The 57671-nt window shown below is 38.4% G+C and carries 50 protein-coding genes (2 of these 50 running past the window's edge); 16 read left to right on the plus strand and 34 right to left on the minus strand.

Going from position 1 to position 57671, the window contains the following annotated elements; all coding sequences use genetic code 11:
• Together F6K23_RS12110 and F6K23_RS12115 are read left to right on the plus strand one after the other, a co-directional pair.
• On the plus strand, positions 1–1714 hold the 3' portion of the coding sequence (locus F6K23_RS12110; protein WP_293155216.1) for an AAA family ATPase. Its footprint begins 407 nt before the window's first position; the window shows 1714 of its 2121 coding nt (coding positions 408–2121); the start codon falls outside the window, past its left edge; it ends in the stop codon at positions 1712–1714.
• Positions 1715–1838: 124 nt separating this feature from the next.
• Entirely contained in the window at positions 1839–3317 is a 1479-nt protein-coding gene (locus F6K23_RS12115; RefSeq protein ID WP_293155218.1) for an adenylate/guanylate cyclase domain-containing protein, read from the plus strand.
• Here F6K23_RS12115 and F6K23_RS12120 read toward each other — a convergent pair.
• Positions 3314–4681 (minus strand): NB-ARC domain-containing protein, encoded by a 1368-nt coding sequence (locus F6K23_RS12120; RefSeq protein WP_293155221.1) that lies wholly within the window; start codon positions 4679–4681, stop codon positions 3314–3316. The genes F6K23_RS12115 and F6K23_RS12120 overlap by 4 nt on opposite strands.
• Before the next feature lie 204 nt (positions 4682–4885).
• Between F6K23_RS12120 and F6K23_RS12125 the strand changes: the two genes are divergently transcribed.
• The 3 genes from F6K23_RS12125 to F6K23_RS12135 all read left to right on the plus strand — a co-directional run bounded on the left by F6K23_RS12125 (position 4886) and on the right by F6K23_RS12135 (position 7811).
• Complete coding sequence (locus F6K23_RS12125; protein WP_293155224.1) at positions 4886–5074, plus strand: hypothetical protein; 189 nt, start codon at positions 4886–4888, stop codon at positions 5072–5074.
• Between the two features lie 592 nt (positions 5075–5666).
• Positions 5667–6995, plus strand: coding sequence for a YcaO-like family protein (locus tag F6K23_RS12130; RefSeq protein WP_293155227.1), 1329 nt, complete (start codon positions 5667–5669; stop codon positions 6993–6995).
• 18 nt (positions 6996–7013) lie between these two features.
• The gene (locus tag F6K23_RS12135; RefSeq protein WP_293155230.1) at positions 7014–7811 is read left to right on the plus strand and encodes a SagB/ThcOx family dehydrogenase; all 798 of its coding nucleotides are present in this window, start codon (positions 7014–7016) and stop codon (positions 7809–7811) included.
• A gap of 561 nt (positions 7812–8372) precedes the next feature.
• On the opposite strand, the gene modB is transcribed toward F6K23_RS12135, so the two are convergent.
• The gene (gene modB / locus F6K23_RS12140; protein ID WP_293155233.1) at positions 8373–10280 is read right to left on the minus strand and encodes a molybdate ABC transporter permease subunit; all 1908 of its coding nucleotides are present in this window, start codon (positions 10278–10280) and stop codon (positions 8373–8375) included.
• Between the two features lie 746 nt (positions 10281–11026).
• Here modB and F6K23_RS12145 point away from each other — a divergent pair.
• Positions 11027–11335: a hypothetical protein gene (locus F6K23_RS12145; protein WP_293155236.1), complete on the plus strand. Its 309-nt coding sequence runs from the start codon at positions 11027–11029 to the stop codon at positions 11333–11335.
• Positions 11336–11593: 258 nt separating this feature from the next.
• Here F6K23_RS12145 and modA read toward each other — a convergent pair whose 3' ends face one another.
• From modA to nifK, 14 genes are all read right to left on the minus strand, one after another.
• Positions 11594–12409, minus strand: a complete 816-nt coding sequence (gene modA, locus F6K23_RS12150; protein WP_293155239.1) for a molybdate ABC transporter substrate-binding protein — start codon at positions 12407–12409, stop codon at positions 11594–11596.
• A 77-nt stretch (positions 12410–12486) separates the two neighbouring features.
• A complete protein-coding gene (locus F6K23_RS12155; protein WP_293155242.1) occupies positions 12487–12660 on the minus strand; it encodes a hypothetical protein in 174 nt (57 codons plus the stop codon).
• Between the two features lie 45 nt (positions 12661–12705).
• Complete coding sequence (locus F6K23_RS12160; RefSeq protein WP_293155245.1) at positions 12706–12945, minus strand: DJ-1/PfpI family protein; 240 nt, start codon at positions 12943–12945, stop codon at positions 12706–12708.
• A gap of 132 nt (positions 12946–13077) precedes the next feature.
• The gene (locus tag F6K23_RS12165) at positions 13078–13395 is read right to left on the minus strand and encodes a 2Fe-2S iron-sulfur cluster-binding protein (RefSeq protein ID WP_293155248.1); all 318 of its coding nucleotides are present in this window, start codon (positions 13393–13395) and stop codon (positions 13078–13080) included.
• A gap of 386 nt (positions 13396–13781) precedes the next feature.
• Positions 13782–14132, minus strand: a complete 351-nt coding sequence (locus F6K23_RS12170) for an iron-sulfur cluster assembly accessory protein (RefSeq protein WP_293155251.1) — start codon at positions 14130–14132, stop codon at positions 13782–13784.
• A 490-nt stretch (positions 14133–14622) separates the two neighbouring features.
• Positions 14623–15378 (minus strand): HesA/MoeB/ThiF family protein, encoded by a 756-nt coding sequence (locus F6K23_RS12175; RefSeq protein WP_293155254.1) that lies wholly within the window; start codon positions 15376–15378, stop codon positions 14623–14625.
• Between the two features lie 12 nt (positions 15379–15390).
• Positions 15391–15702: a nitrogenase-stabilizing/protective protein NifW gene (gene nifW / locus F6K23_RS12180; RefSeq protein ID WP_293155257.1), complete on the minus strand. Its 312-nt coding sequence runs from the start codon at positions 15700–15702 to the stop codon at positions 15391–15393.
• Positions 15703–16119: 417 nt separating this feature from the next.
• On the minus strand, positions 16120–16593 hold the full coding sequence (locus F6K23_RS12185; RefSeq protein WP_293060585.1) for a NifX-associated nitrogen fixation protein: 474 nt from the start codon (positions 16591–16593) through the stop codon (positions 16120–16122).
• Between the two features lie 4 nt (positions 16594–16597).
• Positions 16598–17017 (minus strand): nitrogen fixation protein NifX, encoded by a 420-nt coding sequence (gene nifX / locus F6K23_RS12190; protein WP_293155260.1) that lies wholly within the window; start codon positions 17015–17017, stop codon positions 16598–16600.
• Positions 17018–17401: 384 nt separating this feature from the next.
• The gene (locus F6K23_RS12195; RefSeq protein ID WP_293155263.1) at positions 17402–20200 is read right to left on the minus strand and encodes a bifunctional nitrogenase iron-molybdenum cofactor biosynthesis protein NifEN; all 2799 of its coding nucleotides are present in this window, start codon (positions 20198–20200) and stop codon (positions 17402–17404) included.
• A 379-nt stretch (positions 20201–20579) separates the two neighbouring features.
• A complete protein-coding gene (locus F6K23_RS12200; protein ID WP_293155266.1) occupies positions 20580–20798 on the minus strand; it encodes a hypothetical protein in 219 nt (72 codons plus the stop codon).
• Positions 20799–20873: 75 nt separating this feature from the next.
• A complete protein-coding gene (locus tag F6K23_RS12205) occupies positions 20874–21314 on the minus strand; it encodes a hypothetical protein (protein ID WP_293155269.1) in 441 nt (146 codons plus the stop codon).
• A 125-nt stretch (positions 21315–21439) separates the two neighbouring features.
• Positions 21440–21730, minus strand: a complete 291-nt coding sequence (locus tag F6K23_RS12210; RefSeq protein WP_293155272.1) for a hypothetical protein — start codon at positions 21728–21730, stop codon at positions 21440–21442.
• A 33-nt stretch (positions 21731–21763) separates the two neighbouring features.
• Positions 21764–23302 carry a nitrogenase molybdenum-iron protein subunit beta gene (gene nifK / locus F6K23_RS12215; RefSeq protein WP_293155275.1) on the minus strand — a complete coding sequence of 513 codons (1539 nt, stop codon included), beginning with the start codon at positions 23300–23302 and terminating at the stop codon, positions 21764–21766.
• A 15-nt stretch (positions 23303–23317) separates the two neighbouring features.
• On the opposite strand from nifK, the gene F6K23_RS12220 reads away from it, so the two are divergent.
• Positions 23318–23536: a hypothetical protein gene (locus F6K23_RS12220; RefSeq protein ID WP_293155278.1), complete on the plus strand. Its 219-nt coding sequence runs from the start codon at positions 23318–23320 to the stop codon at positions 23534–23536.
• On the opposite strand, the gene nifD is transcribed toward F6K23_RS12220, so the two are convergent.
• The 5 genes from nifD to nifB all read right to left on the minus strand — a co-directional run bounded on the left by nifD (position 23529) and on the right by nifB (position 30958).
• Positions 23529–24983 (minus strand): nitrogenase molybdenum-iron protein alpha chain, encoded by a 1455-nt coding sequence (gene nifD, locus F6K23_RS12225; RefSeq protein ID WP_293155281.1) that lies wholly within the window; start codon positions 24981–24983, stop codon positions 23529–23531. The two genes, F6K23_RS12220 and nifD, sit on opposite strands and share 8 nt — an antisense overlap.
• Before the next feature lie 191 nt (positions 24984–25174).
• Positions 25175–26065, minus strand: a complete 891-nt coding sequence (gene nifH / locus F6K23_RS12230) for a nitrogenase iron protein (RefSeq protein ID WP_293155284.1) — start codon at positions 26063–26065, stop codon at positions 25175–25177.
• A 378-nt stretch (positions 26066–26443) separates the two neighbouring features.
• A complete protein-coding gene (nifU, locus tag F6K23_RS12235) occupies positions 26444–27313 on the minus strand; it encodes a Fe-S cluster assembly protein NifU (protein ID WP_293155287.1) in 870 nt (289 codons plus the stop codon).
• A 417-nt stretch (positions 27314–27730) separates the two neighbouring features.
• A complete protein-coding gene (gene nifS, locus F6K23_RS12240) occupies positions 27731–28933 on the minus strand; it encodes a cysteine desulfurase NifS (protein WP_293155290.1) in 1203 nt (400 codons plus the stop codon).
• A gap of 552 nt (positions 28934–29485) precedes the next feature.
• On the minus strand, positions 29486–30958 hold the full coding sequence (gene nifB / locus F6K23_RS12245) for a nitrogenase cofactor biosynthesis protein NifB (protein WP_293155293.1): 1473 nt from the start codon (positions 30956–30958) through the stop codon (positions 29486–29488).
• 1461 nt (positions 30959–32419) lie between these two features.
• Here nifB and cysE point away from each other — a divergent pair.
• The 5 genes from cysE to nifT all read left to right on the plus strand — a co-directional run bounded on the left by cysE (position 32420) and on the right by nifT (position 34488).
• On the plus strand, positions 32420–33028 hold the full coding sequence (gene cysE / locus F6K23_RS12250; protein ID WP_293156140.1) for a serine O-acetyltransferase: 609 nt from the start codon (positions 32420–32422) through the stop codon (positions 33026–33028).
• Positions 33029–33040: 12 nt separating this feature from the next.
• Positions 33041–33313 (plus strand): Asr1405/Asl0597 family protein, encoded by a 273-nt coding sequence (locus F6K23_RS12255; protein ID WP_293060607.1) that lies wholly within the window; start codon positions 33041–33043, stop codon positions 33311–33313.
• 245 nt (positions 33314–33558) lie between these two features.
• Positions 33559–33789, plus strand: coding sequence for a DUF2949 domain-containing protein (locus F6K23_RS12260; RefSeq protein WP_293155296.1), 231 nt, complete (start codon positions 33559–33561; stop codon positions 33787–33789).
• Positions 33790–34021: 232 nt separating this feature from the next.
• On the plus strand, positions 34022–34288 hold the full coding sequence (locus F6K23_RS12265; protein ID WP_293155299.1) for a nitrogen fixation protein NifZ: 267 nt from the start codon (positions 34022–34024) through the stop codon (positions 34286–34288).
• Positions 34288–34488 carry a putative nitrogen fixation protein NifT gene (gene nifT / locus F6K23_RS12270; RefSeq protein WP_124143216.1) on the plus strand — a complete coding sequence of 67 codons (201 nt, stop codon included), beginning with the start codon at positions 34288–34290 and terminating at the stop codon, positions 34486–34488. Before F6K23_RS12265 ends, nifT begins: the two co-directional genes overlap by 1 nt.
• A gap of 227 nt (positions 34489–34715) precedes the next feature.
• On the opposite strand, the gene F6K23_RS12275 is transcribed toward nifT, so the two are convergent.
• From F6K23_RS12275 to F6K23_RS12295, 5 genes are all read right to left on the minus strand, one after another.
• Complete coding sequence (locus F6K23_RS12275) at positions 34716–34979, minus strand: hypothetical protein (protein ID WP_293155302.1); 264 nt, start codon at positions 34977–34979, stop codon at positions 34716–34718.
• A gap of 903 nt (positions 34980–35882) precedes the next feature.
• Positions 35883–36791 (minus strand): DMT family transporter, encoded by a 909-nt coding sequence (locus tag F6K23_RS12280; RefSeq protein ID WP_293155305.1) that lies wholly within the window; start codon positions 36789–36791, stop codon positions 35883–35885.
• Between the two features lie 234 nt (positions 36792–37025).
• Positions 37026–37148, minus strand: coding sequence for a Ycf66 family protein (locus tag F6K23_RS12285; protein ID WP_293155308.1), 123 nt, complete (start codon positions 37146–37148; stop codon positions 37026–37028).
• A 779-nt stretch (positions 37149–37927) separates the two neighbouring features.
• Complete coding sequence (locus tag F6K23_RS12290; RefSeq protein WP_293155311.1) at positions 37928–39442, minus strand: CPBP family intramembrane glutamic endopeptidase; 1515 nt, start codon at positions 39440–39442, stop codon at positions 37928–37930.
• 417 nt (positions 39443–39859) lie between these two features.
• Complete coding sequence (locus F6K23_RS12295) at positions 39860–41029, minus strand: transposase (protein ID WP_293155314.1); 1170 nt, start codon at positions 41027–41029, stop codon at positions 39860–39862.
• A 467-nt stretch (positions 41030–41496) separates the two neighbouring features.
• Here F6K23_RS12295 and F6K23_RS12300 point away from each other — a divergent pair, with 467 nt between their 5' ends.
• On the plus strand, positions 41497–42855 hold the full coding sequence (locus F6K23_RS12300) for a histidine phosphatase family protein (protein ID WP_293155317.1): 1359 nt from the start codon (positions 41497–41499) through the stop codon (positions 42853–42855).
• An 857-nt stretch (positions 42856–43712) separates the two neighbouring features.
• On the opposite strand, the gene F6K23_RS12305 is transcribed toward F6K23_RS12300, so the two are convergent.
• Together F6K23_RS12305 and F6K23_RS12310 are read right to left on the minus strand one after the other, a co-directional pair.
• The gene (locus F6K23_RS12305) at positions 43713–44951 is read right to left on the minus strand and encodes a transposase (RefSeq protein ID WP_293155320.1); all 1239 of its coding nucleotides are present in this window, start codon (positions 44949–44951) and stop codon (positions 43713–43715) included.
• Positions 44933–45505: an IS607 family transposase gene (locus F6K23_RS12310; RefSeq protein WP_293155323.1), complete on the minus strand. Its 573-nt coding sequence runs from the start codon at positions 45503–45505 to the stop codon at positions 44933–44935. The genes F6K23_RS12305 and F6K23_RS12310 overlap by 19 nt, the downstream gene beginning before the upstream one ends.
• Before the next feature lie 383 nt (positions 45506–45888).
• Between F6K23_RS12310 and F6K23_RS12315 the strand changes: the two genes are divergently transcribed.
• Both F6K23_RS12315 and F6K23_RS12320 read left to right on the plus strand, forming a co-directional pair.
• On the plus strand, positions 45889–47190 hold the full coding sequence (locus F6K23_RS12315) for a dihydroorotase (RefSeq protein ID WP_293155326.1): 1302 nt from the start codon (positions 45889–45891) through the stop codon (positions 47188–47190).
• Positions 47191–47572: 382 nt separating this feature from the next.
• Positions 47573–48070 (plus strand): DNA-binding protein, encoded by a 498-nt coding sequence (locus tag F6K23_RS12320; protein ID WP_293155329.1) that lies wholly within the window; start codon positions 47573–47575, stop codon positions 48068–48070.
• Here the strand turns inward: F6K23_RS12320 and F6K23_RS41760 are convergent.
• The 3 genes from F6K23_RS41760 to lepB form a co-directional block, all read right to left on the minus strand.
• Positions 48062–48385 (minus strand): RNA-guided endonuclease InsQ/TnpB family protein, encoded by a 324-nt coding sequence (locus F6K23_RS41760; protein WP_367267688.1) that lies wholly within the window; start codon positions 48383–48385, stop codon positions 48062–48064. The two genes, F6K23_RS12320 and F6K23_RS41760, sit on opposite strands and share 9 nt — an antisense overlap.
• Positions 48378–49316: an RNA-guided endonuclease InsQ/TnpB family protein gene (locus F6K23_RS12325; RefSeq protein ID WP_367267689.1), complete on the minus strand. Its 939-nt coding sequence runs from the start codon at positions 49314–49316 to the stop codon at positions 48378–48380. The genes F6K23_RS41760 and F6K23_RS12325 overlap by 8 nt, the downstream gene beginning before the upstream one ends.
• Positions 49317–49609: 293 nt before the next feature.
• Positions 49610–50269: a signal peptidase I gene (gene lepB / locus F6K23_RS12330; RefSeq protein ID WP_293155332.1), complete on the minus strand. Its 660-nt coding sequence runs from the start codon at positions 50267–50269 to the stop codon at positions 49610–49612.
• Positions 50270–50639: 370 nt separating this feature from the next.
• Here lepB and F6K23_RS12335 point away from each other — a divergent pair, with 370 nt between their 5' ends.
• Positions 50640–51971: a dihydroorotase gene (locus F6K23_RS12335; protein ID WP_293155335.1), complete on the plus strand. Its 1332-nt coding sequence runs from the start codon at positions 50640–50642 to the stop codon at positions 51969–51971.
• A gap of 636 nt (positions 51972–52607) precedes the next feature.
• On the opposite strand, the gene dhaL is transcribed toward F6K23_RS12335, so the two are convergent.
• The 3 genes from dhaL to F6K23_RS12350 form a co-directional block, all read right to left on the minus strand.
• Entirely contained in the window at positions 52608–53249 is a 642-nt protein-coding gene (gene dhaL / locus F6K23_RS12340) for a dihydroxyacetone kinase subunit DhaL (RefSeq protein ID WP_293155338.1), read from the minus strand.
• Positions 53250–54038: 789 nt separating this feature from the next.
• Entirely contained in the window at positions 54039–56525 is a 2487-nt protein-coding gene (gene ptsP, locus F6K23_RS12345; protein WP_293155342.1) for a phosphoenolpyruvate--protein phosphotransferase, read from the minus strand.
• 914 nt (positions 56526–57439) lie between these two features.
• A protein-coding gene (locus F6K23_RS12350) for a VOC family protein (protein WP_293155345.1) crosses the window boundary here: on the minus strand, positions 57440–57671 show its 3' portion. The gene runs 122 nt beyond the window's last position; only the last 232 of its 354 coding nucleotides appear in the window; its start codon lies beyond the right edge, outside the window; it ends in the stop codon at positions 57440–57442.

Raw genomic sequence — 57671 nt, forward strand, 5'->3', positions numbered from 1 at the left:
TTTTAACCCCGAAACAAAAGAACTAAAAATTATTGATTTTGGTATTTCTACCCAACTGAGTCGAGAAAATCCTACTCTCAAAAATCCCAACGTTTTAGAAGGTACTCTGGGTTATATTTCCCCAGAACAAACTGGTAGAATGAACCGCACTTTAGATTATCGGACTGATTTTTATTCCTTGGGAGTTACTTTTTACGAACTGTTAACCAAACAACTTCCTTTTAGTGCGGAAGATGCCTTGGAATTAGTTCATTGTCATTTGGCCAAAGAGCCAATTTTACCCTCAGAAATCGACCATTCGATTCCCTGGGTAATCTCAGAGATAGTGATGAAATTAATGGCAAAAAATGCGGAAGACCGCTATCAAAGTTCCTGGGGATTAAAAGCAGATTTAGAAAGTTGCAGGCAAAAATTAGAATCGGTAGGAAATATTGAAGTTTTCTCTTTAGCAAGTCAAGATATTTCAGAGCGCTTCTCTATTCCGCAAAAACTCTATGGAAGAGAAGCAGAAATTGCCACTTTACTGCAAGGGTTTGAGCGAGTAGCAGAGACGGGGAAAGTTGAACTGATGATGGTAGCAGGTTATTCGGGAATCGGGAAATCGTCTCTCGTACAAGAACTTTACAAACCCATTACCGCTCGTCGGGGTTATTTTATTTCTGGGAAATTCGACCAATTTCAACGGAATATTCCTTATTCAGCAATTGTGTCGGCTTTTGGAGGATTGATTCGGCAACTCTTGGGGGAAACAGAAGCTCAATTGCAAGTCTGGCGAGAAAAATTATTGAAAGCTTTGGGAAATAACGGACAAGTTATTATTGATGTCATTCCCGAAGTGGAACTGATTATTGGCAAACAACCTCCTGTTCCTGTATTAGGAGGTAATGAAGCGCAAAATCGTTTTAACCTTGTTTTCGGTAATTTTATCGACGTTTTCTGCCACAAGGAGCATCCTTTAACCCTATTCCTCGACGACTTGCAATGGGCAGATTTGGCAACCTTGCAACTGATGGAGCGGATATTGATCGAAGGGCAAACAGAATATCTTTTGCTGTTGGGAGCTTATCGGGATAATGAAGTTTCCAGTGGTCATCCTTTGGCAATATCCCTGGGAAAGATTCGGCAAAATAGGGGAGAGGCGATCGCGCAGATCACCTTAAATCCCTTACCCCTCAACCAAATTGCTGCTTTAATCGGCGATACCCTCCAGCAAATCACCCAAGTCCATGATTTAGCCCGCTTAGTCTGGAAAAAAACAGGAGGAAATCCTTTTTTTGTCAATGAATTTTTACAAGCATTGTATAACGAAGACTTGCTGCAATTCGAGCAGCAATCTAGAAGCTGGCAATGGAATATGGCAGCAATCGAAGCGAGGGGTTTTACTGATAACGTCGTAGAGCTGATGGTGGAGAAATTGCAAAAATTGCCCCCATACAGGCAAGAAATTTTATCCTTAGCCGCTTGTTGGGGGGCAGAATTTGACCTAAAACTCCTAAGCTGGGTTGGGGACAGAACAGCCCAAGAAACTTTTGATTTTCTAAAAATAGCAATTGAGCGTGGCTTGATTATTCCCCTATCTGAACTGGATGAAAACCTGCTAATTCAAGACTATAAATTTGGACATGACCGCATTCAGCAAGCGGCCTATCAACTGATTCCTGAAAATCAAAGAGCTAGCCAACACCTAAAAAGGGGAAAAAGCCAAGGCGATTGAATTCTATAACTTGGCGATTGCTGGAGCCAAAGAAAATGAATACATCCAAGAAGAAGCCCTTGCTAACGAACTCGCTGCCAAATTTTATCTCGACTGGGGTCAGGAAAAAGTAGCCCGAGTTTACATGATGGATGCTCGTTACTGTTATTCTATCTGGGGGGCAACCACCAAAGTCAAGCACCTGGAAGCAAACTATCCTCAATTATGTCAATCCCCAACCACAACAGGTTCTGGTTCCACAATCTTTAATACCCGCGCCACCAGCGATTCTACTGCCAGTGCAGTTTTAGATTTAGCCACGGTAATCAAATCCACCAATGCTATTTCCAGCGAGATTGTTTTGGAGAATTTGCTGGCAACTTTAATGGATATTCTGGTAGAAAATGCCGGAGCGCAACGAGGAATTCTGATTTTACCTAGGGGTGAAAGTTTATTCATCGAAGCCATCAAGGAACCAGAATTAGAGAAAGTTTCAGTTTTGCCGTCTCTGCTTCTAGATAACTTTGAAAAGCTCTCGGAAAAGATCGTCCGTTATGTCGCCCGCACACGCGAAACCGTGGTTCTCAATAACGCTTCAACTGAAGGTGACTTTACCGACGATATCTACATTCAACAGCACCAATGTCAGTCTATCGCCTGCACTCCTTTAATCACTCAAGGTAAACTCCAAGGCATTATCTATCTGGAAAACAATCTGAGCGCGGGAGCTTTTACCCAAGAGCGCATGGCACTGTTGCGCACCCTCGCAGCCCAAGGAGCGATTTCTTTAGAAAATGCTCGACTATACGATGCTTGCAAGCGTTTTGTACCGGAACAGTTTCTCAGTTTCTTGGAGAAAAAGAGCATTGTTGATGTGGAATTAGGAGAGCAAGTGGAACGGGAAATGACGGTGCTGTTTTCCGACATCCGAGATTTTACTACTATCTCGGAACAGATGACACCAGGGGAAAACTTCGCTTTTATTAATGAGTATCTCGGTTACATGGAACCTCAAATTCAAAAACATGGCGGTTTTATCGACAAATATATCGGTGATGCCATTATGGCCTTGTTTCCTGATTCTGCTGATGATGCACTTAAGGGAGCGATCGCCATGTTGCAAGAATTGAAAACGTACAATTCAGATCGACAGCAAAGGAATCTAAAACCCATTCGTATTGGTATTGGTTTGCATACGGGCAGGTTGATTTTAGGTACAGTGGGCGGTTTTAGGCGTATGGATGGAACTGTTATCGGGGATGCAGTGAATCTCTCCTCGCGAGTGGAAGGGTTAACAAAAACTTATGGAGTTTCACTTTTAATTACTGATAAAACTTGGCAAAATTTAAACAATTCTTTGGCATACGACCTCAGATTTGTTGACAAGGTTAGAGCTAAAGGAAAAGCCAAAGCGGTTAGTTTATTTGAAATTTTTTCTGCCGATCCACCAGAATTACGAGATGTCAAAATCGCCACTAAAGAGAAGTTTGAAAGGGCTGTTTTGTTATATCACCAGGGGTTGTTTATAGAAGCGGCAGCTCTATTTCAAGAATGCTTAGAATCTGCTGAGGGCGATCGGGCAACCCACAAGTATTTAGAACGTTGTCATCTTCACATTGGTTAAGGATTAGCAGTTATCATCCTATTTATATACTGCTTTATTACCTTCGGCAAGCTGTAGAGATTATCTGACTTTTCTATCAAACAGCGTCGTAATAGAGATTGCGTGACATTTGGCAAATCTGAAGGTGGTATGGTTCCATTTTCAAGCAATTTTGCTAGGTTGATGGGTTTGCTTTCTTTAGCTAATAAACACATAACTTGTTTTTCCGTTTCCGATAACCGCTCCCACTGTTGCTGTAAAGTATATTTCAAGTCTTCAGGTAACAATACGGTATCATGTACCAATAAATCCTTTACCCATTCTCCCAACTCTTGAATTTGAGTAGCAACGCTTTTTAACCAGAACGGATTACCTTGATAGCAATCAATCAGTGCCGAGTCATTATCAATTTCTGTTAAACCGTAATCTCTGAGGATTTCCCCTACAGCGACAATATCTAATCCGGTGAGTTGTAAGGTGCGAATCAGACCATTTTGACTTTGTACTGGGGGAATTTCTATGGAGGGTTCCCAACCTATTAACAGAAAGCAACTTTTATGGGATAAATTTTGGATTTGTTTAAAAAAGGATTGATAGTCTTCGTGTTCGGTTTTGTATTTTCCTGCTAGTTCACCACAAAGAAAAAGGTTTTGAATATCATCTAAGACGACTAAACAGCGATGGTTTTGTAAATATTGAATCAGCGATAGTGCTTTGGAGGTAACTTGGGGTGAATTATCTGTTTCTGATTGTGAGAAAAATTCTAACAAGCGCTTTTGTAATTCTGAAAAGGTAGTGGGTGACGCTAGACTGCACCATAAGACGTACTCAAACTCATCTTTGATTTGCTTGACAAGTTGTGCGACTAAGGCAGTTTTGCCAATTCCACTAATACCCGTAATTGCAATGAGGCGGTATTGTTGTTGTATAACCCAGTGGTTCAAGGTTTCTAGTTCGAGAGTACGATTGTAAAAAGCACCTAAGTCTGGCATCTCGCTTAAATCTTGCTGGAATCTCTCTTTATTTGGTGGGTGTCGGTTGGGTATATCTGGTGGGTGTCTTGCTTCTCCACAAAAATTAAGGGTGCTAACTTGAACATGATCTTGTACAACATTGGAAAACAGGGAAATTTGAAACCTCTCCATTGCCGAGCGCAAATTGCATTTATTAACTTCCTCCCCTAACTCCTGTGAAAGTATCTGCCATAATTCTGACCCCGCATTTCTGGCACTACTTTCAGAACAATCAAAATTTTTAGCAATTTGTTGATATGTTTCCCTATTGAGAGTACCTCGCACTACCGCTTCCTGTAGATCGTCAAGATGATGACCCGTATTCGCAAAAACTATGCCATCGGCCAGATTTAAAATTTCCTGAAGATTCATAGTTTTAAGGAGATAGAATAATTTTGTGTATTATAGCACAGTTTTATACATTTTAGTACATTGTTAGAGATTATTATCTGATTTAGGTTTCAAGAGGGTGAAATTTTATAAAATAGTCAAGACAAATTCGTATATCTATAGACTAGGCAGACCAAACTTTATTGAGCAATAATAGTTTCAGAAGTTATTTTTTGAGAAAACACTATGAACCGCGATCAAAAGTCTCCAATTTCAACTGTTGGCGATTCTGCTTGGTGGAAACGTGATTCATTCAACCGAGATGATGTGAATGCTGCAACTCAGCAACAGTGTCAATCTTCTTGTTCATCAGGTAATGGAGGATGTGCTCCAAGCAAATCTTCTCTTCCGAGTCGTCGTAGGGTGATTCGTTAGGTTGAGGAAAATAATGCCTTTGTTGCATGAAAGTATATAGCTGCCACACTTACTCCGCATATGTACAACAATAACGCGCGGAAACTTCTGTAACTATTGTCCAATAGATAAACAGAACATTAATCTTTGAAATAAAAAGCTGAAACTTTTACCTGTAAAAGTTTTAAGATTTAATCGGTAAGCAATAACTATTGGACAATAGATAAATAGGGTTTGCGCTCAAAAATCTTTTAGTAGGAGCAGGAGACAGGAGACAACCCACCCCTAACCCCTCCCAGGAGGGGAAGACAGGAGACAGGAGAAATGGGAATTAAGAGGAGGTAGAAGTAAGAATTGTAAGAATGATTTTTCTGCCCAACTCTTACCATTAATACGCTCCTTTTTGAGCATCAAGAGCTGAAAACCAGGAATTTTTTTCAACCTAAAACAGCTAAAACCTTTATCTATCAATGCTTTTATATTTAATCAGCAAGCCCTAAATAGAACATCAATAATCGCGAAACAGAGCGATCAAGCTGCCGAATGGATGTTAAGAACCCTACTTTCATGCAACAAAGCCGAAAATAATCGCAAAATTGTGATCAGGAAGGATATGAAAGTTGACCCAACATGGATTCCACGCTTAACTCCAGCGCCAGACCCCAAAAAGACTCTAGCTGATAAGAGTTTAGTTATACGTTGGTATAACTTTCCTCCTTACCATGATGAGCCTAAAATATGGCATCTTTCTGCTACTCTCAAAACGGCAGAAATAGAAATGGAAATTAGTTCAGAAGATGGCGATACAGGTGAAGTTGCTGGTGGTTCATCACTCGATCTTGATAGAGCTTTGACTAAGTTGGCAGGTGAGTCAGTTGAACGATATGCTACAACCCGGAACTTAACTACTGAATTTGATGAGTTAAACTCTTGGAATAATTTAACTGCTTCTGGACTAAAAGCGCTAGATCCAGTAGAACTTCCAATAGGTGATGAATCTGAGCGAAAATATCGGCGTGATGAAAAAGTAGCATGGCTGCAAGGAATTGACTTAAAGTCATGGCAAACCACTTATCTTCCTGCACAATTAATATTTGTACCTCATGTATTTATTGAAAATGAGGCAGTTTGGAGAGCGCCGATATCTACAGGAGCTGCTGCATATTCTTCACTAGAAGGAGCTTTATATGCTGGACTCTGTGAAGTTATTGAACGAGATGCTTTTCAAGTTGCTTGGCTGCGACAATTAAAGTTAACTCATCTTAAAGTTCCTACAGGTGATACACAAGCTCACCAAATGCTGATGAAATTGCTGGCTCTTAGCAAACGCTACCACTTGCGATGTGAGCTATATCAAATTCCTTGCTCATTACCACTAACTGTATGTATGGTTATTATTTGGGATGATACGGGAATCGGGCCTCCTTGTGCTGTCGCTGCCAAGTGTTCACCTTCTTTAGTCATGGCTTGTCTTGGAGCCGTAGAAGAAGCATATCAAATGCGCTCCTGGTTACGTCGGTTACTTGACACATCTGGAGCATCTTTGGAATCCAAACCCCTTAATACTCTTAGAGATCGTGCTAGATATTGGCTGAGAACTGAAGCAGCACAAGTTCTTGCTGATTGGGTTAGACAGGCAAACCCTGTTTTATCATGGGATGGAGCAGAAAAATTACTTACACTCTCAGAACTAACCGATGCTATAACTCAGGATGGAGGAAGTCCCTATGCGGTTGACTTAACCCCTAGATTGCCAAACAGCATAAGACAACTAGGTTGGTACAGCATCAAGATAGTAGTTCCGCAATACCAACCCCTAAATCTTACAGAAGAAATGGAGGACTTCGCATTGGAGAGACTGGAGAATGCTGAAACTCGCTTAGGTGTTGAAGCCTTGATTCCGGTGGGGCAACTTCACCAATACCCTCACCCGTTCTTGTAATAGAATCGTATAGAAGATATGAACCTTGAAAAAAAATTATATTCTGAGAATGTATCTCAAGACGATCGACTAGGAGAAAGTATTACTGTTGCGCGTATATTTGAGGAAGCAACCCAGATTGAAAGCGTATCAGGGTTGGCTGAAGATAGCACTCCAGTTCCAGAAGCTTGGACAGCAATCAATCGAAAGATTTATCATCGCCTGCCAAAAGTAGCACTTAACAACAGCAAAACCATTAAGTCTTCACAAAAGAGCTTGGGCGAGATTTTACCAGAGCGTTATTCTTGTCGCAGATTCAGTTTGAAGCCAATCTGTCTTGAGGACCTAGCATCAATTCTGGACTCCGTAGCACGAACAGGTGGTGACACCTTACAACAGCGTGTATATCCCTCTGCTGGTATGAGATGGCCTATTGAGTGGTACATAGCTGCAATTAATGTATCTGGCTTGGAAAGTGGTGTTTATCATTATAATTCTTTCAATCACTCACTTGATGTTTTAGCTCTTGAAAATCCCTGGAACTCACTTCAAGATGCTTTTCAGATGCAAGACATTACTTGTCCATCAGCTATAATTATTCTTACCTCTATTTTTCCTCGAACTTGGATAAAATATGGCGCTCGTGGTAGTCGATTCGCTCACATGGAAGCTGGTGCAGCAGCAATGTGTTTCGATCTGGCGGCAACGGAAATAGAACTAGGAGTTGTTTGGATAGGTGGATTTATAGATCGTATTGTTGCCGATGCTCTTGACTTAAACTGGGATATGGAACTCGAAATGCCTACTCTCTGTTTGGCAGTTGGTTATCCTTCTTAGATCAAATCCGGTTGAATACTTATTGTATAGTTGAGAGAGATGGGGACATAGGGAATGGGGAGATTTAAGGCTGGAAGTGTGGATAGAATTATAAACACAGGACTTATATCATGTCCGGATAAGAGCGTGATCAAAAAACTTTCTTCTTCTTCTTTCTACCCTCCTGTCTCCTGTCTTCCCCTCCTGGGAGGGGTCAGGGGTGGGTTGTCTCCTGACTCCTTCGTCGTTTATTTATAACTGTTCAACCGGACATGATATTACGCAGAACCGCCATATTTAGTAGGGGCGAATGGCCATTGGCTAACGCAAAGCTGCCGAATGGTGCCCCTACAGGGTTTTTGTTATCATTTTCTTTATGGGTTTAATACCCCACCGTCTATACGGTGTTCAAAATTACTTGGGGTTAGAATCCCCATGTAATTTTCCCTCCTGTCTCCTGTCTCCTGTCTCCTGTCTCCTTCTTCAAGACGATGTGATTTATGCATCTGAAAAACACTGTAAACCCGCCACAGATAAAGATAACTACATCTTGAGTTATGGAATATCTAAAACAACAGAATATCAATAATTAACCTTCCTTCTTCCACCTTCTTCCTTCCACCTTCTTCCTTCTTCCTTCTTCCTTCTTCCTTCTGTTATAGTACCTTCTAGTAACAACAAACGCGAGGGTTGAAGACAAACCTGCCAAGGAAAAGAACGATTTTTAATTTGATGCCATTTTTCCTTAAATACTTCTGCTTGTAGATGGTAGTCAAAAGCATTTGTTGCAGGTTGATATAACTTTAAGTACAAAGTTACTCGATGTTGAGTTTCACTAATAGCTGCTAACCAACAAGGAAAAGTATTCGGTTTGTTTGACTCTTCAGTAAAAGTAATCTGGTGAGCGCGAATGCCAACGTGAGAAAAAGATTCTGGAATAGGTTCAATTATATCAATACTGCATCCCCACTCAATAGCTTCTATTTTTCGCTTGTCAATTATTACTGCTTGAGAAAAGTTCTTACAACCAGTTAACTGAGCAACTCTTACACTGGTAGAATATTCAAAAATGTCATGTTTGAGACCGTGAGCAAGAGTAATTCCGTCATCGACTACTAACAAATTTTGGCAAATTCGGTAAGCTTCTTCTAGGTTGTGAGTTACTAATAAAGTTACCCCTTGATAATTTTCTAGGGTGGCAATAACCAATGTTTCAATCTGATGGCGCAGGTGGGTATCTAATGCAGAAAAAGCTTCATCTAACAATAAAGCATCGGGTTGACTTGCTAATGCTCGTGCTAAAGCTACCCGTTGTTGCTGACCTCCCGAAAGTTCTTCTGGATATCGTTTGCCATATCCTGGTAACTGTACTGCCAATAGATAAGCTTCTACTTGTTGTTTAATTTCTGTAGACGACAAACCTTTGGGCAAACCGAAAGCAATGTTTTTAGCTACAGTCATGTGAGGGAAAAGAGCATAATTTTGAAATAGATAACCAATACGGCGATCGCGACTAGGCAAATTAATTTTCTGTTGCGAATCAAATAATACTCGCCCATTTAAAACAATTCGTCCTCTTGTGGGAGTTTCCAAACCAGCAACGCAACGTAAAATCATACTTTTACCAGCACCAGACCCTCCTAATAACCCCAATGGTTTGTTATTAGCATTGAAACAAACATCCAAGAGAAACCCAGGCAATTTTTTCTGGATATCTACTAATAGACTTTGTGAGTTTGTGCGGGAGTTTAGTCTCAAGGGTTGTGTTTTGACTACGGGTACAGAACGCACGTCTATAATTTGCTTTTCTGTTTTTTTTGCCCTGCGTTTTTTGATTTTAGATTCTGACCAATAGTTGACACCAGTTATTACTCCTAAAGATATAGCTAAAATTACTAACACCCAGGCAAACGCTTCATTCATATTCCCGCTTTCGGAAGCAAAGAAAATGGCAATGGGAATAGTTTCTGTTTTCCCAGGAATGCTACCTGCCAACATTAAAGTAGCGCCAAACTCACCAAGCGACCGGGCAAAAGCTAATAATGTCCCGGCAATAATTCCTGGTTTTGCCAAGGGTAACAAAATGCGCCAAAATACAGTCCATTCCGAAGCGCCTAAAGTTCTAGCACAAGCAAGGAGACTGGTATCAATTTGAGTAAAAGCTGCTAGTGATGTTCTGTACATCAGGGGGAATGAGACCACAGTAGCTGCAATTACAGTGGCAGGCCAAGTGAAAATCAATGTTATCCCCATTGATGAGAGTAGCTGACCAAGGGGGCCGTTTCTACCAAATAATAATAGTAATAAAAAACCTGTTACAGTTGGGGGTAATACGAGAGGGGAGGTTAAGATGGCGTCAATTATACCTTTGCTTTTACCACGATATCCGAGCATCCAACGTGCTGCTGCTATACCGAGGAAAAAGGTGATTACTGTAGTAACTGCTGCAGTTTTAAGAGAAATCCAAGCAGGAGATAGGTCAAAGTTCATTGTTAATGCTGAAGAAGGTTGTAGGTTTTAGGTTGTAGGTTTTAGGTTAATTATTTAGTGGTAGATAAAATAATGGTTGGGAACTAGGAAAGACAATCTGAAGTTGAGGTTATTCTGTTTCAGAACTTTAATAGACCTCTCCAAAAATAGTAATTTTATCAGGGTAATATACAGGTTTCAGAATCTGGCGTTGCTGAATTGAAGTATGAATGCGCGATTGTCTGATTCTCGCCTTCGCCCCCGCGCATCCCCCGCGCATTGGGGGACTTTTAGAATTTTATTCCCCCCAAAATTGGGGGGCTAGGGGGGTTTGCATCATACCCAGAATCAGCAACACCCAGAATCTTTTCTAGAGATGTCTAAGTGGCTATCCATAATTACTTTATATTTTTATATTTTCTATCTTTTTTCCTGTCATAAACTGTTTTGTTGACTACAAGATAGAGAAATATTTGATTTCTTTAGGGAAAAAAATAGGAACTTTCCTTCCAAGGTTCCTAAATAAAAATTTATTTATTACCAACGCTCAAAATTATGATATAATTACAGGACTTACAGATTGACAATAGATATAAACCCCATATATAGTGCCTTTGCGTAAGTTCTGACCAATACCGAAAAATTCTGGGTATGCGCCTCCCCTTTTAAGGGGATAACAAAAGAGAATATTTCAGATTTCAATTCACTTTGCTTTCCTAGGTCATGCTACGCAAACAGTTACTGGAATAGCTGCTGCTACTACTACCTTGATTATCCTTTATCGAGCGATCGCTAGATTAACCTCTTCTAAATTTCCTCCACTTCAACCCTTTAGCGATCGCGAGATTAAGAGCTCTGGGGAAGGTTCTTTGAATGTACCACAAAAGGTTAGTTTTTCCAGAACATCGGGAGGAGGTTTAAGGCATTATTATATTAATGGAGAACCATACGATCCAGAATCCCAGGACTATGTTCTGGAGCTTAATACTGCGGAACAATGGGTGTTATCAAATCCATCTGAATCTCCTCAAAGCAACTCCCCCAATTACGGCGAGGAGTTGTCTTTTTCTTTTTAGGGGTGTAGCGCTTAATTCAGTTATCAGTTATCAGTTATCAGTTATCAGTGAGACCTAGACCTTATTTTTTGGTCAATACTTGGGCAATACTTAATGTTAATTATTCTTATGTTTGCTTCCCCTCCTGGGAAACCCTATTTATACTATGCAAATCATCTCAATTACTTTTTTCGTCGATCAATCACGGCAGCTATGATTTTCTCCTAAATTCTGTCTCCTGACTCCTGACTCCTGACTCCTTCTTCTATTTTAACCCAATTATAAATTGTTGTTTAGTGTAATAAAACCATATTTTTCAAACACAGCTTTTGCCTCTGGAGTAAACATAAATTCCTCTAGTTGCTCAACAGCTTCAATATTTTTATTATCTTTAATTACTGCAATAGGATAAACTACTGGTGTATGAGAATCATCAGGTGCATTAGCAACAATTTTTACTGCATTTGAAGCGTTAGTATCTGTACGATAAACAATGCCAGCATCAACATTTCCTGTTGCTACATAATTAAGCACTTGGCGCACATTTTTAGCAAAAACTATTTTGGGTTCAATAGTCTCATAAATACCTAAAGAAGTTAGAACTTCTTGGGCATATTTTCCGGCGGGCGAACTTTCTGGTTCACCAATGGATATGTTTTTAATAGTGTCTTTTGTTAAGTCTTGAAATGTGTTAACTGCAGCGGTATTTTCTGTAGGAACTATTAACACCATTTGATTTTTCAGGAGGTCGCGACGACTTTCATCTATTATTAGACCCTTTTCTTGCAAAATATTGATATGGGAAGGAGATGCGGAGATAAATAAATCTACTGGCGCTCCTTGTTCAATTTGTTGTCGTAGAGAACCGGAGGAAGATAAGTTTAAAGTTAAAGAAGTATTGGTATTTTTTTGTTCATAAATAGGTTTGATATCTTCCATTGCATCTTTGAGGCTAGTTGCTGCTGAAACTGTTAAATTTATTGTTGAGGCGTTAAGATCAGAAGGTGAATTATTCGTAGTTTGGCTACAACTAATTGTTAATAAACAGGAAAGTATAGCCATACAAATTAAGACCAGAATTCGATTTTTTTTCATATCTATATACTCCAATTTTTAATTGTTTCTAAAATTATTAATATCGTATAATTGTATTTTTTTGTTTTTGTATTGTCTTAATTGCGATGACGATTAAAACGACTATTCTTACGGAGCTTTTCTACAATATGAGGAGGAGCTTTAACAGGGTTCCCCATATCAAAAGGAGGTTTTGGATCATATTCTATAGCTAATTGGATTCGTTGAGCTTCTTCTTTCCCGAAAATCTTAACAACTAAATCTAGTGCCAAATCAATACCCGAGGAGACTCCAGCACCAGTTACTATTTTTCCATCCTAAACTACCCGTTCTGATACAGGATGTGAACCCAAATACTTCAGTTCTTCCATTGCTAACCAATGAGTAGTAGCAGATTTTCCTTTGATAACTCCCGCTTTAGCTAGGAGAAGAACACCCGTACATACTGCTCCATAAAACTGATACAAAGCGTCACATAACGTAACAACTTGATGTTTACTTCCTGCTGTACGGACGTTGCATGCAACGTCTTGTAATTTGTAAATATGCCAGCGCATATTGCTATAATAGGTAGGAAGAAAATAATTTTTATTCCCGACTCCTGGCTCCCTACTGCATATAAATTACCCCCCTACAGTCTTAAATAAAAACTACAGGAGGGCGAAAGATAAAATAATTTACCAGTAGTATTACACCAAATAAGCTTCTTGGTGAGTTTTGATAACGCAATCAGACATTGGTTTGGCAACACACAATAATGCCCAACCTTTTTCTACCTGCTCGTCATCTAAGAAGTTTTGATCCTCTTGATCGACTTTTCCTTCTACTATCCTGGCAGCACAACTAGAGCAAGACCCGGCGCGACAAGAAGAAGGGAAATCTAGGTCAGGTTCAAGTTCTTCTACTGCATCAAGTATATATGTATCCTCATCAACTTCGATAGTAACATCGATTTCTGGGGGTTGTTTTTTCTTGCCTTTGATTAGCTGTACTTTATAAGTAGCCATTGATTAAGATCCTCCTTTTTTTTAGTTGTTCTTTCGTCTCAAAAGACTTTGTTAAAAAGCGTTGAGCAGTTCAGCAATCAGCGGTCAACTTTGTGCGTTTGCCTAGCATTCCGGAGGAAAGGGGATGAGCAACCCCTCCTTAAATTCAATGAAAAGCTAGAAGTCGGGGATTTAAATCCAAGCCTTTCCTAACCAAAAAATCAGGTCAATAGCCTCCCCTTGGCTGCGCCGCGAGCTAGCGCTCTACAAGGGGATGAAAAAAATCAAGTTCAATATTTCAGTCCCAATACTTTCCTAGGTCATGCTGCGCAAACAGGCAGAGGAGAGGTACTGATAACTGATAACTGATAACTGATAACTGATATAGGCTGATAGCTGATAGCTAGTTAACTACAAGGTACTCCTGTTGGGGTGCATCCTCCTGCTTGGAAAGACTTTCCACAACTACAAGTTTCTGTGGCGTTGGGATTAATAAACTTTAAACCGCTTTCAGTTAAACCCTCAATGTAGTCAACTACAACTCCTTCTAGTAAAGGCGCACTTTTTGGGTCAATAAAAATCTGCAAGTTGTCCTTGTGTAGCAGCAAATCATCTTCTTTAGGAGCATTGGCAATATTTAAGGCATACTCATAACCACTGCAACCACCATCCACAACAGATATGCGGATGCCTTGATTTGAGTCTTTCAGGAACTTGGTAAGTTGAGAAGCGGCTTTTTCTGTTAAACTTATAGTCATAATTTTGAAGAAAAATAATTTTAGACTTACCGATAATTACCCAGATAGGCGACATCCGCCTGTTGTCTGGCTTCAGCAATGGACTTAGGAAATTACTGGAACGGTGCGATCGCGCTTTACAGAACTGTCTGAGATTAAGCTAGTAGAAAAATTGCACCCTGATTTTTGAAATTTTAGTTTCAGTTTCAGTTTCAGCGCGAAAGCATATTGTATAAATATCACCTTTTCTCAGAATTTCCTATTTATAGGCTAAACCAAAGATTTAACTATAAACTGTTCGCAGTGATAACTTCTGTGGTTAATTTTTTACCTTTTCCTGTGAGTCAGCTTTTAACTGCTCTATAAAACTGATACAAAGTGTCACATAACATGACAATTTAATGTTTACTTCCTGCTTCTACTGAGGCCGTCGGCGGTTACTCATCCACAGGCATTCATGCACAGGCATTCACGGTCGAGCCGACCGCATTTCTTAAATTTATACTGGCGTTTAAATCTCTTTACTGAGAGAACCACAAACTGGACAGTCCGGGTCATGGTAAGGGCGCAGTTTAGAGAATTCCATGGCATCCAAATCCATTGTCAGCAGTTGTGACCACAAGGGTTTACTAAATCCTGTAATCTGTTTGATTGCTTCTGAAGCTGCTAGACAAGCTAGTGTTCCAGAAACTACACCCAAGACTCCAAACCCACGTCGGTCCCATTCTGGTTTTTCTGGGAATAGACAAGACAAACAAGGAGTTTTACCAGGAACTATGGTAGTTAAGTAAGCTTCCATGCTATTCATAGCAGCTTCCACCATTGGTTTGCGCCAACGTACACAGGCAGCATTAAGTAAATTCCGTTCGTCAAAGTTGTGAGCGCAGTCGAGAGCAATATCTGCTGACTGTACTAATGTGTCTGCATTTTCAGCAGTGACATATTCAGGTACAGCTTCGATTTCAACATCTGGATTAATGGCAGCTAGGGTTTCCTTGGCTTTGTCTACTCGCAGCTTACCCACCCAATCATCTGTCATCAAGATTTGACGATTCATGTCATCAAGTCGTAGTTCCCCACCTCGGACTAAAATTAGCTTCCCGACACCTGCTACTGCTAAATACAGTGCTACTGTGCCACCCAACCCACCAACTCCATTTACCACTGCTGTAGTTGACTTGAGTCGTTGTTGTGCTTCCTCACCAAAACCTGGAAGCATCATTTGGCGACTATAACGTTCTAATTCTTTGGGTGTGAGGTCGAACACTATAATTGCTCCTTACTCAGCAGTTATTTCTGTTAATTTAACTACATCCTTATGTTCTTGTTGAAAGACTGGAAATACCTTTTGTTCTTGAGCGCTAGATGTTAAGAAAGTTTGATAAGCTGACTCTAATGCTGTTTTATATTCTGTCAATTTTTCAGTTTCTGTCAGTCCTGTTTTTCCGTCAACTTCTGCAATTGCTCCAGAAAACATTTTTAATATATGGAGGCGATTTACGTTTACTGCTGTTTGGTCGTAGGGAATGTCAAAAAAGCTGAGGAAGTCTTCTGCATCTACGAGCTTTTGGAAATCTGTTAATGTCTTCATGATGATGAACCCTAAATTAATTGAGTAGTAGCTATTTCTATTTTTTAGTAAGCATTCAGCTATTAGCTGTCAGCTAGCCTCCTAGGTCGGAACTGCGGACTTCAGCAACAAGACTCTATCTTTAAGGACAGTGTTTAAATTAACAACTTACTTTAAGGGTAAGGGAGGCAATTTTTATAGTAAGACAGTTAATAAAGCTTTGAACCTAAACTAAAAGCAATAGCTGATAGCTGATGCCTGACGGCTGAATACTGACATTTTTTATTATAGGCACAAAATTTTTTTTTGCGTCTACTTTCAATTTTTTTTAACATTTTTGTGCAAAAAAAACTCTTATTTTGGGGAGAGAGGTTGTTAGATATTTACAAACTATAATATCTAACTTAACCCCTCTGAATTTTCAGAAAAAATTACTGCTTAGAGTTTACAAACTTCCTTATATTTTTTCACCAATTCAATCCCTGCTTGAGCCATTTTTTCTCCTTCATCTTCTAATTTTTCCAGAGAAGTAAACCCAAAACGTTGAGCATCCCGTAAAGTTCTAGAAACTACCAAAAGACGACCACAAAAGACAAGTGCCCAACCAAATCCTTCATGGTTTATACTAATAACTACTTGCATGATTTGATTGGTTTCTAATTCAATGCAAGTTGCTATTGCATTATAGAATAACTTAATCCGAGCTAAAGTCATCGGATTAACTTCTTCTTCTGTGGAAATTTGGCGTTTTTCTTGCTTACTAACAATATAAGGCTTGATAATTAATTCAGGAGACCAAGACTTATATACTCCATAAGAATCTTGAGCTTGAACTGCTCTAATTAATTCCTTAATAAAAGGAGCAGAATAAATGTCAGTTGTTGTTGTTGTTGTTTCTGTTTGAACAGTCATAGTTTTACACCTCTTCAAGTACAGCTTCTAAGTCAGATTCGGAAGTTTTTTGTAAAGCTTTTCTGAGCCAGGGGGGTGGGCTACCTTTTAATGTTTCTACTAATCTGTCCAGAAGATCGGTAATTTTGTCTTCTGGAGATTTTGATTTCATTGGGGTAACTTTTTTGTTGATTAAACGACCTGCTGCGGGACCACCAATTTCTAGTACATAAACTATTGTGCAGTCGAGCAAAGCTTCAACTTTGGCATGAAGTTTTTCTAGTTTATCTTGTTTGGGGGCATCTTGATTGAGATTACCACCAAAAACAAGTGGCTCTAGAGCTTCGTATCCTTTATCATCAACTTCATACAATGCCATTTGTTTGGCAGAGCCAAAGTGACCATTTATATGAATAAAATCACTGGTTGCAAATGCAACTTTCATCGTTGTTTTCCTCCTGGTTTTAATGTACCGAATAACTAATAGTTAAAACCCATTAGTTATTGATAACAAACTTGTTTTATACAGTTTAGTTCAGGCAAAAAAAATCAAAAAACTTCATTCTTTTCATTATTTTTTGCCTCCTAAATGTAACGCTTACTAGAGCGAAAAACTAGAAATTACAGACATAAGTAAATGATTAATATGAGGGAGGGTAGGTTTAAATTTTGGAGCGAATTTTGAGCCAGTCAAACTATTAATTAAACCAGTCTCCGAACTTCAAATATTCGTTTATTTATATCTGCCTAATGATGGGGTCGTAGATTTTAGTATAGTTAAGAAAAGTAGCTCTAAAACCTACCACCTACCACCTAAAACCTATCACCTTCATCGTGACAATAATGAATAATCATTGGTGTGAATTTTTGATTCCTCTTGCTCTAAGAAAATATTACCAATGTCAAATAATAAATTCATTGTACCACGATAACCAACATTACAACGTTGACCATTACCGAGGCGATCATGAATTGGCATACCCATGCGATATAGAGCAAGACCTAACTTCTCAGATATCAGTTTACCATGAGAATTGGTAATCAATAAATCTGAACCTGTGGCAACTTCTTCCAAGTCTCCCAAGTCACCAATAATTACATTTTCTGTAGGCAATTTTTCTAATAAAGGCGATCGCGTAGTTGTTACAGCAGCATGAATATCTGCCCCCATTTCCCGCAAAAACCAACTGGTTGCCCAAAGTAAATCTGGTTCCAGAGCAATAGAAATCTGCTTATGACCAAAATAGAAGTGAGTATCCAGCATCGCATCCTGTAACTGCCGACGTTGACGCTGATATTTCTGAGGCACTTCGCAACCCTTATCTAAATGAGGGTCTGTACGAGAAACAACTAACTGAGACAATTTTAATATGAAACTGTCTACAGCACCCAAACCAGTCAACCGAGGGAACACTTGATATTGAGTGCCAAATTTTTCCTGCAAAATATTAGCTGCATTCCGCAAACTTTCCCCAATAACAAGAGTAAAACTTGACTGACTCAGGTTACGAAGTTCTTCTATGGTAGTTCCACCAGAACTTGTCGCGCTATAATTATCATCAACTAAATGTCCGTCCAGAGACTGAGATAAGTCAGGTACAACTATCGGTGTTAAGCCAAAAGATTCCACAATATCTCGAACTTCCTGTACATCTCCAGGAGCAAGACAACTACCCGCTAAAATTGTTACGAAAGGCTTTTCAGTAGGAATGGCTTCACCATAATCATAAGCTACTATACGTTCGACAGTAGCAGCAAAACCATCCTGAGCAGAACCCTTATAATCTGGACTAGAAACATTTAATATTGGCAACTCATCTAACTCTGGATGCTCTTCCCTAAATTTCTTGAGAATACGCTCCACATCATCGCCCCTGGTTTCAGTTAAACCAGTGCTTAACAAACCAATAACTTCTGGTTTTGACTTCTCAATTTGGTTGAGAATAGCTGTCTCTATATTATCCTCTCCTCCCAAAATAGTTGTCACTTCAGTCATAGCAGTAGTAGACAAAGGAATAGCTTCGTGGAAGTGATTCACCAACAATACCTTGGCAAAAGCAGTACAACCTTGAGTCCCGTGGAACAGTGGCATCATGCCTTTAATTCCTAAGTAAGCTAAGGAAGCACCTAGAGGTTGACTCAATTTGAGAGGATTTGTGGATAAGGACTTTTTGGGAAAGCTAACTGTTGCAGGTGGAATATTCCCTAGACTTGGTAAAGTTTCTATTTCTGAGACATCATCTATCTGACATTCCCCTAACCAAGGCACAGGTTGTCGCACTTGTTCCCAAACTGGACTATGGAGTGCTTCATCTAATTCCTTTGCCATTTCGATAGTGCCGTGATAACCAGCATAAGGATGATGCCGTTCTTGGTTAATGTGCAAAAAGGGTATTCTAGCTTTGAGGGCAGTATATTGGTTACGACCTCCTGCGATCAGCATATCAGCTTTTGTGTCAGCAATGACTTTCAGCAGAATTTCAGCATTCCCCTTTTCTAGCAAAATACCATCTTTGCCCAGTAATTCTTTGATTTTTGCTTTGTCTTCTTCGGTACTTTTCTTCGTGCTAGTAGCGACCACATCCATACCTAAATCTTGAGCCGCCGAAATAATAGACCAACTTTTAACCCCACCCGTGTAGAGTACAACTCTTTTACCTTTCAAACGTTGGCGATAAGGTTCTAATATTTCTTGGAGAACTGCTGTTTCTTCGGCAATGAGTTTTTCTGTACGCTCTTGCAGGTCAGCATCTCCAATTTTGGCAGCAATATTTCTGAGGCAGTGATTAATATCGGCAACACCATAAAAAGATTCTTCAATGTAAGGAATGCCGTATCTCTCCTCCATTTTTCGTGCCATATTGATCATAGCTTTGGAGCAGATCATCACGTTGAGTTTGGCACGGTGGGCGTAACAAATTTCTTTGTAGGTAGCATCTCCGGTGATTTTTGACAATACCCGGATGCCAAGTTTTTCAAACAGGGGTAACATTGCCCACATTTCACCCGCAATATTATATTCGCCGATGAGATTAATATCGTAGGGTGTGGTAAATTCTGGCTCGGAAGTACCAACTACATGGTCTAATAATGCTTCAGCACTCACTCGGTTGCCTAGATTTTTACTACCAATGAAACCAGGGGAGTTGACGGGAATGACCGGAAGTTCTAATTTTTTGGTGGCGATTTTACAAACTGTTTCTAGGTCATCTCCAATTAAAGAAGTAACGCAGGTAGAGTAGACAAATACTGCTGGAGGTTGATAACGTTTTTTTAATTCAGCGATCGCCTTAAGTAATTTTTTCTCACCACCCATGATAATGTCATTTTCACTCATGTCGGTAGTGAAACCCATTTTGTAGAGATGAGCTTCAGAAGAAAGACTACCACGAGTTCCCCAGGAGTTACCGGAGCAACCAAGAGGCCCATGAACTAAGTGAGCTGCATCTGTAATGGGAACCAGGGCAATGCTAGCTCCGTCAAAAGCGCAACCCCCCTGAGCCGCTCCAGGAGTTGCTTGTTGTTGGCAACCTTTCTGTTTTTTATCTCCGTTATGGTTATGTTTGTGATGGTTGTGTTCGCAACCAGGCTCATTTAATAGTTCGGCAACTTTGCCTGGGGTCATCATAGCCATGTTATTAAGTCTCTATTATTAACTACTATGGGGCGGGTATGGAGTATCTAATCTTAAGGATGACAAATTTTTATTATTAGTTTTGTATAGAAGTTATCATTTTGTAGGTTGGGTTGAGGAAGGAAACCCAATAGAGCGAGAATGACAAATTTTTATTATTAGTCCGGTAGGGTATGTTAGCGTTTGCGTAGCATTCCGCAGAAAAGCGTAACGCACCGAAATATTTGTTGGGATGGCGGTGGGTTACATTTCATTAACGCACCCTACAAGATGGCTGCTTAAGAATAACAAATTTTTATTATTGATGATTTTTTATAGTGAGTATATAAAGATAATGTTCTTGACCTCTCCCTGGGCTTTAGCCACAGGGATTCTAAGCTGTTGCTACGTGGCAGGATAAATCCGTGCCACTCTGCTTTTTAGCTTTGGTTTCCCAGATGCGAAATCTGGTAGCGAGGGTCAAAACTCGCCTACAGACCTTGGCTAGATTTACAGCTTTGTTAACTGCATCTCTCATCTGACGGTTACGTTTTTCTGTGATGTGGGCTAATTGGTGATCCCAATAACCCTGGCGCTTAACCCAACCTACCAATCTTAGACTGACAAATTTTTGTTTTTATTTTGTTTATATAAAAATTAGAGCCGATCGCTCTTAAATTTCCATCACTCATTGCCCAATATTTGCACTCATAATTTTGGCAATTTGTTTGAGAATACTTAAAACATCATATAACTGATTCCTGCGAGGTAGTAGCAGATAAAAAACATTAGACAAATCATATTGGGGAACACCTGTCGTCAACACTTTGACAAACATAAACTCATCCCCGCTACCAATCATACCATAGACAGGACGTTCGGGATTGGGGTTTGCCATCATGTAAGTCATTAGTTGAGGTAAAGCTACTGAAAAACCAATAGTAGATTTAGATTCAACCAGGAGAACCCAAAGTTGTTGTGCAATAACTAAAGTATCAACTCTACCGCGTAAAATTTTATCCTTGTCTTCTACTTCTACTTCAATACTTGCTTCAGTAGTGACATAAAAAGGTTCATCATATAAACCTGCCAAAGTAAGTAAAGGTCCAATTAGTAATTGATTAACCACACCTTCTGAGAGATAATATCATGTCCGGTAGTATCGTTTGTGTATAGAATTAGGTTAAAATTGCAGGAAACCATTTCGTATTCTGCCTTCCGTCCTCTGCCTTTCTTCCACCAAAGTCTAATTATTCAACCGGACATGATATAACTTCGCTTTCTATGACGTAAAAATCGTCTTTGAATTTGGTCTAGCTTCTCCTTTTCTTCAGCAGTTAGTTCAGGTAAGTCTTGTTGCCATTCCTGAAAGAAGAGGTCATTATCTGTAGGAGATAACTTAAACCTTTGCTCAAGGTCAGCCAAAGTAGTAATAGTTTTGGAGATGGGGTAAGTTTGAATCATATAGCAATAGGGAATAGATAGTAGTTCCAACCTAACTTTTCCCTGAAGACCTGTCAAACCAGAATAGGGGCAAACTGCCATTTGCCCCTACAAAAACTATATGGTTAATATGAATTAACGAATCAAGTCAAAAGATGTATCGTTAACACCTAGCTCCATGCTACCACGGTCTAACTCATCGAGGATAGTATTAACGATCCAGTTGAGTAGATTGAATGCTCCTTTGTATCCTAAGATAGAATAACGGTGCTGGTGGTGGCGATCGAAGATAGGATAGCCAATGCGTACTAATGGAGTACCAGTATCACGTTGTAGGAACTTACCATAGGAGTTACCAATTAACAAGTCAACTGGCTCAGTATCCAACAGTGAACGTAGGTGCCATAAGTCCTTACCGATCCAAACAGTAGCTTCTTGGCCGTTAGGATCATTAGCTAACAATTCCTTAGCTTCTTCTTCAAAACCAGCAACGTTACCGTTAGTCACAACAACGTGAACTGGCTGCATACCTAACTCTAGAGTGAAGTTCAACAAGCCCAATACATGGTCAGGATCGCCGTAGATAGCGATGCGCTTACCGTGTAACCAAGCTTGAGAGTCAGTGATAGCATCAACTGCACGACCACGTTCAATTTCTAGCTCTTCAGGAATCGCCTTACCAGTCAATTCAGACAACGCCATTAAGAACTCATCAGTACCACGGATACCGATAGGACGATAAGTAGCTGTTGTTTGACCACCTTTTTCTGCTAGGTACTCTAGAGTCTTAGGAGTGGAATATTTCTGGAAGGAGATAGTAGCCTTAGCATTGATGGAATCAGCACCTTCTGCCAAAGTTGTGCCACCGTTGTACATCTTGAATTCACCCAAGTTAGGAGAATCAAAGCTCTCAGCATTGTCTGCTAAAATGGTGTTAGGAACATCCATCAAAGATAGAATATTCTTCAAATCCCGGATGTTGCCAATGTAAGGGTCGAAACCAGGGATGAAGTTGATTTTACCGTTAGTAACTCCCTTCTTCTTACCTTCAGTCAGAGCTACCAAAATACCCTTGAGCATATTGTCATAGCCTGTGATGTGAGAACCAACAAAGCTAGGAGTGTGAGCAAAAGGAACTGGGAAATCTTCAGGTACTGCACCTTGATTCTTGGAGGTAGTGATGAATGAACCTAAGTCATCTCCAATTACCTCTGCCATGCAAGTTGTGCAAAGAGCAATCATTTTTGGCTTGTACAAAGCATAAGAGTTTGCCAAACCATCAGTCATGTTCTTGAGACCACCGAATACCGCAGCATCTTCAGTCATAGAAGAGGAAACAGCTTGGAATGGCTCTTTGTAGTTACGAGTTAAGTGGGAGCGGAAATAAGCAACACAACCTTGAGAACCATGTACAAAAGGTAGAGTTCCTTCAAAACCTGCTGCTGCAAAGATTGCACCTAAAGGCTGACAAGCTTTAGCCGGGTTGATAGTTAGCGCTTCGCGAGCAAAGTTCTTTTCGCGATATTCCCAAGTCTTTGTCCACTCACTAACTTTTTTTACTTCTTCCTTGGAAGGACCGCCTTCAAATTCTCTCTTCCGCTCGAACATTTCTTGGTATTCTGGTTCTTGGAAGAGTTGAAAATGGTCTTTGATTTTGTCTACATTCTGACTCATGGTGTTTATTCCTCTATGGTATTGTTCGGAAGGAAGAGGGAAGAAGGAAGAAGGAAGAAGAACTTCTACAACTTCTCACTCCCAGTTCCTAGTCAAATCTTTTGTTTGTATATTGGGGTTGCTGTAGTGATGGCATCACCCCATTACCTAACCAAATTTATCTTCAAAGCCAAAAGCAAATCGAGTGAGGGCGAATGGCATTCGCCCCTACAACTTCTGACTTCTATTAGCTAGCTTGCTTCCAAGGAGCCTTGATTAGGTTCCAAGTTGGGCTGTTGAGAGCTAGATCCATGTCACGAGCGAAGATAGCGAATCCATCATAACCGTGATAAGGACCAGAATAATCCCAGGAGTGCATTTGACGGAATGGCATACCCATTTTCTGGAATACATACTTCTCTTTAATTCCAGAAGCAATTAAATCTGGCTTTAATTTCTTAGCGAATTCCTCGAACTCATATCCACTAACGTCATCATAGATTAGAGTACCTTCTTTAGCATACTCAGCAGTACGCTTGTAGTCATCACCGTGACCGAACTCATAACCAGTACCGATAACTTCCATTCCTAGATCGTCGAAAGCAGGAATAACGTGACGTGGACGTAGACCACCAACCATCATCATTACTTTCTTGCCTTCTAAACGAGGACGATACTTAGCAATTACTGCATCAGCTTGTTCTTGATACCGAGCAATTACTTTCTCTGTATTTTCTTTGATTGTATCGTCGAAGTAAGAAGCAATCTTCCGTAGAGACTTAGCGATTTGAGTAGGACCGAAGAAGTTGAACTCAGTCCAAGGTATACCATACTCTTCTTCCATGTAACGGCAGATGTAGTTCATGGAACGGTAGCAGTGGATGAGGTTTAAATTCACCCTAGGAGCCATGAATACTTCGTTGTAAGTACCGTCACCTGTTGCTTGGCTAACTACTCTTAAGCCGATTTCATCTAATAATAGACGAGAACTCCAACCGTCTCCACCGATGTTGTAGTCAGCGATTAAGGATACGTCATAAGGAGTGGTTTCAAAACCGATCTCTTCGTTAGTTATTTCAGCAGAAGGCTCGTATACCCAATCACGCACTGTGTCGTTAGCGATGTGGTGACCTAATGACTGAGAAACTCCACGGAAGCCTTCACAACGTACTGGAACAACTGGCTTATTGAGTTCTTTAGCAGCTTTTCTAGCTACTGCTTCGATGTCATCTCCAATTAGACCTACTGGGCACTCAGATTCAATTGTGATACCAGCATTTAGAGGGAATAAATCTTCGATTTCTTTCATGATTTTGGCGAGTTTCTTGTCTCCACCAAAAACGATGTCTCTTTCTTGGAAATCGGAAGTGAATTGCATTGTACCGAAGGTATCAACACCAGTTACACCGTTATAGTAGTTACGACGACCTGCCCAAGAGTAGTAACCGCAACCAACAGGACCGTGACTGATGTGAACCATGTCCTTAACAGGACCCCAAACAACCCCTTTTGCTCCAGCAAAAGCACAACCACGAGTTGTCATTACACCAGGAACTGATTTAACATTGGACTTAACGCCACAGTCAGATCCTTCTTCTAAAACATTAAGGTGCTTTTTCCGTCTTTTAGCAGCTTTCTCGGGATAAGCGTCTAAGACTTCTTGAATTAACTGTTTGTTCTGTTCGACTTTTTCAGATGTCATGTTACATATCTCCTTTCGGATATTTGATTTAGTGTTTGAGTTTTGTATTAGCGGGGGCAGGTGCTTTTTTACTGTCTGCAAAACCTGCCCCTACAAATTAATTAATACAAGACTCACTACTACTTGTGTCTTGAGATGGGGGTGCGCTCTGCACACCCCATTATTTCAGTCTAAGACTTACTTGAGTTTACTTAAGCTTTCTTTTCTGCTGCTAAAGCTGCATCTTGTGCTGCAATTTGCTGCTGACGATCGTCTTCGTCTCCTAATAGACCGAATTCAATTAACAACTCTTCTAATTCATCCATTTCTAGAGGAGTAGGAATAGTTAGTTTTTCGTTGTTGATGATTTTCTCAGCTAATGTATTGTACTCTTGAGCTTGGTTATCTTCTGGAGAATACTGTTCAACAGTCATACGACGAATTTCAGCGCGTTGAACAACGTTGTCACGAGGTACAAAGTGAATCATTTGAGTGTTCAAACGAGCTGCTAAGTTCTCGATTAACTCAACTTCACGGTCAACTTTACGGCTGTTACAGATTAAACCACCTAAACGTACACCACCAGCGTGAGCATACTTAAGAACACCACGAGCAATGTTGTTAGCAGCATACATCGCCATCATTTCACCGGAACATACGATGTAGATTTCTTGAGCTTTGTTTTCACGGATAGGCATTGCAAATCCACCGCAAACAACGTCACCTAGTACGTCATAACTTACGAAATCTAGGTCTGTATAAGCACCTTCTTCTTCTAGGAAGTTGATAGCAGTGATAATACCACGACCTGCACAACCTACACCAGGCTCAGGACCACCAGACTCAACGCAACGGATACCTGCGAAACCATCTTTCAATACTTCGTCTAGTTCTACGTCTTCAACTGCACCGCGCTCTGCAGCAACGTGAAGTACAGTAGTTTGAGCTTTAGCGTTTAAGATTAAACGAGTTGAGTCAGCTTTAGGGTCACAACCTACGATCATGATTCTCTGACCGTGACGGTTAGCCATTGCAGCTAGAGTGTTCTGAGAAGTAGTGGACTTACCGATACCGCCTTTTCCGTAAAATGCAATCTGACGCATGATAGATTTTCTCCGTTTTGTTAGTATGTTTGACTTGAATTTGAATGAATGTGATTTTGATTCTGTAAAAATTTCCTTAGAGTTTGTGTTTGATATATAGCTGCTGTTTTCTAGGGCTTTTGGTTTTACAGTATCACATTCAAAATGTTGTTCATTTAAGAACAGTGTGTATTTAGCAGCAACATTGAGTACCCGGAGGCGCTCGCCCTAAAGCTTGAGCAGGTATGACCTGCGTATATATAGTTTTCATTAATGCACCCGTTGTTATTTGTTGTCTGTCGCTCTATTCAGCATAAATTTAATCAAGTTTTACTTATCATCAGTCAACAGTTAATTTTTTTAATTCGATTTAAGAAACCTTGATAAGTGATAACTGTTTTACGCTTCTTCTACTACAAGACTTTCACTTACTCGTTCTTTTAATGTAGCTTCGATCGCTCCTTTTAATGTCGCCATTGCACTACTGCAAGAACCACAGGCTCCTTTTAGTGTTACTAGCACCCGATCGCCATCTACATCGAACAGTTCAACATCTCCTCCATCTTCCGCGAGGACAGGTCTTACTTCTTGTTCTAATACTTGTTGAATTAATGTAATTTTTTGTAGATTTGTTAGTTTAGCTGGCTTAGTAGTTGTAGCTACTTGCTGTGTAGGTTCTGGCGTTTCATATACTGATACAATTAAGTCATCAATATCTGCCAAACAAGAACCACAACCACCACCTGCCTTCACATAGTTTGTTACTTCTTCTGCTGTTTTTAGATTGTTTTCCTTGATTACTCGCTTAATCTTATTTTCAGTAATCGCAAAACAGCTACAAACTAATGCTCCTTCGTGGTCTTCTTCGTGAACTTCAACTTCAATACCTTTATATTTGAATATTGCTGCTTCTAATGCTTCCTCTCCCATGACCGAACAGTGCATTTTTTCTTCTGGCAGCCCTCCCAGGTATCCCGCGATATCCTGGTTTTTAATCTTCATGGCTTCGTCTATGGTTTTGCCTTTTAGCATTGCTGTCAGAGCAGAAGATGAAGCGATTGCACTAGCACAGCCAAAAGTTTGAAATTTTGCATCTAAGATTTCGCCGGAGGCTTCATTTACTTTGAGGTGTAGGCTGAGAGCATCTCCACACGCTATACTTCCTACCTCACCGCTAACTACCTTTTCCCCTTCTTTCTGGTCTGTAATGGTTCCTTGATTTTGGGGGTTATAGAACAAGTCCATTACTTTGTCAGTATATTCCCACATAGCCCTTATTGTTTAGAACACCCTAATTTTTACTGATGAAAGTTGCGCTTTTTCTTGAATATTACTACTCAGTTTGTAGAGTAATAATTTATTATTTTAGGAGGTGGGTTAAACTTGTATATTATTAGTATTTCACATTTTTTATATTCAAGCAACCCTTTTTTCCTTAAATTTATTTTTTCAAGTAATTAGCGTTTAAAGTTACTTATTACCCCTAGAAGTTATATTATTTATACTCTAGGTTAAGGAATCTTTTTTCTGTTAATCCTGCTACAATTTTGTGAGTTCTTAGCGTGAGATATACCCCTCTTTAAGCTATACAATGATTGTTGCGGAATCAACAGAGTTTTTCTGTTATTGTTGCTACAAAAATGTAGCGTAAACAAAAGTGTAGTAATCCTTAAAACATTGTAAATTTTAGGGATTTACAGTTGCCTCTTGTCGCTCTTGCAACCAATTAGCTTGGTCGTTCTTAAAGGGTGATAAAGCCCGGAGACGCTCTACAATAGTAGGCATCACTGCTAACACTTCCTCAACTTCTTGACGGGTTGTGTAACGTGATAAAGAGAAACGAATCGAGCCATGCAAAATTGTGTACGGCAGACCCATTGCCCGCAAAACGTGAGATGGTTCCAGGGACCCAGAAGTACAAGCAGATCCAGAAGAAGCACAGATACCATAATGGTTCAAATGCAGCAATATTGCTTCTCCCTCAATAAATTTGAAGCCAATATTAGTAGTATTAGGCAACCTTTCAGTAGGATGACCATTAACAGCACAATCAGAAATAGCAGCAAGAATGCCGTTCTCCAAATAATCGCGCAGTTCCCGTTCCCGGTCGATATGTGTCAAATGCTCCTGCGCCAATTCACAAGCTTTACCCAGAGCAATAATACCAGGCACATTTTCCGTACCAGCACGGCGACCGCGTTCCTGATGTCCGCCAATTAATAACGGACGGAAGCGAGTACCACGACGTACATACAAAGCAGCAATACCCTTGGGTGCGTGCAATTTGTGACCAGAGATAGCCAACATATCTACAGTGCTATTCTTCATATCCAGGGGAATTTTCCCTGCTACTTGCACCGCATCAACATGAAATAGCGCACCATATTCCTTAGCTATCTGCCCAATTTTCTCTATGGGGAAAATCACGCCTGTTTCATTATTGGCGTACATAACGGATACTAAGGCAGTATCACCTGTAATAGCAGCTTCCAGCTCAAGTAAATCTATCATTCCTTGGCTATCTACTGACAGATAAGTAACTGTATAACCCTGCTTTTCCAAATGCTTGCACAGATTCAAAACTGCCGGGTGTTCTACCTGAGTAGTAATAATATGTCGTTTATTTGGTTGGGCAGTGAGAGCAGCTCTAATTGCAGCATTATCACCCTCAGTACCACAACTGGTAAAGATAATTTCTGTATCCTGGGCACCTAATAAAGCTGCAACTTGCGATCGCGCTTTTCTCACAGCTTTACCAACTTGTCCGCCAAAAGTGTGCATACTAGAGGGGTTGCCATAAAACTGACTCAGGTAAGGTAGCATTTCCGCTAGCACTGCATCATCTACTTTGGTAGTAGCATTATTATCGAGATAAATGGTTTGTTGCATAGCTGACTAAATACTTGAGGTGATTGTTGTAGGGAAGAAGGAAGAGGGAAGAAGGAAGAAGGAAGAAGGAAACATCTTTATATTGCTTGAGTTTTAAGCTTTTGATATATTCCCGTCTGCAGAAGGAAGAGGGAAGAAGGAAGAAGGAAGAAGAAAACATCTTCCATTGCTTGAGTTTTAAGCTTTTGATATGTTCCCGTCTGCAGAAGGAAGAAGAAAGAAGGAAACATCTTTCATTGCTTGAGTTTTACAGCGTATTTCATATAAGTAAGGTACACCAGTCGCGGGCAAGATGTTATTGCGGGCAAGATGTTATTGCGGGCAAGATGTTATTGCGGGCAAGATGTTATTGCGGGCAAGATGTTATTGCGGGCAAGATGCCCGCACTGGAAAACTTTACCATTCTTATGTGTACCTCATTTACCTAAAATCTGCTGTAAGCTAATATCAAATAATTGCCTGAAACTAAAGTTTTTAGCCTATAACTTCTAACTTCTAACTTCTGTACGGGCGAATGCCATTCGCCCCTACTGAATTCTGAATTCCGTTTACCTATGCAGGTTGTAGTAGTTGTCTGAACTGCTTGTAAAAATCTAAAGCAACTGTTTCAATTACATCGTAGCTCTCTACTACGTCTATTCCTGCATTGAGTACCTTTTCTTTAGGACTCTCACCAATTTTAGAAACCAGCACAGCTTTACAATCAGAAATTGCTTTGATGATATTCTCCAAACTGCCTTCTTCACCATAACCACCTAAGCAATAGTGGTCAACTTTGCGGTGAGCAATAAATCTAGCTTTCACACCATCAACTTCATAAATCATAAACTCTTTAGCATGACCGAAGTGTTGATTAACTAATCCGTTACCCTTACTTGCTACTGCTAGTAGTATTGGTGGACCAGCTTGAGCAACTGCTTCTTTTACTTGAGTTTCTGCCTTAGCTGTTGCTAGTTTGTTGCGGAAACCTTCAATGCCAGCATGGAATTCTTTACGCTTTTCCAAGTCATATTCTGGAGTCATCTCCATGATTGCTTCTTTTGTGAATTCCTTACTGCGGTCTTCACCTAACAGACCAACTGCATCTGCACGACATTGACGACAGTGGCGCATCATTTTCATACCACCTACATCACATTTGTCTTGCAATGTTTTCAATTCTTCAGTGGTAGGACCACGCTGACCATTTAAGCCAAAGTAAGTACCGTGTTCTGGTGAAGAAATCAGAGGCATAATATTGTGAATGAATGCACCCTTAGAACGAACAATTTTATTTACTTCTTCTAAATGTTGATCATTGATGCCAGGAATCATTACTGAGTTAACTTTGCAGAGAATATCAGCTTCTCTGAGTAAGTCTAAGGATTCCATTTGTCTTTGATGCAGAATTTTTACCCCTTCAATTCCTCTGTAACGTTTCCGACGATAATGAACCCAAGGATAAATCTTTACCCCGATTTCAGGGTCAACCATATTTATCGTTAAGGTAACGTGGTCAATGTTGAGTGCTTTGAGTCGATCTATATAATCGGGTAAAGCTAGACCATTGGTTGACAAGCAAAGCTTGATATCTGGTGCTTTCTCAGCTACAAGCTCAAAAGTGCGGAATGTTTTCTCTGGGTTCGCTAATGGGTCTCCTGGTCCGGCAATTCCCATCACAGTCATTTGGGGAATTTTGCCTGCAATTACTAGAGCTTTATGAGCTGCTTCTTCAGGAGTTAGCAGTTCACTAACTACACCGGGACGACTTTCGTTGGCACAGTCGTATTTACGGTTACAGAAATTACATTGAATATTGCAAGCTGGTGCAACTGGAGCGTGCATCCTCGCATAATGGTGATGCGCTTCTTGACTGTAGCAAGGATGGTTAGCAACGCGCTCTTGAATGCTTGCGGGAAGTTGCTGTTCGGTAGTAGTTCCGCAACCCTTTGACACGCAGCCTCCGGATTTCTTTTCCGTGCTTTTCGTGGTTTTTGCGAAGCTGTCTACTGTTGGTTGGGAAGATAGTTCTGTTGGCTGTAACATCTAAGTTTCCACTATTGTTGGGTAGCTGTCGCCGTGAGTGACGGATTACTCGCGTCGATACACTTTTCCTGAAACGATTATTTTTCGTATGCAGTTTAGGTGTCCGGCGTTATAGTTTTTATATCAGTGGCCTTTAAACTGTTACTTTCAAAAACCCCCATTAGTATTGATTACGATCATTAGTTTTGTACTCAGATTTGTATCATCTAATAATTCAAATCAAATCGAGGTATCTAATTTTTTTATTGGGGTATAGGTACTTGTATTTTTTAAGTGGGGTACAAGTATTTATTGGGTAATGGTACGGAGTTTTATGTACTCGTTATAAAACCTATATATATCAGGAATTCAACTACTTTTTTAACCTTGATTTTGTCTCTATACTCCTGTACTCATACACCCCTTATTCAACCTAATCTTTTATTACTGTATACAATGTATCAATTTTTGGCAAGTAGGCTAGATTTATCTTAATTTTTCTTTAAAGTTTGATAATTATTTTCAATATTGACAGAGAGAATGCAGAAAAAAAGGAGTAAAGTTGTCAGGAATAAAGCTTTTCGTTACTAATCATCCAGATTTAATACAACTGCACTTTAGAGTAATCTACATTAACAAAATCCTGAGAAATATGACCAATTTCCTTAACAATTTTCTGTGGCCAAAAACTAAATGCGACTTTTTCGCTTCTGTAATAAATTTAGCAGTTTTTCAGGATTAATGTAAGTAATTTTCAATGCTTCGTTCTGAGAAAGATTTTCAATTTTCTTAACATTTTTTTATAGCTAAAAATAAAAATGCAACTTGTTAGGTTTTGTAAAAAATTTAGCAGTTTTTTCAGAATTAACTAGATAATTTTTAATCTTTTTTTTAATCTTTTCACTATAATTATGAGTTAAACTATAATTTGAGTACAAGTTTCAATTTCAGCATAAACCCCCCTTAAAAACTTCAAACCTGCTGACACACAAGCATAAACCTTGAGTACAAAAATGCTAGTACATTGTTCATTAAATACTCGTACACGCTACAAAAAATACTAGCACCTATACCCCAAAATATATTTCAAACATCTATCTACATTCATTTTCAGTCTATTGAGTACAAGCTTAATATATCTAATAAAGATTGACCGTTAAATATTGGTTAGTAGTTTACAAGGCACTTGATATAAAAATTGAAAAGCAAACGTCCTTGTCAAACACCGAATCCCCTATTTAACCCATGACCACCTTACTAACTAGAAATACTTGTACATTACCTAATCAAACTAACACTTCTAATTCCAAAAAAAGTCAAGGTAACTTTAGGTCTCAATTCAAACTCAAAGCTAATACTGACACTGCTCAACAAAATCGACAACTAGAATCAGGTAGAGACCTTTCTTCTTCTCGTCGTCATAGATTTTGGTATAAATATTTTACCTTTCCAGAGCTAGAGACAATCTTAACAGATTTTAAAATGATCTTTGAGCGAGACCCCGCAGCACGCAACTGGGTTGAAGTCTTATGTTGCTATCCTGGTTTGCACGCTTTAGTACTACATCGCCTTGCTCATTGGTTACATATTCAGAACATTTCTCTAATTCCACGTTTAATTTCTCATCTTGGACGGTTTTTAACAGGAATTGAAATTCATCCTGGGGCAACAATTGGACAGGGAGTATTTATCGATCATGGCATGGGAGTTGTTATTGGTGAAACTGCAATTATTGGAGAATATTCTTTAATTTATCAAGGTGTCACCCTTGGTGGTACGGGAAAAGAAATTGGTAAACGCCATCCCACTATTGGCAAGAATGTTGTAGTTGGTGCTGGTGCGAAGGTACTAGGTAACATCAATATCGGAGATAATGTCCGCATAGGTGCTGGTTCAATTGTATTGAATGACGTTCCTTCTGAATGCACCGTTGTCGGTATACCTGGTCGAATTGTTTCTAAATCTGGCGAACGAGTTGGACCTCTTGAACATGGACGGTTACCAGATACACAAGCTACCGTAACTCGCGCTTTACTTGACAGAATTGAGCAACTAGAACAAACAATTGCAAACTTTTATCAGCAACACTAAGGAATGACAACGATGTATAGCAATCATAATCCTAACCCTCAAGACTTGATTACAGTTGTGAATCTTTCTCAAATCGATCGTTGGTTCGTTCATCAGCGCTTACAAGAACTAATGATTAATAGTTGGTGTCCTACTAGCGGTGAGTTATTAGTAGAAATTAATAATTTAACCGATGCTATTCTTGTCCACAGCATTGTTAAGCAATTTGTTGCCCCTCGCAAAGAGTTAGTGGACTGGTTAGAAAGATGCTGGCAAATGGAAGTTTTTCCTAAATACAACCATTGATTTAATGAACAATTCTCATTGGTAATAGATATGGAGTTACCGAATAATTAATAATTAATAATTAATAATTAAATAATTCTGGTTTAAAGTCTCCCCTTTTAAGGGGAAGAAAAGAAATAATATTTCCTGATATTCAATTCCGTAACGGTTTTAACCAGAGATAATTATCAATTATCCATTATCAATTATCAATTAATCAACTTCCTTATCTATTACCTGTACTTTAATACTTAAGGATAATAACTATGGAAGGCGATCGCAAGACAACTCTATTTCTTAATTTTTTGCAGGAAGAATTAGCTATTTCTGCCGCAGCAATTTCTGTAGCACGGAAACACAGTGAAGCTTCTTGTGGACCTCTACCAATGATTTTATGGAAGTTTGGCATGATTTCTCTCCAACAACTGCAACAAATTTTTGATTGGCATGAGTCTTACGATAGCAATACTCTCTGCTACGATCGGCAAATGAGTTAAAAATGAATTATAAAGTTTATCTAAATAAAAGCTTTCTCATTGACAAGCCCATGTTTAATAGTGATAAATACTTTTAGATTTTGCTTGAATGTAATTTTTACTATCCTAAAGAAAGAAGCAATAGCTACTTTTTCTTAAATAATTAATATGTCATAATCTCTAAAGAAATTATCACTATTCATTCCACCAAAAATAACGGTAAGATTTAGCTCAGTATTAGGGAGGCAGCTACATGAAATTAGATGAAGTTATAGAATTAGATGGACCACCAGTATTTGAATTAGAACAAAAAGTAAGAGTTCGCAAAATAATTCGTAATGATGGTACTTTCCCTGGAAAAAATCGAGGTGATATTCTTTTGGAAGGGGGAGAGGTCGGTTACATTTGTGGTATAGGTACCTTCCTACAAAAATTTTATATTTATTCCGTACATTTTATTAAAAAAGGAATGATTATCGGCTGTCGTAAAAATGAAATAGAAGTTGTAGAGGAAAATTAATGAAAGTAATCTTACGAAATAATGCAGCAGGAAATTTAGAAGTTTATGTTGCTAAAAAAGATTTGGAAGAAGAAGTTGTTTCACAAAAAATTGATGGAGATATTAAAGTTTTAACTTTAACAAATGGTTGGGAATTATCTATTCCTAAAGACCAACCAGAAAAACTACCTTTAACTATAGATGCTAAGAGATTAAACTAAAAGTTTCCTTTCCATAGTTACTCCTTATTGTTCTGCCACCAAATGAGATTTATCTCTTATTTGGTGGTTTTTTTTACAGGGAGTGGGGGAGTAGGGGGAGAGTGTAAGGTTTGACGCGGGGACGCGGCGAGTAATATCAAATCCGGTTGAATAGTTATATCAAATCAGGTAGCATCGGTGTAATTAGATAGGGAGATGGGGAGATGGGGAGATGGGGGGATTTATTTTCATCTATAAGCGCTATGCGCTAGGGAACAGGGAACAGGGAATAGGGAATAGTAAAAGGGTTTAGGGTTAAAAAATCTCCTAACCAATTCTTGTAGTACTATAAAATGATTATTCTCCAGGTATGAACTTTTCATAATTCTGTGTAGTGGAGTGGCACACCTAAAACTGTGCAATAGATTTTTGTTTTTAGGTGTCTTGATCTCCCCATCTCCCCACACTTCCCATACTCCCCACACTCCCCACATTCCCCACACTCCCCACACCCCCCATCTAATGCACCATTTAAGGTGTATCAGTCTAGTAGTGGAGTGGCATACCTAAAACTGTGCAATAGATTTTTGTTTTTAGGTGTCTTGATCTCCCCATCTCCCCACACTCCCCACACTCCCCATCTCCCTAACGCACCATTTTAGCTGTGTCAGTCCAGTCGCCTCACATACATTTGGTATAAAAAATTTTTTTTTCTTTTTTATCCTTGATGGGTAGAACTGGAGTTTAGACTAAATTTTGGAATCTTCAAATAATCTACCCATAAGTAATGAAGACTTGGAACTCACTACCCTTGGGTAATATCAGGGATGCGAATGTTCTCGATGCTCTTTATGATTTGTATTTTTGAGGGAGTTTGGGTCAGGATTCGGTGATTCGCTCCTCTTCAAAAAGTCTTGCCATGGCACAATTAACCCATAGCACAAGCGGGGGGATAATTAACTTAAAAGTTGTTGCAATGCTGATACAGAAATAGTTTCAGCCTAGGTTCGACTATCTGACTATTCTCCCTCGGCAAGTTTTCGGCCCGCTTTTTTTAGTCTAAACTCCAGGTAGAAGCTTGAAAATTTAATTATTCGGTAGTCCTATTCGCGTAATGGTATACAGGAAAAAGGAATATTTGGCACGGGAGCAAGATGCTCCCACTGCCGTGCCTTATAGAACCCCTAAGCGTATCTTCATAAATATTAAATTTTTTTAGCTAGGAGACAGGAGACAGGAGGGAAGAGGGAAGATGTGGGGAGAAATAATACAAAAAATTCAACACTCCTTTTCAGATTTTTCCTCACTCATTGATGCGCGAAAAGACTTGGCTACCATAATTATATAGCTATCAAATGGGTTCTATAAAAAATAATCACAATGCACGACCACCAATTATTCAGACCTAAAAATAATTACCGAAAAGTGAATAGTAAACTAACTCCTACTACTGCAACTAATACTCCTAAAACTGACCTAATACTTATTTTTTCTCCCATTTGAGCAGCAATGGGAATTATAAATATTGGGCTGGTAGCTAAGAGAGTTTGAGCAATACCTGCGGGAGAAAATTTGAGGGAAGTTTGCTGTAGCCAAATACCTAAATAGGTACTGCTAAAAGCTGTAATAAAAATTGCTCCTACAAGTTTTATTGAAAACTTAAATTCCTCTGATTTCTCCTGCTTTATTTTCTGAAATAATAATAATAAAACAACAATAATTGTTCCTCCAATTAAACGAAATAAAGTGCTTAATAAAGGATTAATATCTGAGGAAAGTAAAGCAAAACGAGAGATAACTGCACCACTAGAATTAGCTATTGCTGCGAATATTGCCCAGAGTATTCCTTGTTTGATATTAACATTACTAATTGCTGTACCGGGAGTTCTTTCTGAGATTACCCAAGCTACGCCTCCAACTGTAATTAAAATTCCACACCAAGCACCAAAAGTTAATTGTTCTCCTAAGAAAATTAAAGCTAATAAAGCTGTTATAGGAGGAGATAAAGTTTCCATTAAAAGAGTTCTTCTTGCTCCCATATTTTTGAGAGCAGAAAAAAACGCAGTATCTCCTAAACCAATACCAAGAATACCGCTAATCATAAATAAATTAATAGTAGTTGAGTTTACTTTTGTCTGAAGTTTGTCACTAATAATTAAAGTTAGAAAAATCAGGGCGATCGCTATTAAACCTTTGAATAAATTTAATTTTAGGGGAGATATTTTTTGCCCAAGTAAGCTATAAGCTGCGGAAGATGCTGCCCATAAAAATGCACCGGTTAATGCTGCTAGTTCGCCTTGAAAATTAGTTATCCACAGTTCCATAATTTTTAGAAGGAAGAAGCAAGAAGGAAGAAGCAAGAGGCAAGAGGCAGGAAAACTTAAAAGTAAGAAAAAAACTTAAATTTCCTACATATATTAAGGAAGAAGGAAGAAGGAAGAAGGAAGAGGGAAGAAGGGTTAAGAGTCAAGAAAAAACTTAAATTTCCTACATATATTAAGGAAGAAGGAAGAAGGAATAGGGAAGAAGCGAAGAAGGAAAAGGTGTATGGAAGCAACTTATTTAAGGATATCTTTAATACCCAAAAATATTGATGCGCTAGTTAACAAAAACATAGCAAAAGATAATATTGGATCGAGCCTCCACCCCTGAAAAAGCAAAATAAATCCACAAAATAGCATTGCGATTGGAAGAAAAATGAGAACAAAAATCCATTGAATAATATTAAAAGCTTTTTGATTAGAAACAAAATTTTACAGGAAAGTTTTAATTAACAAAAAGATCAATATAGTATGTAACGAAAGCATAACAAAAAAAATATTGGATCGAGTCTCCACCCCTGAAGCAGCAAAATTCCTCCACACAATAGGATGGCGATCGGGACAAAAATTCATTGAATAATATCAAAAGCTTCTTGAGATGATGATTTTTTTTCGGGATTCATTCAAAATTAATGAGGCTAGTAAGATATCTAATAACCCAAGTAAACTCAAAGAATTTAAACCAAGATTTACCATTTTATATTCCTTTGATTATTTGCCGAATAATTAATAATTAATAATTAAATAATTCTGGTTTAAAGCCGACCCTTTTAAGGGGAAAAAGCGGTCGTTAGCGTAGCTTCCCGAAGGGTGGGATGACGTTTGCTATCGCAAAGCTGCGCTAACAGCGGAGCGGCTCTGATAAGAGCGGGTCTCCTCGCCATATCCAATCGAACAAGAGAAAAGAAATAATATTTCCTTATATTAAATCAAGAGCGGTTTTAACCAGAGGTAATTATCAATTATCCATTATCAATTATCAATTAATGAAATTGCTTCCCGTTTTTATAAGGCACAATAAATAGACTTTTGACAGGGTAAATATTTTTTGCTTTTTTCCCCACTCCCCTACTCCCCTACTCCCCTACTCCCCTACTCCCCTACTCCCTATTTTATGTTTCTGAAACTAACTCTAAAAATTAACTCGCCCCACTTCCCAAAATATACAAACTTAACAAGGTCCCACTATTCCATAAACTATGTAACAACATGGAAGATAAAAGATTACGAGACCTAGTATAAACTACTCCTAAAATCATTCCTAAAACAGCTAAAGGTAAAACTTCTGAAATATTCAAATGAGCTATGGCGAATAAAAATCCACTTGCTACAATAGCTCCCCAAACTGGCATATATTTTGTCAAAGAAGGCAACAAAAATCCTCGAAACATAATCTCTTCAAAAACTGGTGCAGCAATAGAAGCTGTGACATAAAACAAAGCTAAAGCTAATCCATCTTGCCCTTTCAAAGCAATAGGTAAAATTGGATTACTTCCACCTTGACCTTGCCATAATTGTTGATTAATTAAAGATATTAAAATTACCATTGGTAAAGCGACAAAATATCCACCTAAACCCCACAAAAACCAACTACCGCGTAAATCAAATTTAAACCAACCTTCCGGCAGTGGAAAAAATGACTTTAATGACAAATAAAGTACTAATAAACCACCCAGAGAAAACAGAATATAACTCCCTAAAATATATCCAGCTTGTACCCGCACTCCCATCATTGCAGGTTGCCAATTTGTGACACCTTTAAAAATCTCTAATCCTAAAGGAATCAAAATTTGTCCGACTAAGAAAAATCCAACTACAAATACTTGTAAAATTGTTTCACCATCCCAAGTAACTTCCCAAGGTGAATTGGCATTTTTTAATAAAAAAGATTCTTTACCAGAGATTAACCATTGCACTCCTAAAAATATAAGTAATCCTATTCCGAATACTAATCCCATTCCAGGCAAACCAGCAACAATTGCTAACTTTAATACCGCCTGTTGAGCTATTTCTTGTTCCTGAGTTTCTAGTTGAGCTAAAACCTCTTGTCTTTCTTGTAATTTATATAATTGTTTTAAGGCACGATAGCGAAACCATCCATCTAAATTTTTCTGAATTAAAGCTTCTGCATCAGGTAAAATTTTCGCTGGATTATTCCAAATTTCACTTAAAACTTTTGCCGTTTCTCCTAAAGACAGATTTTCTATTTCTGACTCAGTTAAATTTCCCCAACTTTGCCTAGCTTCATCTATTTGATTTTTTTGTGCCTGTAAAATTCCGATATTAATATCAAACTCATTAATCAGACTTTTTAACTGACTTATATTCCGGTCTAACTGTTGTACCTCTCCTAAATTTTCCATTTCCATAGTTTGTTTTTCCAGTTGCTGTTGAGCAGACTGACGAGCATTTTTGTATTGTATTAATCCAGCTTGATAAGAATCATTACCAATCAAAGCTTCACTAGCTAAAGTAAAATTCTTACTATCCAAATCTTCAGGTTGCCATTCCGCAGCGTGCAACAATAAATTAGTCTGATATAATTCCAGACGACTTTGAATTTGTGGCTGAGTTACACTACTAAATAAAGAAAAACCAATAAAAGAAATGGCTACAATAGTCAGAATACTTAAAATTAATCTTTTAATCGTCATGAATATCTCCTATTGAATAAGGAAGAAGGAAGAAGAAAGAAGGAAGAAGGGAAAATTGCTTATGGATATTCTTCGACAAACCATTTCATGTCTACAAACCCCAAACAATTTTAAGCACCCCTCTTGACAGTGGGGTATTAAATTCGTCACAGATTAAAGATAATATCCCTCTAAAATTACCCATTTTTATTTCAGTTTAGATACAGCATACTTCAAGTTGATAAAGTACAAAAATGAAGTTTTCCAGCTAGACATAAAAAATACTATAGTTGATAAAAATATAGTCAAATATGACATATCCTTATTTTGCAGGTGTTATCCTGACTGGGTGAACTACAACACCCTCTATCCCATAGTCAAATGCATTTGGGACTGCTTTTCTCATAATGTTCAAAGAACCGTTGACATCAGCATTGATTAATCCAATGCTTGCGGTACGATACAAACCTCTTTGTCTTGATGCAGTCGCTCATGGGGGAAACCCCCTTTGGCGGCGCTGCATCGCTTTATTCTTTTTCCTGAGAAAGTGACTTGATTTTTCTCACCTTTCTTGTAAACAGGAATCAAATCATTATCTATAAAGCTTGATGCGGACGTATAAGATTCTTCTGTAATAATTACATCTATTCCTACCATCTTGGCTTTATAAGATAACATTTCTATTAACTTGTTATAAGGAACAGATACAAAATTTTGATTATTTCTTTTTCCTAAACTTATCTTCTGCTTCCACTCTTGATTGTGCCCTATTATCAATGTTCCTATTTTCTGATTAATTAGAGTATCAATAATCAAACGAGACGCTTTATGAAGATAATCGTTGATTTTAAATTCTCTTTTATTGCACAGCTTTTTCAGTCTCTTACTCGAGCTATTTTCCTGGAGTTGAGATTGTAGGCAGCTTTTAATTTTGTTATAGTATTGATTTATAGATTTTAACGGCCTGCCATTGATCAAGAGCGGTTTGATTCCGGCTTGATTAAAGGTTAATGTAGCTAAGTTGTTTAATCCTATATCAATACTGGCGCAACGATTTTTTTCTAGCTCGTATTGTTTTTCCTCTGTTGTAGCTTCATAAATCACCTCTATTACATAATGGTTAAGTTTAGGGACTAGACGAACTTGTTTAATTTGTGAAGTAGGTACTAACGTTTTTAGATCAATCTCAGTTTTACTGGGATTAATAATTCCTTGTTTTAATTGCCTCTTGCTGATAGCTTGTGTCGTATAAACTACAATATTTCTTCCTGTTATTTTATTTTTATATCCAGGAATACGAGGACGAGATTTAAACTTTGATGAGTTCTGTTTATAAACTTCGTTCGCTGCTAAAAAACTCTTCCAGTTTAGAGCTATTATCATCAAGATTTGTTGAGATACTTTAGCTGGCATTGCTTGATAATCTGATTGAGTAGAGAGTATTTTTTGCAGGTCGTAATAGGATAGATTTGTCTTTTCAAATATCCAAGACTGACGCACTAAGTAATTAGCATAGTTATAGAGATTTTTAGATAAGAAACACAGTCGGTCTATTTCAGGATAAAACCGATGATTTTTCTGAATAATGTGTCTTTCAACTAATCTCATAAATCAAGAATTTGACATTATATTAGGATTCGAGCAGTTCGGAATTTTGATAATTATTTAGTCTCAAGTTATCAGCAAACTTAATTTTACCATTAAACATCAGGTCGAAAGTTATTAAATTTTGTCAAATATTTAGTAGCTGGTTAATACAAATCAACGAAGATATTTGACATAATTTGACTATATTTATGTATAACTTTTATTATACTTCTAATTTATAAAAAATCTATTGGTTAGATAAAAAGTCTGAAATTTTCACCCCAGACCAACTATTACCTTTTCGAGTTTTTGCGTAAATTCTCAGATATTCTTTTCATGGCTGAAATTAAGATTCCTATACAAAAAAAATTGACTCATCAAATAGAATTCTAGACCAACTAGATATTTTCAACAGAAGTTAAGTAGCAAAAACAATGTAAAATCACTCTGTTGCAAAGTTTCCAGCAAATCTATAATCTAAACTATCCATGAGTACCCGTGTTATCCTTGTGCGCCATGGCCAAAGCACCTACAATGTTGAACGTCGAATTCAAGGCCGTCTTGATGTCTCAATTCTCACAGACATAGGCATAAATACTGCCCGTCAGGTAGGTGAAGCTCTCAAAGGTCTAAAGTTTGATGCTATTTACGCTAGTCCTCTCCAAAGGGCCAAACAAACAGCAGAAATTATCCATTCCTGTTTAAATTCTCCTCCCCCATTACAAACCAAAGAAAACTTAAGGGAAGTAGATTTACCATTATGGGAAGGAATGTTGCGCCAAGAAGTCAAGGATAAATTTGGAGAAGATTATCGTATCTGGAGTCAACTTCCCCATGAATTTTACATGGAAGTCTCAACACCAGAGGGGCAAATTAAGCATTTTCCTGTTCTATCTTTGTTTGACCAAGCTAAACAATTTTGGCAAGAAACTTTAAGTCAAAATATCGATAAGACTATTTTGGTCGTAGCTCACAATGGGATTAATCGCTCTCTTATCGCTACAGCTTTAGAAATACAACCATCTTTTTATCAATCTATCCAACAGTCTAATTGTGGTATTAGCATTCTCAACTTTACTCCTCCCTATCCTTCTTTTTCTGGGGAAGATAAATCCGGAGGTTCTGTTCAGTTAGAATCTATGAATCTTACTACTCATATTGGTGAGAAATTCCCTAAACCTAGAGAAAAACATCAAGGACCTCGGTTGTTATTGGTGCGCCACGGTGAGACAAACTGGAACCGAGATGGAAAATTTCAGGGACAAATTGATGTACCACTTAATGATAATGGTCGCCTTCAAGCTGGCCAAGCGGCTGAATTTCTCAAAGATGTACATTTAGATTTTGCTGTGAGTAGCTCAATGTTACGCCCCAAGGAAACGGCAGAGATTATTTTGCAGCACCATCCAAATGTGGAGTTACAGTTAGATGATGGTTTATGGGAAATTAGTCACGGTCTCTGGGAAGGAAAATTTGAATCGGAAATTGAATCTGGTTTTCCTGGTTTGTTGAAGCAGTGGAAAGAATTTCCAGAAACGGTACAAATGCCAGAAGGTGAAAATTTACAGCAGGTTTGGGAACGAGCAATGATTGCTTGGCAAAAAATTATTCGGTCAGTTTCTGGTGTTGGTATTGTGGTTGCCCATGATGCGATAAATAAGGCAATTCTTTGTCAATTATTTGGTCTGGAACCCAAACATTTCTGGAATTTTAAGCAGGGCAATGGGGCAGTTAGCGTAATTGATTATCCTCAAGGGCCAGATGGAAAACCTGTTTTAGAGGCGATGAATATTACTTCTCATTTATCTGGTGGTATTTTGGACAAGACTGCCGCCGGGGCGTTGTAGGGAAAGGCATAAGGCAGAAGGCAGAAGGCAGAAGGCAGAAGGTAATCATATTTTTTCATCGGACTTACCCTGAGACTGTATCTTTGAGATTTTGGGTAAAAACTATAGTGCTATATTATTTCTCTCTATCTGGAGAAGGCAAAAGAAAACTTTGTCTATCGTCGGCAAATTTTCACGCTATGGAGGAATAGATGAAAATAATTTAATATTTGTCCCGCACTGCAGGGTGATCGCCTTTTTTGATTGGACTTTCTCAAACTATATTTCTCAGACGTGGAACCAAAACTAGGTAGTCCTACTCGCGTAATGGTATACAGGAAAAAGTAATATCTCGCACGGGAGCAAGATGCTCCCACTGCCGTTTCTCGTAAAAAATAATGACAATGGACGACCAATGAAAATTCACCAACGCCAAAAACTATAGTGCTATAGTATTTTTCTCTATCTGGAGAAAGTAAAAAAGGAGAAGGCAGAAGGTAGAAGGTAATCATATTTTTTCATCGGACTTACCCTGAGACTGTATCTTTGAGATTTTGGGTAAAAACTATAGTGCTATATTATTTCTCTCTATCTGGAGAAGGCAAAAGAAAACTTTGTCTATCCTCGGCAAATTTTCACGCTATGGAGGTATAGATGAAAATAATTTAATCAGGACTTACGCAAATTAACCTTGAAAACGCCAGATGTAGGGGAAGAATGATCATTTACCCTCACTCGATTTAGTGTCCGTGCGTAAGTCCTGTTAATATTTGTCCGGCACTGGAGGGCGATCGCCTTTTTTCATTGGACTATTGTAGAGCCAAAACTATAGCGCCATAGTTACTAAATCTATAGAAAAATATTCCTAGACAAGTGTTTTAATTAAGTGTTACCTTAACGGGGTGAACTACAACACCCTCTATCCCATTGCTAAAAGCGTTTGGGACTGCTTTTCTTAATATGTTTAAACTTCCATTGACATCAGCATTGTATTTGACACCATTTGAAGCTTTATAAAGTCCTCTTTTGACTCGTTTACCACTAAATCTGTGTTTGACACCTTTTTGATAAACTGGTAAGTCGTCCCAGTCTAAAAAACTAGCAATTGAAGTATAACTCTCTTCATTAATTATTACTTTGATTCCTACTAATTTGGCTTTGTATTTTAGTTGTTCAATTAACTTCAAAAAAGGAATTTGAACAAAATTTTGATTGTTTTTTTTGCCAAGATTTAGGCTTTGTTTCCAGTTAGGATTATTTCCTATTACTAAAATTCCTATCTGATGTTCTATCAGATGATTAATAATATACCTGCTAGTCTTATGCAGATAATCGTCAATCTTAAAATTTCTTTTTGTCGATAATCTTTTGATTCGATTACTACTTTTAGTATCCTTTAATTCTGACTGTAGTTTGCCCTTTTTCTTATTATAGAATTGATTAATTGATTTGACTGGTCTGCCGTTAATAATTAAGGGTTGAAAACCTTTTTTATTTGATGTTACAGTCGCCAAATTATTCACTCCCAAATCTACAGAAGCTACATGAGATTCATACAAATCTAATTTAACTTCAACAGATTCGTAAACTACTTCTATCACATAGTAATTAAGCTTAGGAATAATTCTCACTTGTTGCAGAGAATCATAATTTATTTTACTGTCAAAAAATAGCTCACTTTTTGATAGTAATATCTTCTTATTTTTTACTAATTGAGGTTTACTAATCGCCTGTTTTGTATAAACTAAAATATTCCTCCCTTTCTTTTTATCTTTATATTTTGGCAGTTTAGGGCGACTTTTAAACTTACTCGGACATTCATTATAAGCTCTTATAGCTTGAAAAAAACTTTGCCAATTTTTATCTAAAAGAATCAACACCTGCTGAGAAACTTTCGCCGGTATTGCTTGATAATCTACTCCCGACTGTAATAACTTTTGAACCTTGTTATAGTCTAGATAATTTCCTTTATTAATAAACTCTTGTCTAACTATGTAGTTAGCTATGTTGTAGAGATTTTTAGACAAGAAAGCTAGACCATCAAGTGATTTATAATTGGGATGATTTTTTTTAATAATAGTACGTTCTACTAACTGCATTATCCCGACTTTAAACATTTAACGATCTGTTCTGTTTTCCTAGTTCTTCTTCTGATTCCATAAAGCCGAGCGCAAAAAGATGTGATTATGGACACAAAATCCTCCATTAAATCATCAGTTTCTTCTGAGGCTAAATTAACTACTTCAATGTCTCTATTTGTTTGTGTTAAGAGAACTTTCAAATAATTAAAGCCCACTCTACTTAATCTATCTTTATGTTCACAAACTATCAAGTCATAATCATTTTCCTGTAATAGCTTGACAAGCTTTCGTCTATTGTCATTTACCCCACTACCTACCTCTTTAACAACCCTGACAATAGAATAACCTTTTGCATAGCAATAATTAAGTAGTCTTTCAGCTTGAGATTCAAGATTAGGCTTGTTTTCTGCACTAGAAACTCTACAATAAATCGCTACTTTAACCAATTTACATTGAGAGGAGTTGATATTATTCTTAACAATAATTGTTCCACTGGGTAGTTGATAAGCATCTAACTCTCCCCGTTTCCACATATTCCAAGCTGTCTTGTAACAAACTCCTAAAGATTTTGCATAATCAGATAATTTCATTCATAAACCTATTTATGGGAATTTAACTAATCCCAGTCTAAGATATTTTTAGTTGTTTTTCTATGTTTTTCTATAAAATTAATAAAACTTTACAATACTATTTTTCTCTATCTGGAGAAGGTAAAAGAAAACTTTGTCTATCACAAGGCAAATTTCCACGCTATGTAGGATGGATGGAAATAATTGAATATTTGCCTGAGACTGGAGGGAAATCATCTTTTTTCATCGGACTTTCTGAGAATATATTTCTGAGATTTTGAGCCAAAACTATAGCGCTATACTATTTAGTCAAAGGGACACCTCTTGTAGATTCTTTTAATCACTCTTATCATTCAAAAACATTCTTTTTTCACCCTTGGTATAGCACCTACCAGCTTCCTCAGATGAACAGCAAACTTTTTCAACAAATCCGAATAATAGACCCAGTTTCCAATACAGACAGAATTGCTGATGTATTAATCATCGATAGTAAAATCGCAGCAGTTGAGACACAAATTTCTGAATTCCCCACTAAAACAGAAATTCAAAATTCCCACGGACTAATTTTAGGCCCTGGTTTAGTAGACTTATATTCTCATAGTGGCGAACCAGGGTTTGAGGAACGAGAAACTATTGAGTCTTTAATTCAAGCAGCTACAGCAGGGGGTTTTACTAGATTAGCTATTTTGCCCGATACTTTTCCACCTGTAGATAATCCTGCTGGTTTGGCCAGATTGCAAAATTTAGCCAAAAATTATGCTCCTACTCCCATCTTTTATTATTGGGGTGCTATTACCCAAGGTTTACAAGGGGAGCAAATGACCGAGTTGGGAGAATTAGCAGCAACAGGAGTTGTGGGGTTTGCGGATGGTTTGCCTCTACAAAATCTTGGTTTGTTACGACGAGTCTTGGAATATCTCAAACCTCTGAATAAACCTCTAGCTTTATGTTGCAATAATTCTAGGTTGGCAGGTAAAGGGGTGATGCGAGAAGGGTATGATTCTATTCGCTTGGGTTTGCCTGGAGTTCCGACTATGGCTGAAACTTCCGCTTTAGCTGCTGTGTTGGAATTGGTAGATGCTATTGGTACTCCTATCCATATTATGCGGGTTTCCACTGCTCGGAGTGTGGAATTGATTAGAGTAGCTAAAAGTAGGGGTTTACCTATTACTGCTAGTACAACTTGGATGCACCTATTATTAGATACTCAAGCTATTGACGGAAAGTATACTTTAAATTCTCCCTTCCTTCCCTACGACCCAAATTTACGTTTAGACCCTCCTTTGGGAAATATTAGCGATCGCTTGGCTTTGATTGAAGGTATTAAGGATGGAGTTTTGGATGTTGTTGCTATTGACCATACTCCCTACAGTTACGAAGAAAAAACAGTCGCTTTTTCTGAAGCACCCACAGGAGCCATAGGACTAGAAATAGCATTACCTTTACTATGGCAAAATCTGGTAGAAACACAAGAATTATCAGCAATAGATTTATGGAGAGTTTTGAGTACCAATCCGGCAAAATGTTTAGGAGTAAATTTAGGAGCGATCGTTCCTAATACTAATAAAGGAGCAGATATTACCCTATTTGCCCCTCAAAAAACTTGGCAAGTAGATAGACAAAGCTTAAAATCTCGTTCTGCCAATACTCCCTGGTTAGAAAAACAAATTATCGGCCGAGTCTTAAGTTTGACTTTTACCGAATAATTAAGGTTTAAAGTCTCTCTTTTTATGAAGCTCTCTGAATTTAGTTAGGGCTTACCGATCTAATCTCAAAGCACTTATAAATAAAGGTTTAGCCTTTTTAGAATCGAATTGCAGTGTGCCTATTTTAATTCACTTACCCTCAAAAAGTGAGAATTTGGGGGTGAAGGGGGCAGAAAAATCTCTCGAACAATTATTCCTTCTACTTTCTCTGTCTTCCTGCCCTTACCACACTTCCCACACTCCCCACCCCTCCACACTTTGCTTTTTTCAGCAAACCCTAAGTAAATACTGGAAAATCAAAAAAATATTGCCAAATTAAATCCTTTGTAATTTAATAGTAAGTGGTTATCTACTTTATACTTAATATGTTCCGGAATAGTTTATGGCAGATACAACTACTAAACCAGATACAGTTGGTACAACAGAAGCAGCATTTCTTCTAAATATTTCTACTGCTAGACTTAGGTTACTTTTGAGGCAAGGTCGTCTCAAAGGAGCCAAAAAAGTCAAACGGTTTTGGGTAATTCCTTTAAATCGTCGAGGAATGCCAGAAATTACTCCTGGTCGTCGAGGTCCTCAAGGAACTTGGAATAAAGGATTCCGTAAAGGCAATAGTTTTATCCATGTGCTACGAAGAGAAATTGACTATAACCGAGACCACGGCACCTCTCTTCCAGCAATTTCTGTCAAACAAGGAGGTAAAAACCATCACTGTCACGAAGTAGAAATTCAGGGAAATTGCAAAATTGTCTACCGACCTCATAAACCTAACAAAAGTCAAGCTGGTGGTGCCCGTCTGTGGATTGAAGTAGAGCCTGAAGTTGAAATTATTCGTAAATATTTCCGAGATACGGAAGTGACATCTCCCACACTAAGCTGACGCTATAGTGTGGGCTTCTCGTTTCGTAGCCCCGGTATCCCGTCGAGCTCCACGAGCTTTAAGGACGGAATGCCCTACCGCCCTATTTTTGATATTTATCGCCGCATTCAAGTCGCGGTCTATTACTATGCCGCAATGCGGGCAAGAATGAATTCTTTGGGATAATTCTTTAGGGACTTTTTCACCACAATTTGAGCAATCTTGGCTAGTATTTTTAGGGTTCACAGCGATAGTTTTCTGCCCAGCATTTCCGGCTTTGACATTTAAAATAGTTAGAAATTGTCCCCATGCAGCATCATTAATTGATTTACTCAATCTGGTTTTCGCCAGCCCTTTGATATTTAAGTTTGCCTCCGGCACGCCGCTCCGCGTCTACGTAAGCAATAACATTGGCTTTTGATAGTAATTCATTGGCTGTTTTAAAATGAAAATCTTTACGCTTGTCGGCTACCTTTTTATGTTGTTTGGCTAATGCTTTGACTGCTTTTAACCATCTTTTACTACCTTTTTTCTTCTTAGATAAACGTTTTTGTAGAGTCTTTAATCGCTGCTGAGATTTTCGATAGTATTGAGGAATTGGAACTGATTCCCCTTCGCTCGTGGTTAAGAATTCCTTCAGCCCCATATCTATTCCCAGAGTATTTTCTGATGTAGGTTTGATTTCAGAAATAATAGAGGGAACCAATTTATTCTCCATGGATAAAGTTACATAATACCCATCGACTTTACGGCTAATTGTGACTGTTTTAATTTGAAAACCCTCTGGCAAAGGCCGATGTTGAATTAACTTTACATTACCAATTTTGGGGAGATTAATTCTTTGATTAACAACGCAATCCTGTTTTATTTGAGGATAAGTGAAACTACGATAACGGCTTTTATTTTTAAATCTGGGTTTTCCTAATTTTTGCCCGTTTTTATCTGCTTTTAACCACCTATCAAAAGCTACCTTGACTCGCTTAATGCAATCTTGCAATACCTGAGAATGAATTAGCTTATACTCAGGAAACTTGTCTTTGGTATTGACTAAATCTCTTTTCTGAGAAAAATAATCTGGGTTATCTTTTAGCTGAGGAATTGATGTTATTAACGGGCAAGCATTAACCGGACAGCGGTTCTCTTCCCACCATGAAAACCTCTGGCCCAAACGATAGTTGTACTGCCGACGCAACAATTCCAGCCACAACTCTATTGTGGCAGTTTGGTCTTTGTTGGGTTTAAGCTTGTATTGATAGGCAGTCCGCATAACGGCAAATTTCCCTGGTTATAAAACACAATAGCACGAGTTTTTTTTAAAGACCAAAACTTGAGGATAATATTTGTAAATTAATGGGGCATCGAACCTATTCAATTTACCGCCGATTCATCTGGTCGCCAAATCTCGCGATTATGGCGTGAGGCTTCTCGGCGATTTAGCTAAAATAGAGCAAGAGTACCCCCGGTCAATCAGAGATTATACCGGGAGATGAATTGTGACCAAAATCAAAACAGATACCGATCAAGACTAGCCAAAGTCGCACCTTAACACCACACTAACCTTTATAAATTTGATTTGTACAATGGTAGTTCATCTATACTTCCAATGGTATCTAGCGGCCAAAAGCGAAATATAGCTCGACCAATGATATTTTCATAAGGTACAAAGCCCCAACACCGACCATCGTAACTATGATTACGATTATCTCCCATGACTAAATAGGAATCTGGAGGCACTGTCACAGGTTCAGAAAGAAATCTTTTGTCAGGGGGACAAACATCTATTCTTGTTTTTTGGTGGTTAACTTTTCTCGCCTCAAGTTCGGCAGGATTCAAATCTGAAGCAACGTAGGTTTCTTCTACTATTTTGTCATTTACATACACTTTTCCATTTTTGAGTTCCACTCGGTCTCCTGGCACACCAACTATGCGTTTAATAAAAGCATCTTTATACTGAGTTTTCAGTTCATTTGTCGGGTTAAAAACCACAATATCCCCTCTTTGAGGTTCTCTAAATTTGTAACCCAATTTATCTATAATCAAGCGATCGTTAATTTGTAATGTTGGTAGCATTGAACCAGAAGGAATATAACGTGCCTCAGCAACAAATTGACGAATTCCAATAGCCAAAATCACACTAAGTCCTATGGTTTTGATTGATTCAATCCATGGATTTTCTTCATTTGGCTCTTCTTTGTTTACTTTTTTTTCTTCTTTATTCATAGTCTATAAATAATTCATCCAATAATTAATTTAAAAATACTTAATTTTGATTGTAGATTTAGAATTTGAGTCTCCCAGTTAATTTTTTTGATGATCTAAAATATATAGCAATCCTATTTTCAGTTGTAATATTTTGCTGGTAGTTTAGAACTCATATAGGGGAGCCGTCGGATTAGCGACTTCAATAATTTTAAAGGTTTGCAGTTAAAATTAACTGTTATAAGAATTTTCACAACCAATGCGCAGATTTTTATATAAAATTAACAGGTGTCTCAACAGTCTAAATTAACAATTAATTAGTAAATGTCCTAGTTTTTAAATCGCTCATCATAATATTATATAACAATCTTATTAAAACTAATTTTTCATCATGTCCCCTACTTCTTCTTTATTAATCCGTCGCGCTCGTATTCTTCTACCTGATGGAGAATTTCTCGTCGGTGATGTGCAAATTCAAGGTGGAGAAATTATTCAGGTCGCTCCAGAAATTTCATCTTCTGAAGCTCCGGGAAAAATCATTGATGCTGAAGGGTTAACCCTATTACCTGGAGTCATCGACCCCCAGGTACATTTTCGGGAACCTGGATTAGAACATAAGGAGGATTTATTTACTGCTAGTCGAGCTTGTGTGAAAGGTGGTGTTACTTCTTTTCTGGAAATGCCTAATACTAAACCTTTGACTACTACTCAAACTGCATTGGACGATAAGTTACAAAGGGCAGCACAAAAATGTTTGGTTAATTTCGGTTTTTTTATTGGGGCAACGGCAGAAAATTTACCCGATTTATTAACAGCTAATCCTACTTCTGGGATTAAAATTTTTATGGGTTCCATGCACGGACCTTTATTAGTAGATACTGAGGAAAAGTTAGAGCCTATTTTTGCTAGGGGAAAAAGGTTAATTGCTGTTCATGCAGAAAATCAAGCTCGAATTGATGAAAGGAAAAAAGAATTTGCTGGTATTTCTGACCCTGCTATTCATTCACAAATTCAGGATAATGAGACTGCTTTATTGGCAACTAAGATGGCTTTAAAGTTGTCGAAAAAATATCAGCGGAGGTTACATATTTTGCATACTTCGACTGGAGATGAAGCTGAATTATTGCGTCAGGATAAACCTAGCTGGGTGACTGCTGAAGTTACGCCTCAACATTTGTTATTAAATACAAGTGCTTATGAAAAGATTGGTACTTTAGCTCAGATGAATCCTCCTTTAAAATCTGCTCGTGATAATGATATTTTATGGCAAGCTTTGTTGGATGGAGTAATTGATTTTATTGCCACAGATCATGCACCTCATACTTTAGAAGAAAAAGCAAAAGGTTATCCAAATACTCCTTCAGGAATGCCTGGGGTGGAAACTTCTTTACCTTTAATGTTGACTCAAGCTATTCAGGGAAAATGTTCTGTTGCTCAAGTTTCTAATTGGATGTCCACTGCTGTGGCAAAAGGTTATGGTATTCCGAAAAAAGGAGCGATCGCTCCTGGTTTTGATGCGGATTTAGTATTAGTTGATTTGGATAATTATCGCCCTGTTTTAAGAGAGGAATTAATGACAAAATGTGGGTGGAGTCCGTTTGAAGGATGGAGTTTAACTGGTTGGCCTGTTGTTACTATTGTTGGAGGAGAAGTTGTGTTTAATCGTGGTGAATTTAATTCTGATTTTCGGGGTAAAGCTTTGACTTTTTCTGAAGCAACCTAACTAGGATTTGCTTATGAAAGTCTTTTAGTAGGTGTAGGAGACAGGAGACAGGAGACAGGAGACAACCCACCCCTCGCCCCTCCCCCTCCCCTCCTGGGAGGGGGAGACAGGAGAAATGGGAATTTACAGGAGGTAGGAGCGGGCGTTTTGTCCCTTAATTTTTCTGCCCAAATCTTGACCAAAATCCGCTCCTAATTGAACAATTACCACTTAAAACCTCGAACTTTTTGATACTTAAAAGGGCACTTACCTTTATCTATTTTGAAAAAAGAATATTACGAATAATAAACATGAGAAAAAGACAAATGCAGGAGGTATCCCTTTGACAAAAAATAGAATTTCCTAGCTCAAAACTGGTATTGAAGCTATTCCCATACGACTCCTGAGGACTGAGGACTGACTCCTAAGAAATAGCCTAACTATTTGTAGCAAACATTCATAAAATTGGTATAAAACGCTCAAAAAGGAGCGTATTTTAGGCTCATAGTTGGGCAGAACAATCTTGGGACAAAACGCCCGCTCCTACCTCCTCGCTCCCAAGCCATTTCTCCTGTCTTCCCCTCCACGGTCGGGGGAGGGGCGAGGGGTGGGTTGTCTCCTGTCTCCTGTCTCCTGTCTCCTGACTCCTGACAACAGTTATTTATAAGTATTCAACCGAACATGATATAACAAAGTTTTCAGTATGAGATAAATAGAGGTTGCCCCTGGGTCTTGATGACCAATGCTGCGATCGCCTAAATAACTTGCTCTTCCTTTTTTAGCTAACATGGGAATAGTATTTTTCATTCCCGACTCAGCAGCATCTACTGCTTGTTTCAAACTTTCGAGAAAACTAGAACCATTTGCCACTGCTTCTGTAAAAGTATTTGCTGCTGGAGACAAAGCATCTAACATAGTTTTGTCTCCCAAGTTAGCTTTGCCACGTTGCACCACTCCCTCAACTGCTGCAGCGAATACTTTAGCCATATCTTCTGAGGTGAGTTCCGACTTCCCTGTGACTACAGCACTTGCTCGTAAAAATAAAGTGCCGTACAGAGGTCCACTAGCACCACCGACAGTAGAGATTAAAGTCATACTCACAGTTTTAAAAATACTGCCAATATCTTTATTCGTAACAGTCGGCAGTTGAGTTAGAACTTTCTGAAAACCACGATTCATATTAATGCCATGGTCAGCATCACCAATAGCAGCATCTAATTCTGTGAGATAATCTTTGTTCTCCTCTAAGACTGTTGCTACTGCTTCCAACCATTGGATAATTTGTTCTTTGTTTAGCATAATCTTTTCAGTTATCAGTTATCAGTTAAAAGAAGTAGGTTTGGTTGAGGTAGGAAACCCAACATATACAGGACTTACGCAAATTATATCAAATCCGGTAGCATCGGTGTAATTAGATGGTGAGATGGGGAGTAGGGGAGATGGGAAGATGGGGAGTTAGGGAGTAGAGGAGATGGGGAGTTAGGGAGTAGGGGAGATGGGGAGTTAGGGAGTAGGGGAGATAGGGAGTTAGGGAGTAGGGGAGATCGAGAAATATTTGGTAATGGTTGAAAATGGAACATTTTTTTAGAACGAATTATACCAATTTGATAAATGTTTGCTACAAATAGTTAGGCTATTTCTTAGGAGTCAGGAGTCGTATGGGAATTGCTTCAATACCAGTTTTTAGTTCGTAAATTCTCTTTTTTCTCAAAAGTACATTTCCTGCAAAATCTTTTTATCGCACTTATTATTCGTAACATTCTTTTTTCAAAATGGTATTAAACGGATTTGATATTATTAGACAACACGCTATCCGTAGGGGGCAAATGGCATTCGCCCCTACTATAGAAACCATTTGATCGCTATAGAATTATGGTGTTCAAGTCTTTTCGCGCATCAATATGATCCGAAAATCTTGGTGTTGGTGTGTTGAATTTTGTGTATTATTTCTCCCCATATCTTCCCTTTTTCTTCTTCCCCTCCACGGTCGGGGGAGGGGCTAGGGGTGGGTTGTCTCCTGTCTCCAGTATAGCTTTCTCCTTGCTAAATTTATGAAGATACGATCAGGGGTTCTATAGACAAAGCTCCCTAAATTTCAATTCCCACTTGAGCAATAATATATTCTTGTACCGACTTAGCTCCATCTAACTGCAACACAGAATGGGCGATCGCCTCTACCTCGGACATATCCAATTGAGAAATTACTCTCTTGACAATAGATATTGCTGGAGGTGCTACACTCAGCTCATCCACTCCCAACCCCAACAAAATAGGTACTGCCACAGAATTCGATGCCAACTGACCGCAAACACTCACGGAAATTCCTGCTTCATGGGCAGCAATTACAGTTTGTTGAATCATCCGCAATACCGGAGGTTCGAGACCATTAGCAAGATTAGCAACTTTAGAATTAGTGCGGTCAGCGGCCATCACATATTGACTCAAATCATTTGTACCAATACTGAAAAAGTCTACTTCTTTTGCCAACTGGTTTGCCATTGTGACTGCTGCTGGTACTTCCACCATAATTCCGACTTTGATATTTCCGACCTCAGAAAGAGAATTTTCAACTTCTGTCAAAATTTTCTTAGCTGCGCGAACCTCTTGCACAGATGCTACCATTGGGAACATTACCTTAATATTATGTCCGTAACTCGCTCGCAAAATAGCTCGTAACTGAGTCTGGAAAATTTCTGGAGTATCTAAACTTTGCCGAATACCACGCCATCCTAAAAAAGGATTAGCTTCTGACTCCAACTTAATATAGGGAACTGTTTTATCGCCTCCGATATCTAGAGTACGAATAGTTAAAGGGCGACTTCCCATAATTTGAGCGATCGCCTGATAAGTCTCATATTCTTCTGCTTCCGTGGGTGGAGTCTGGCGATGGAGATAGAGAAACTCACTCCGCAATAAACCCACTCCTTCTGCATCACATTCTAAAGCAAATTCTGCATCTGCAACTCCCACAATATTTGCCATCACTGCAATTTTTCTGCCGTCTTTAGTTATTGCTTCTTGGGGGACTGGAGATTTCGCAAAAGTTTGACTTTGTTTTGCCTTTAATAACTGCACCGGACTCGGTTCGATCCAAACTTCTCCTGTTGTACCATCTAACCCAATTTGAGTATCTGTTGCCAATGATAATAACTGAGTACCTATTCCTACCACCATGGGAATTCCCAAGGTATTGGCAATCAATGTACTATGGGCAGTAACGCTACCAGCGCTAGTACAGATACCCAATACTAAATTTGGTTGCAGTTGCAAAGCAAGGGAGGGTGTTAAGTCTGGAGCTACCAAAATTCCTGGTTGTGAGAAATTGAGACTGCTACGACTTTCACCCGCGAACAGTTGCAGTACTCGTCCTCCCACATCTTTAATATCAATAGCTCGCGCCTGTAAATAGGGGTCTTCTAATTCTTTATATGTTTTAATCATGGCGTCAATAGCTTTTTTCCATGCTATTGCAGCACAGTGTTTTTCTGCAACAATAAATTGATGTACTTTTTCTAACAAACTAGGGTCTTCTAAATATAGTAATTGTGTTTGCAAGATATCAGTTGTATTTTCGTTAGGTAGACTGTCAACTATTCCCTGAATTTCCTTTTTTGCAGTTGCCAAAGTTAACTGGAGGTACTGCCACTCTACCTCTATATTCTCTACCGGATAGTCTTCAATTTCTGGAATTATTGATTGATAATGTACTATTTTTCCGAAGGCAACTCCTGGAGATGCTGGTGTTCCCATTAATTTATTATTTGCATCTGGGGTTGTTAATTTTGTTGGTGTTTTCTTGACAATTACTTCTGTTTCTCCGAAATTATTTGCGATTAATTCTTTGATTTTTGTTACTGCTAAATCTGCATCATTACCAGTTGCTATTATTGCTATTTCATGCCCTTGTTTGACTGCTAATGTAATTACTTGATTGATACTTTTAGAATTAATTTTATGACTATTTTTTGTCAAGTTTTGTAGCTGAATTTCAGATTGAAATTGATTGGCTATAGATACTAATTTTGCAGCGGGACGAGCGTGAATTCCTAGTTGATTTTTTACAGTAATTTTGACTTCTTTGCATTTGGTTTCTTGTTCTATTTTTTTATTGTTTGCAATAGTAGTTTTATCTGAAGGTATTTCATCAATATTAATCTGAGATTTTTTAACTGTTAAAGCTGCATTTGCTTCAGTCATTACTTGTTGAATATTGGCTCCTAAAGAAGATTGAATTATGGCAGATATTGCTCCTTCTACCAAAGGTGCAGTAGAGATTTTTACATTATTTATTTGCGTTGATGAGAGAAATTCTAGAGCCATTTCCGTACTCATTACTGCACTTCCTAAATCCATTAATACTAAGACTCCAGCATCACTATAAACAGATTCTATTGCCTCTTGTACTTTAATAACATCAGTACCAAAAGGATTTTCTGGGTCATCTATTCCAGCAGCGATCGCTATTGGTACTAGCTCTTGAGTCATTTGTTCTGCTAATTCTGCTACTGCCTCGGCTAATTTGGCACTGTGGGATACAAGTACAATTCCTACTTTGTTTTTTGAAGAAGCTGTCATTTCAGTTATCAGTATTTAAAATTCAAAAGTCAAAATTTAAAATTCAAAAGTGAGATTTTTCCATCAAAATTAAAAGTCAAAAGTCAGATTTTATTAGCACCCAAAATTTAGCAGCGCTAAAGTGCAGTAATAAATGGGTTTTACTACTTAGGGTTTGCTGAAAAAGTCTTATGGGTGAGGGTAGGAGACAGGAGACAGGAGACAGGAGAAAACCCACCCCTAACCCCTCCCAGGAGGGGAGAAATGGCTTGGGAGCGAGGAGGTAGGAGTAAGAATTGTCCCTTAATTTTTTTGCCCAAATCTTGACCAAAATCCGCTCATTTTTGAACTATGACCACTTAAAACCTCGCACTTTTTGATACTTAAAAAGGCTAAAACCTTTATTTATAAAGACTTTTAGATTTAATCAGCAAACCCTACTTAAACGTAAGCATTTCCTGCGGAATGCTGCGCAAACAGCTATTAGCTGTCAGCTCTCATGAGGGAAGTTTAAATAAATATAGACTGTTTCAACTAGCTTTTGTAGTAAGTATAAATTATGACTCAATTACTAAAGCTTTTATATAAAACTAAAAGCAATAGCTGATGGCTGAATGCTTACACTTAAACTAACATTGGTTTAGGAAAAATTTAGCTATAAATTAACTTATGACATCTAAACTTGGGCTAAAACTAGAGAAGCTGCAATGAGCGTGCCAACTAATTTTATAATCCTTTTCTGGCAAAACTTTTAAGTCTTTGCCTAGAAAAGTCTGCTATATCTTTCATCAACTATTTATTAAGAATAGTGAAAGCTGAAATAAAGCTTATGGGTTAACTAACTTTGATAACTTTAGAAAGAGAGTTTTGTTAAATTGGCATTTTTGCTATTAATTTATCAGACCCAATCTAGGAGAGCCTTTTTTTTGCACTGATTATTTATTCCATTGATAGAATTCAAGCGTATTGCCTTCTGTATCTTCAATCTGTGCAATGCGTGTACCATTCACATCTTGCGGTGGCATAATGGATTTTAGTCCTGCATCGGTTAGGCGTTTATATTGCGCATCCACATCATCAACTTCGATAGTCGGCACGGCATTATTGCCGTATGTGATTTCTTCACCTGTTATTGTGGGATTGAAAATCCCAAATAGAAACCCATTC

The sequence above is a fragment of the Okeania sp. SIO2C9 genome, assembly GCF_010672455.1.
Taxonomy (GTDB): Bacteria; Cyanobacteriota; Cyanobacteriia; order Cyanobacteriales; family Microcoleaceae; genus Okeania.

What these genes read in the sequence shown, in the direction of transcription:
- F6K23_RS12300 (WP_293155317.1), top strand. Translation starts at nt 41,497, where the DNA reads ATGAGTACCCGTGTTATCCTTGTGCGCCATGGCCAAAGCACCTACAAT.
- F6K23_RS12125 (WP_293155224.1), top strand. Translation starts at nt 4,886, where the DNA reads ATGAACCGCGATCAAAAGTCTCCAATTTCAACTGTTGGCGATTCTGCT.
- F6K23_RS12280 (WP_293155305.1), bottom strand. Translation starts at nt 36,791, where the DNA reads ATGGAACTGTGGATAACTAATTTTCAAGGCGAACTAGCAGCATTAACC.
- modB (WP_293155233.1), bottom strand. Translation starts at nt 10,280, where the DNA reads ATGAACTTTGACCTATCTCCTGCTTGGATTTCTCTTAAAACTGCAGCA.
- F6K23_RS12310 (WP_293155323.1), bottom strand. Translation starts at nt 45,505, where the DNA reads ATGAAATTATCTGATTATGCAAAATCTTTAGGAGTTTGTTACAAGACA.
- nifH (WP_293155284.1), bottom strand. Translation starts at nt 26,065, where the DNA reads ATGCGTCAGATTGCATTTTACGGAAAAGGCGGTATCGGTAAGTCCACT.
- F6K23_RS12335 (WP_293155335.1), top strand. Translation starts at nt 50,640, where the DNA reads ATGTCCCCTACTTCTTCTTTATTAATCCGTCGCGCTCGTATTCTTCTA.
- F6K23_RS12320 (WP_293155329.1), top strand. Translation starts at nt 47,573, where the DNA reads ATGGCAGATACAACTACTAAACCAGATACAGTTGGTACAACAGAAGCA.
- F6K23_RS12135 (WP_293155230.1), top strand. Translation starts at nt 7,014, where the DNA reads ATGAACCTTGAAAAAAAATTATATTCTGAGAATGTATCTCAAGACGAT.
- nifD (WP_293155281.1), bottom strand. Translation starts at nt 24,983, where the DNA reads ATGACATCTGAAAAAGTCGAACAGAACAAACAGTTAATTCAAGAAGTC.
- nifX (WP_293155260.1), bottom strand. Translation starts at nt 17,017, where the DNA reads ATGAAAGTTGCATTTGCAACCAGTGATTTTATTCATATAAATGGTCAC.
- dhaL (WP_293155338.1), bottom strand. Translation starts at nt 53,249, where the DNA reads ATGCTAAACAAAGAACAAATTATCCAATGGTTGGAAGCAGTAGCAACA.
- F6K23_RS12185 (WP_293060585.1), bottom strand. Translation starts at nt 16,593, where the DNA reads ATGACTGTTCAAACAGAAACAACAACAACAACAACTGACATTTATTCT.
- F6K23_RS12295 (WP_293155314.1), bottom strand. Translation starts at nt 41,029, where the DNA reads ATGAGATTAGTTGAAAGACACATTATTCAGAAAAATCATCGGTTTTAT.
- F6K23_RS12260 (WP_293155296.1), top strand. Translation starts at nt 33,559, where the DNA reads ATGGAAGGCGATCGCAAGACAACTCTATTTCTTAATTTTTTGCAGGAA.
- F6K23_RS12290 (WP_293155311.1), bottom strand. Translation starts at nt 39,442, where the DNA reads ATGACGATTAAAAGATTAATTTTAAGTATTCTGACTATTGTAGCCATT.
- nifU (WP_293155287.1), bottom strand. Translation starts at nt 27,313, where the DNA reads ATGTGGGAATATACTGACAAAGTAATGGACTTGTTCTATAACCCCCAA.
- F6K23_RS12305 (WP_293155320.1), bottom strand. Translation starts at nt 44,951, where the DNA reads ATGTTTAAAGTCGGGATAATGCAGTTAGTAGAACGTACTATTATTAAA.
- F6K23_RS12130 (WP_293155227.1), top strand. Translation starts at nt 5,667, where the DNA reads ATGAAAGTTGACCCAACATGGATTCCACGCTTAACTCCAGCGCCAGAC.
- nifK (WP_293155275.1), bottom strand. Translation starts at nt 23,302, where the DNA reads ATGAGTCAGAATGTAGACAAAATCAAAGACCATTTTCAACTCTTCCAA.
- F6K23_RS12170 (WP_293155251.1), bottom strand. Translation starts at nt 14,132, where the DNA reads ATGACTATAAGTTTAACAGAAAAAGCCGCTTCTCAACTTACCAAGTTC.
- F6K23_RS12315 (WP_293155326.1), top strand. Translation starts at nt 45,889, where the DNA reads ATGAACAGCAAACTTTTTCAACAAATCCGAATAATAGACCCAGTTTCC.
- F6K23_RS12210 (WP_293155272.1), bottom strand. Translation starts at nt 21,730, where the DNA reads ATGGCAGTTTGCCCCTATTCTGGTTTGACAGGTCTTCAGGGAAAAGTT.
- F6K23_RS12120 (WP_293155221.1), bottom strand. Translation starts at nt 4,681, where the DNA reads ATGAATCTTCAGGAAATTTTAAATCTGGCCGATGGCATAGTTTTTGCG.
- ptsP (WP_293155342.1), bottom strand. Translation starts at nt 56,525, where the DNA reads ATGACAGCTTCTTCAAAAAACAAAGTAGGAATTGTACTTGTATCCCAC.
- F6K23_RS12195 (WP_293155263.1), bottom strand. Translation starts at nt 20,200, where the DNA reads ATGATGACCCCAGGCAAAGTTGCCGAACTATTAAATGAGCCTGGTTGC.
- F6K23_RS12220 (WP_293155278.1), top strand. Translation starts at nt 23,318, where the DNA reads ATGGTATTGTTCGGAAGGAAGAGGGAAGAAGGAAGAAGGAAGAAGAAC.
- F6K23_RS12325 (WP_367267689.1), bottom strand. Translation starts at nt 49,316, where the DNA reads ATGCGGACTGCCTATCAATACAAGCTTAAACCCAACAAAGACCAAACT.
- F6K23_RS12285 (WP_293155308.1), bottom strand. Translation starts at nt 37,148, where the DNA reads ATGCTATTTTGTGGATTTATTTTGCTTTTTCAGGGGTGGAGGCTCGAT.
- nifS (WP_293155290.1), bottom strand. Translation starts at nt 28,933, where the DNA reads ATGCAACAAACCATTTATCTCGATAATAATGCTACTACCAAAGTAGAT.
- nifB (WP_293155293.1), bottom strand. Translation starts at nt 30,958, where the DNA reads ATGTTACAGCCAACAGAACTATCTTCCCAACCAACAGTAGACAGCTTC.
- F6K23_RS12160 (WP_293155245.1), bottom strand. Translation starts at nt 12,945, where the DNA reads ATGCGCTGGCATATTTACAAATTACAAGACGTTGCATGCAACGTCCGT.
- nifT (WP_124143216.1), top strand. Translation starts at nt 34,288, where the DNA reads ATGAAAGTAATCTTACGAAATAATGCAGCAGGAAATTTAGAAGTTTAT.
- F6K23_RS12255 (WP_293060607.1), top strand. Translation starts at nt 33,041, where the DNA reads ATGTATAGCAATCATAATCCTAACCCTCAAGACTTGATTACAGTTGTG.
- F6K23_RS12115 (WP_293155218.1), top strand. Translation starts at nt 1,839, where the DNA reads ATGATGGATGCTCGTTACTGTTATTCTATCTGGGGGGCAACCACCAAA.
- lepB (WP_293155332.1), bottom strand. Translation starts at nt 50,269, where the DNA reads ATGAATAAAGAAGAAAAAAAAGTAAACAAAGAAGAGCCAAATGAAGAA.
- modA (WP_293155239.1), bottom strand. Translation starts at nt 12,409, where the DNA reads ATGAAAAAAAATCGAATTCTGGTCTTAATTTGTATGGCTATACTTTCC.
- nifW (WP_293155257.1), bottom strand. Translation starts at nt 15,702, where the DNA reads ATGAAGACATTAACAGATTTCCAAAAGCTCGTAGATGCAGAAGACTTC.
- F6K23_RS12265 (WP_293155299.1), top strand. Translation starts at nt 34,022, where the DNA reads ATGAAATTAGATGAAGTTATAGAATTAGATGGACCACCAGTATTTGAA.
- F6K23_RS12165 (WP_293155248.1), bottom strand. Translation starts at nt 13,395, where the DNA reads ATGGCTACTTATAAAGTACAGCTAATCAAAGGCAAGAAAAAACAACCC.
- cysE (WP_293156140.1), top strand. Translation starts at nt 32,420, where the DNA reads ATGATCTTTGAGCGAGACCCCGCAGCACGCAACTGGGTTGAAGTCTTA.